At 73.1% G+C, this 56,819-nt stretch carries 49 protein-coding genes and 1 pseudogene (1 of these 50 running past the window's edge); 16 read left to right on the top strand and 34 right to left on the bottom strand.

Annotated elements, in window-relative coordinates; all coding sequences use genetic code 11:
- Window positions 1–640: the 3' portion of a bile acid:sodium symporter family protein gene (locus ACZ402_RS09210; protein WP_375823067.1), read on the top strand. It extends 347 nt beyond the left edge of the window; 640 of the gene's 987 nt are visible here — the last part of the coding sequence; the start codon falls outside the window, past its left edge; its stop codon occupies window positions 638–640.
- Window positions 641–725: 85 nt separating this feature from the next.
- Here ACZ402_RS09210 and ACZ402_RS09205 read toward each other — a convergent pair whose 3' ends face one another.
- The 3 genes from ACZ402_RS09205 to ACZ402_RS09195 form a co-directional block, all read right to left on the bottom strand.
- The gene (locus ACZ402_RS09205; RefSeq protein ID WP_375823066.1) at window positions 726–1,184 is read right to left on the bottom strand and encodes a SufE family protein; all 459 of its coding nucleotides are present in this window, start codon (window positions 1,182–1,184) and stop codon (window positions 726–728) included.
- A 160-nt stretch (window positions 1,185–1,344) separates the two neighbouring features.
- The gene (locus ACZ402_RS09200; protein WP_047232734.1) at window positions 1,345–2,256 is read right to left on the bottom strand and encodes a sulfurtransferase; all 912 of its coding nucleotides are present in this window, start codon (window positions 2,254–2,256) and stop codon (window positions 1,345–1,347) included.
- A 173-nt stretch (window positions 2,257–2,429) separates the two neighbouring features.
- Entirely contained in the window at window positions 2,430–3,827 is a 1,398-nt protein-coding gene (locus ACZ402_RS09195) for an aspartate aminotransferase family protein (protein WP_375823065.1), read from the bottom strand.
- 102 nt (window positions 3,828–3,929) lie between these two features.
- On the opposite strand from ACZ402_RS09195, the gene ACZ402_RS09190 reads away from it, so the two are divergent.
- From ACZ402_RS09190 to ACZ402_RS09175, 4 genes are all read left to right on the top strand, one after another.
- Window positions 3,930–4,880, top strand: a complete 951-nt coding sequence (locus ACZ402_RS09190) for a LysR family transcriptional regulator (protein ID WP_375823064.1) — start codon at window positions 3,930–3,932, stop codon at window positions 4,878–4,880.
- A 71-nt stretch (window positions 4,881–4,951) separates the two neighbouring features.
- Window positions 4,952–6,262 carry a helix-turn-helix domain-containing protein gene (locus ACZ402_RS09185; protein ID WP_375823063.1) on the top strand — a complete coding sequence of 437 codons (1,311 nt, stop codon included), beginning with the start codon at window positions 4,952–4,954 and terminating at the stop codon, window positions 6,260–6,262.
- Between the two features lie 151 nt (window positions 6,263–6,413).
- Complete coding sequence (gene adh / locus ACZ402_RS09180) at window positions 6,414–7,937, top strand: aldehyde dehydrogenase (RefSeq protein WP_375823062.1); 1,524 nt, start codon at window positions 6,414–6,416, stop codon at window positions 7,935–7,937.
- A 112-nt stretch (window positions 7,938–8,049) separates the two neighbouring features.
- Entirely contained in the window at window positions 8,050–8,511 is a 462-nt protein-coding gene (locus tag ACZ402_RS09175) for a DUF779 domain-containing protein (protein WP_375823061.1), read from the top strand.
- Here the strand turns inward: ACZ402_RS09175 and ACZ402_RS09170 are convergent.
- Window positions 8,508–9,248, bottom strand: a complete 741-nt coding sequence (locus ACZ402_RS09170; protein ID WP_375823060.1) for a hypothetical protein — start codon at window positions 9,246–9,248, stop codon at window positions 8,508–8,510. The genes ACZ402_RS09175 and ACZ402_RS09170 overlap by 4 nt on opposite strands.
- Window positions 9,249–9,291: 43 nt before the next feature.
- Window positions 9,292–9,573 carry a DUF3892 domain-containing protein gene (locus tag ACZ402_RS09165; protein ID WP_375823059.1) on the bottom strand — a complete coding sequence of 94 codons (282 nt, stop codon included), beginning with the start codon at window positions 9,571–9,573 and terminating at the stop codon, window positions 9,292–9,294.
- A 393-nt stretch (window positions 9,574–9,966) separates the two neighbouring features.
- Here ACZ402_RS09165 and ACZ402_RS09160 point away from each other — a divergent pair, with 393 nt between their 5' ends.
- From ACZ402_RS09160 to ACZ402_RS09140, 5 genes are all read left to right on the top strand, one after another.
- On the top strand, window positions 9,967–12,126 hold the full coding sequence (locus ACZ402_RS09160) for a hypothetical protein (RefSeq protein WP_375823058.1): 2,160 nt from the start codon (window positions 9,967–9,969) through the stop codon (window positions 12,124–12,126).
- A 92-nt stretch (window positions 12,127–12,218) separates the two neighbouring features.
- Window positions 12,219–13,799, top strand: a complete 1,581-nt coding sequence (locus ACZ402_RS09155; RefSeq protein WP_375823173.1) for a class I SAM-dependent DNA methyltransferase — start codon at window positions 12,219–12,221, stop codon at window positions 13,797–13,799.
- Window positions 13,792–14,931 carry a restriction endonuclease subunit S gene (locus ACZ402_RS09150; RefSeq protein ID WP_375823057.1) on the top strand — a complete coding sequence of 380 codons (1,140 nt, stop codon included), beginning with the start codon at window positions 13,792–13,794 and terminating at the stop codon, window positions 14,929–14,931. The genes ACZ402_RS09155 and ACZ402_RS09150 overlap by 8 nt, the downstream gene beginning before the upstream one ends.
- Before the next feature lie 469 nt (window positions 14,932–15,400).
- A complete protein-coding gene (locus ACZ402_RS09145) occupies window positions 15,401–15,559 on the top strand; it encodes a hypothetical protein (RefSeq protein ID WP_375823056.1) in 159 nt (52 codons plus the stop codon).
- Window positions 15,556–16,416 carry a hypothetical protein gene (locus ACZ402_RS09140; protein ID WP_375823055.1) on the top strand — a complete coding sequence of 287 codons (861 nt, stop codon included), beginning with the start codon at window positions 15,556–15,558 and terminating at the stop codon, window positions 16,414–16,416. The genes ACZ402_RS09145 and ACZ402_RS09140 overlap by 4 nt, the downstream gene beginning before the upstream one ends.
- Window positions 16,417–16,535: 119 nt before the next feature.
- Here ACZ402_RS09140 and ACZ402_RS09135 read toward each other — a convergent pair whose 3' ends face one another.
- The 9 genes from ACZ402_RS09135 to zorA all read right to left on the bottom strand — a co-directional run bounded on the left by ACZ402_RS09135 (window position 16,536) and on the right by zorA (window position 25,787).
- A complete protein-coding gene (locus ACZ402_RS09135) occupies window positions 16,536–16,697 on the bottom strand; it encodes a hypothetical protein (RefSeq protein WP_375823054.1) in 162 nt (53 codons plus the stop codon).
- Complete coding sequence (locus ACZ402_RS09130; RefSeq protein ID WP_375823053.1) at window positions 16,694–16,996, bottom strand: type II toxin-antitoxin system TacA family antitoxin; 303 nt, start codon at window positions 16,994–16,996, stop codon at window positions 16,694–16,696. Before ACZ402_RS09130 ends, ACZ402_RS09135 begins: the two co-directional genes overlap by 4 nt.
- A gap of 56 nt (window positions 16,997–17,052) precedes the next feature.
- Window positions 17,053–17,994: a type II toxin-antitoxin system HipA family toxin gene (locus ACZ402_RS09125; protein ID WP_375823052.1), complete on the bottom strand. Its 942-nt coding sequence runs from the start codon at window positions 17,992–17,994 to the stop codon at window positions 17,053–17,055.
- A 66-nt stretch (window positions 17,995–18,060) separates the two neighbouring features.
- Window positions 18,061–18,309, bottom strand: coding sequence for a HipA N-terminal domain-containing protein (locus ACZ402_RS09120; RefSeq protein WP_375823051.1), 249 nt, complete (start codon window positions 18,307–18,309; stop codon window positions 18,061–18,063).
- Window positions 18,306–18,578, bottom strand: a complete 273-nt coding sequence (locus tag ACZ402_RS09115; RefSeq protein WP_375823050.1) for a helix-turn-helix domain-containing protein — start codon at window positions 18,576–18,578, stop codon at window positions 18,306–18,308. Before ACZ402_RS09115 ends, ACZ402_RS09120 begins: the two co-directional genes overlap by 4 nt.
- A 101-nt stretch (window positions 18,579–18,679) precedes the next feature.
- The gene (locus ACZ402_RS09110) at window positions 18,680–21,709 is read right to left on the bottom strand and encodes a DEAD/DEAH box helicase (RefSeq protein WP_375823049.1); all 3,030 of its coding nucleotides are present in this window, start codon (window positions 21,707–21,709) and stop codon (window positions 18,680–18,682) included.
- Window positions 21,710–21,713: 4 nt separating this feature from the next.
- Entirely contained in the window at window positions 21,714–23,126 is a 1,413-nt protein-coding gene (locus ACZ402_RS09105; RefSeq protein WP_375823048.1) for an EH signature domain-containing protein, read from the bottom strand.
- Window positions 23,127–23,257: 131 nt separating this feature from the next.
- Window positions 23,258–24,046, bottom strand: coding sequence for an OmpA/MotB family protein (locus ACZ402_RS09100; RefSeq protein WP_375823047.1), 789 nt, complete (start codon window positions 24,044–24,046; stop codon window positions 23,258–23,260).
- Complete coding sequence (gene zorA, locus ACZ402_RS09095; RefSeq protein WP_375823046.1) at window positions 24,039–25,787, bottom strand: anti-phage ZorAB system protein ZorA; 1,749 nt, start codon at window positions 25,785–25,787, stop codon at window positions 24,039–24,041. Before zorA ends, ACZ402_RS09100 begins: the two co-directional genes overlap by 8 nt.
- Window positions 25,788–26,171: 384 nt before the next feature.
- Between zorA and ACZ402_RS09090 the strand changes: the two genes are divergently transcribed.
- The 3 genes from ACZ402_RS09090 to ACZ402_RS09080 all read left to right on the top strand — a co-directional run bounded on the left by ACZ402_RS09090 (window position 26,172) and on the right by ACZ402_RS09080 (window position 31,037).
- Window positions 26,172–29,528, top strand: coding sequence for a type I restriction endonuclease subunit R (locus ACZ402_RS09090; RefSeq protein ID WP_375823045.1), 3,357 nt, complete (start codon window positions 26,172–26,174; stop codon window positions 29,526–29,528).
- A 9-nt stretch (window positions 29,529–29,537) separates the two neighbouring features.
- Window positions 29,538–30,104, top strand: coding sequence for a hypothetical protein (locus tag ACZ402_RS09085; protein WP_375823044.1), 567 nt, complete (start codon window positions 29,538–29,540; stop codon window positions 30,102–30,104).
- A 72-nt stretch (window positions 30,105–30,176) separates the two neighbouring features.
- Window positions 30,177–31,037, top strand: coding sequence for a phosphotransferase (locus ACZ402_RS09080; RefSeq protein WP_375823043.1), 861 nt, complete (start codon window positions 30,177–30,179; stop codon window positions 31,035–31,037).
- Window positions 31,038–31,041: 4 nt separating this feature from the next.
- Here the strand turns inward: ACZ402_RS09080 and ACZ402_RS09075 are convergent, their stop codons facing one another.
- A complete protein-coding gene (locus ACZ402_RS09075) occupies window positions 31,042–31,407 on the bottom strand; it encodes a DoxX family protein (RefSeq protein WP_375823042.1) in 366 nt (121 codons plus the stop codon).
- 153 nt (window positions 31,408–31,560) lie between these two features.
- Between ACZ402_RS09075 and ACZ402_RS09070 the strand changes: the two genes are divergently transcribed.
- Complete coding sequence (locus tag ACZ402_RS09070) at window positions 31,561–32,001, top strand: winged helix-turn-helix transcriptional regulator (RefSeq protein WP_375823041.1); 441 nt, start codon at window positions 31,561–31,563, stop codon at window positions 31,999–32,001.
- Window positions 32,002–32,075: 74 nt separating this feature from the next.
- Here the strand turns inward: ACZ402_RS09070 and ACZ402_RS09065 are convergent, their stop codons facing one another.
- The 5 genes and pseudogenes from ACZ402_RS09065 to aceA form a co-directional block, all read right to left on the bottom strand.
- Window positions 32,076–32,702 carry an STAS domain-containing protein gene (locus ACZ402_RS09065; RefSeq protein WP_375823172.1) on the bottom strand — a complete coding sequence of 209 codons (627 nt, stop codon included), beginning with the start codon at window positions 32,700–32,702 and terminating at the stop codon, window positions 32,076–32,078.
- Between the two features lie 27 nt (window positions 32,703–32,729).
- Window positions 32,730–33,851: pseudogene (locus tag ACZ402_RS09060) on the bottom strand (SulP family inorganic anion transporter); the annotation flags it as partial.
- Window positions 33,852–33,944: 93 nt separating this feature from the next.
- Window positions 33,945–34,871 carry a hypothetical protein gene (locus tag ACZ402_RS09055; RefSeq protein ID WP_375823040.1) on the bottom strand — a complete coding sequence of 309 codons (927 nt, stop codon included), beginning with the start codon at window positions 34,869–34,871 and terminating at the stop codon, window positions 33,945–33,947.
- 201 nt (window positions 34,872–35,072) lie between these two features.
- Complete coding sequence (gene aceB / locus ACZ402_RS09050; RefSeq protein ID WP_375823039.1) at window positions 35,073–36,791, bottom strand: malate synthase A; 1,719 nt, start codon at window positions 36,789–36,791, stop codon at window positions 35,073–35,075.
- A gap of 109 nt (window positions 36,792–36,900) precedes the next feature.
- A complete protein-coding gene (gene aceA, locus ACZ402_RS09045; protein ID WP_375823038.1) occupies window positions 36,901–38,328 on the bottom strand; it encodes an isocitrate lyase in 1,428 nt (475 codons plus the stop codon).
- 180 nt (window positions 38,329–38,508) lie between these two features.
- On the opposite strand from aceA, the gene ACZ402_RS09040 reads away from it, so the two are divergent.
- Complete coding sequence (locus ACZ402_RS09040) at window positions 38,509–40,002, top strand: helix-turn-helix domain-containing protein (RefSeq protein ID WP_375823037.1); 1,494 nt, start codon at window positions 38,509–38,511, stop codon at window positions 40,000–40,002.
- Between the two features lie 9 nt (window positions 40,003–40,011).
- On the opposite strand, the gene ACZ402_RS09035 is transcribed toward ACZ402_RS09040, so the two are convergent.
- Entirely contained in the window at window positions 40,012–41,772 is a 1,761-nt protein-coding gene (locus tag ACZ402_RS09035; protein ID WP_375823036.1) for an alpha/beta hydrolase, read from the bottom strand.
- A gap of 194 nt (window positions 41,773–41,966) precedes the next feature.
- On the opposite strand from ACZ402_RS09035, the gene ACZ402_RS09030 reads away from it, so the two are divergent.
- On the top strand, window positions 41,967–43,748 hold the full coding sequence (locus ACZ402_RS09030; RefSeq protein WP_375823035.1) for a hypothetical protein: 1,782 nt from the start codon (window positions 41,967–41,969) through the stop codon (window positions 43,746–43,748).
- Window positions 43,749–43,797: 49 nt separating this feature from the next.
- Here ACZ402_RS09030 and ACZ402_RS09025 read toward each other — a convergent pair whose 3' ends face one another.
- The 13 genes from ACZ402_RS09025 to ACZ402_RS08965 are packed head-to-tail and all read right to left on the bottom strand — an operon-like array spanning window position 43,798 to window position 56,739.
- Window positions 43,798–45,003, bottom strand: a complete 1,206-nt coding sequence (locus tag ACZ402_RS09025; protein WP_375823034.1) for an acetyl-CoA C-acyltransferase — start codon at window positions 45,001–45,003, stop codon at window positions 43,798–43,800.
- On the bottom strand, window positions 45,000–46,151 hold the full coding sequence (locus ACZ402_RS09020; RefSeq protein ID WP_375823033.1) for an alpha/beta hydrolase: 1,152 nt from the start codon (window positions 46,149–46,151) through the stop codon (window positions 45,000–45,002). Before ACZ402_RS09020 ends, ACZ402_RS09025 begins: the two co-directional genes overlap by 4 nt.
- A complete protein-coding gene (locus tag ACZ402_RS09015; protein WP_375823032.1) occupies window positions 46,148–46,852 on the bottom strand; it encodes a CoA transferase subunit B in 705 nt (234 codons plus the stop codon). Before ACZ402_RS09015 ends, ACZ402_RS09020 begins: the two co-directional genes overlap by 4 nt.
- A 3-nt stretch (window positions 46,853–46,855) precedes the next feature.
- The gene (locus ACZ402_RS09010; protein WP_375823031.1) at window positions 46,856–47,740 is read right to left on the bottom strand and encodes a CoA transferase subunit A; all 885 of its coding nucleotides are present in this window, start codon (window positions 47,738–47,740) and stop codon (window positions 46,856–46,858) included.
- A complete protein-coding gene (locus ACZ402_RS09005; protein WP_375823030.1) occupies window positions 47,737–48,840 on the bottom strand; it encodes an alpha/beta hydrolase in 1,104 nt (367 codons plus the stop codon). Before ACZ402_RS09005 ends, ACZ402_RS09010 begins: the two co-directional genes overlap by 4 nt.
- The gene (locus tag ACZ402_RS09000) at window positions 48,837–49,631 is read right to left on the bottom strand and encodes a 3-hydroxybutyrate dehydrogenase (RefSeq protein ID WP_375823029.1); all 795 of its coding nucleotides are present in this window, start codon (window positions 49,629–49,631) and stop codon (window positions 48,837–48,839) included. The genes ACZ402_RS09005 and ACZ402_RS09000 overlap by 4 nt, the downstream gene beginning before the upstream one ends.
- Window positions 49,628–50,326, bottom strand: a complete 699-nt coding sequence (locus ACZ402_RS08995) for a TetR/AcrR family transcriptional regulator (RefSeq protein WP_375823028.1) — start codon at window positions 50,324–50,326, stop codon at window positions 49,628–49,630. Before ACZ402_RS08995 ends, ACZ402_RS09000 begins: the two co-directional genes overlap by 4 nt.
- Window positions 50,323–51,948 (bottom strand): class I adenylate-forming enzyme family protein, encoded by a 1,626-nt coding sequence (locus tag ACZ402_RS08990; protein WP_375823027.1) that lies wholly within the window; start codon window positions 51,946–51,948, stop codon window positions 50,323–50,325. Before ACZ402_RS08990 ends, ACZ402_RS08995 begins: the two co-directional genes overlap by 4 nt.
- On the bottom strand, window positions 51,945–53,102 hold the full coding sequence (locus ACZ402_RS08985; protein ID WP_375823026.1) for a branched-chain amino acid ABC transporter permease: 1,158 nt from the start codon (window positions 53,100–53,102) through the stop codon (window positions 51,945–51,947). The genes ACZ402_RS08990 and ACZ402_RS08985 overlap by 4 nt, the downstream gene beginning before the upstream one ends.
- Window positions 53,099–53,974, bottom strand: coding sequence for a branched-chain amino acid ABC transporter permease (locus ACZ402_RS08980; RefSeq protein ID WP_375823025.1), 876 nt, complete (start codon window positions 53,972–53,974; stop codon window positions 53,099–53,101). The genes ACZ402_RS08985 and ACZ402_RS08980 overlap by 4 nt, the downstream gene beginning before the upstream one ends.
- Window positions 53,971–54,750, bottom strand: a complete 780-nt coding sequence (locus ACZ402_RS08975) for an ABC transporter ATP-binding protein (protein WP_375823024.1) — start codon at window positions 54,748–54,750, stop codon at window positions 53,971–53,973. Before ACZ402_RS08975 ends, ACZ402_RS08980 begins: the two co-directional genes overlap by 4 nt.
- Window positions 54,747–55,523, bottom strand: coding sequence for an ABC transporter ATP-binding protein (locus ACZ402_RS08970; RefSeq protein ID WP_375823023.1), 777 nt, complete (start codon window positions 55,521–55,523; stop codon window positions 54,747–54,749). The genes ACZ402_RS08975 and ACZ402_RS08970 overlap by 4 nt, the downstream gene beginning before the upstream one ends.
- Before the next feature lies 1 nt (window position 55,524).
- Window positions 55,525–56,739: a substrate-binding domain-containing protein gene (locus ACZ402_RS08965; RefSeq protein ID WP_375823022.1), complete on the bottom strand. Its 1,215-nt coding sequence runs from the start codon at window positions 56,737–56,739 to the stop codon at window positions 55,525–55,527.
- Window positions 56,740–56,819 lie beyond the last annotated feature (80 nt).

Here is a 56,819-nt window from a genome sequence, read left to right as displayed (position 1 = left end):
GTCCGTCGCGTTCACGTCGGTCGCGCGCGGCAACGTCGCCGGGGCGATCTGCGGGGCGACCGTCTCGAACGTCGCCGGGATGATCGTCACGCCGCTGCTCGTGCTCTGGCTCATGAGCGGTCCCGGCGGCGCGGCCGGGGGCGCCGACGGTCCCACGGGCGGGCTCGGCGGCCTGCGCACGGTGCTGCTCCAGCTCCTGCTGCCGTTCGTCGTCGGGCAGCTCCTCCAGCCGTGGGTGGGGGACTGGGTCCGCGCGCGGCGCTGGCTCACGCTCGGCGTCGACCGGGGCACGATCCTCGTCGTCGTGTTCGGCGCCGTCGCCGCCGCGTCCTCGGCGGGCGTGTGGTCGAGCGTGTCCGGCTGGTCGATCGTCGCGCTGCTCGTCGTGAGCGCGCTCGTCCTCGCCGCGATGCTCGCGCTCACGTGGTGGGGCGGGGCGGCGCTGCGGCTGTCGACCGAGGACCGGATCGCGCTCCTCATGTGCGGGTCCAAGAAGTCGCTCGCCACCGGGCTGCCCATGGCGAGCGTGCTGTTCCCCGTGGCGGTCGCCGGCGTCGTCGCCGTCCCGGTGATCGTGTTCCACCAGCTCCAGCTCGTCGTCTGCGCGGTCCTCGCGCGCCGCCTCGCGCTCCGCGACTGACGCGCCGGGCATGACGTCGCGTCTCGTCAGGACGTCCGGACGGGCCGCAACCGCATGCTCGGCCGGTGCTGGTGCGAACCTCCGGTCAGGGGCGCTCGGCCACCTGCTCGCGGACCTGGCGCTTGGCGCGCGTGAGCATGCCGTTCATGCCGCCGATGCGCAGCGGGCTCACGGCCCGCGTGAGGCCGATCGACATGGGGTAGTCGTCCGGCACGTCGAGCACCTCCTGCACGGTCAGGCCCGAGAGGCCCTGCGCGAGGATCGACGCGAACCCGCGCGTCGTCGGCGCCTCGGCGGGCGCGGTCGCGAAGAAGTGCACGACGCCGTCGCCGTCGACCTCCGCGAACGCGCGCACGGGGGACTGGCACTCCTCGATGCGCTCGAGCAGGCCGGGCGCGCTCGCGTAGCGCTCGGGGAGGTCGGGCAGCTCGTTCGCGAACTCGAGCAGGAGCTGCAGCCGCTCGCGCTCGGGCAGCGCGAGGAAGTCCTCGCGGATCTCCGCGAGGGCCGCGGGCAGGGACGAGGCGTCGGACGGGGAGCTCATGGTGTCGATCCTTGCATCGGGGGCGTGCGGCCGGGACGGAGTCCCACCGTGCGGAACACCCGGCCGGCGCGACGTATGCCCGGCGGCAGACGCCGACGGCGCGCGGCGGCTCCACGAGGGAGCGGCCGCGCGCGGTCGGGCGTGAGGGACGAGCGGTGCGTCAGTTGAGCGACGCGGGGGCCTCGCCGGCCTCCTCGCCCTTGACGATCGGCACGCGCACGGCGTTGCCCCACTCGGTCCACGAGCCGTCGTAGTTGCGGACCTTGTCGAACCCGAGCAGGTAGGTCAGCGCGAACCACGTGTGGCTCGAGCGCTCGCCGATGCGGCAGTACGTGACGACCTCGTCGTCCGTCGCGAGGCCGAGGCCGCCCTCCTGGTAGATCGCCTCGAGCTGCTCGCGCGACTTGTAGGTGCCGTCCTCGGCGACCGCGGTCGCCCACGGGACGTTGCGCGCCGTCGGGATGTGCCCGCCGCGCAGCACGCCCTCCTCCGGGTAGTCGGGGATGTGCAGGCGCTCGCCCGTGTACTCCTGCGGAGAACGGATGTCGACGAGCGGGCCGTTGCCGATGTGCGCGAGGACGTCCTCCTTGAACGCGCGGATCGTCACGTCGTCGCGCTCGACGACGGGGTACTCGACGGCCTCCGGCGCGGGGACGTCGGTCGTGACCTCGCGGCCCTCCGCGATCCACTTGCCGCGGCCGCCGTCGAGCAGGCGCACGTCCTCGTGGCCGAACAGCGTGAAGACCCACGCGGCGTACGCGGCCCACCAGTTGTTCTTGTCGCCGTAGACGACGATCGTCGTGTCGCGGCCGATGCCCTTGTCGCCGAGGAGCTGCGCGAAGCCCTTGCCGTCGATGTAGTCGCGCGTGTCGGGGTCGTTGAGGTCCGTGTGCCAGTCGATCTTCACCGCGCCCGGGATGTGGCCCGTCTCGTACAGCAGCACGTCCTCGTCGGACTCGACGACGACGATCCCCGGCTGACCGAGGTGCTCGGCGAGCCAGTCCGTGCTCACGAGGCGGTCGGGGTGGGCGTACTGGGTGATCTTCTCGCTGGTGTCGAGCGGTGCGGGCATGGTGTCCTCCGTGCGGCGGGAGCTGGGGTGTCCGAGCGTCAGGCTAGGTCTGCTGTCCGCATCACGGAAGGGCCGTCGCGCATGCTGAGACGGTGTAAACGCGGGCTGCCGACGGGTCCGCGCGCGGCCGGACCGGGCGCGCTCGCCGCCCCGCTCGCCCCGGCGGGGCGCTCTCAGCCGAGGAGCTCGCGCTCTGCCTCGTCGAGCGCGCGGTCGAGGAGCTCGAGCCCGAGGTCGAGCTCCTCCTCGCTCACCGTGAGCGGGGGCGCGATGCGGAACACGCCGCCCATCCCACGGAGCTGCACGACGTTCATGTGCAGCCCGAGGTCGAGCGCCCGCCGGGTGACGAGGGCGCCGAGGGCGTCGGCCCCCTCCTTGGTCTCGCGGTCCAGCACGAGCTCGATGCCCTGCAGCAGACCCCGTCCGCGCACGTCGCCGATCGTGGCGTGCCGCTCCTGGAGATCGAGCAGCCCGGCACGCAGGCGGCCGCCGAGCACGCGCACCCGGGCGTCCGTCTGCTCCGCCTCGAGCACGTCGAGGACGGTGTTGCCGACCGCCGCGACGAGCGGGTCGGAGACGTGCGTCGTGAAGAACAGGAAGCCGCGCTCGTGCGCACGAGCCTCGATCTCGGCGCTCGTGACGACGGCCGCGAGCGGCAGCCCGGCGCCGAGCGTCTTGGAGAGGGTGAGGATGTCCGGCACCACGGGCTCCTCGCCGTCGCGGCCCTCGAACGCGTACCAGGAGCCGGTCCGGCACAACGCGGTCTGCGCCTCGTCGAGGATGAGGAGCATCCCGCGCTCGTGGCACTTGTCGCGCAGGGCCGCGAGGTAGCCCGGCGGCAGCTCGACGATCCCGCCCGAGCTGAGGATCGGCTCGACGATGCACGCGGCGAGGCTGCCCGTGGACTGCACGTCCACGAGGTCGAACGCGAGGTCGAGCTGGCGCCGCCAGTCGTGCGCGCCGTCGGGCGTGACGTGGTCGGGCCGGTACGCGTTCGGGACGGGGATGACGAGGTTGCCGGGCGCCGTCGGGCCGTACCCGCGGCGCCCCGCGCTGTACGTCGCCGCGGCGGCGGCGTGCGTCATGCCGTGCCACGACCCGGCGAGCGAGACGACCTCGTGCCGACCCGTGACGAGCTTCGCCATGCGGATCGCCGCCTCGTTGGACTCGGCGCCCGTCGTGAGGAGCAGGACCTTCTCGAGCGGGTCGGGCAGCGTGGCCGCCAGCCGGCGCGCGAGGTCGACGACCGGGCGCGAGAGCATCCCGGAGAAGAGGTGGTCGAGCCTCCCGACCTGGTTGCGCACCGTCTCGACGATCGCCGGGTGGCTGTGCCCGAGGATGGCGCTCATCTGGCCCGACGTGAAGTCGAGGACCCGGCGGCCGTCGGCCGTCGTGACGTAGCTGCCCGACGCGCTCTCCACGATCTCCGGAGTGAAGGGCCCGCCGTACCGCACGAGGTGCTGGTCCGCGTCGGCCCAGAACGTCGCGGCGTCGTCCGCCGTCTCGGACGGGGCGGCGGGAGGGACCGCGCGGGTCGACGCGGCGAGGGCGGGGGACGGGACGACGGCCATCCTCCGAGCGTAGGGACGCCGGCCTGTGCGCGTACAGCACGAGTTCTCGTACAGTCTGTGCGGAGAACCCGCACAGCGGGACCCGCCCGAACGGAGGACCGCGTGCTCAACGCCGCCCGGCTGCAGATCCTCGCCCGGCTCGAGAGCCTCGGCACCGTGCGCGCGGTGGGCGCGTCCCTGCACGTGAGCCCGTCCGCGGTGTCCGCACAGCTCGCGGCCCTCGAGGCCGAGACCGGGGCGCGCCTCGTCGAACGGACGGGACGGCGCGTGCGCCTGACGCCCGCCGGCCGCACCCTCGCCCGGCACGCCCGCGTGATCCTCGACCAGATGGCGCTCGCGGAGGCGGAGCTCGCGTACCCCGACGGCCAGCCCGCCGGGGTCGTCCGCGTCGCGGCGTTCTCGAGCGGCGTCCGGGCCCTCGTGATCCCCCTCGCGCGGCGGCTCGCCGTCGAGCATCCGCGGGTGCAGGTCGAGGTCGTCGAGCTCGATCCCCGCGAGAGCGGGCCCGCGCTCCGCCGCGCGGACGTCGACGTCGCGGTGACCGCCGACCTGCTCGACGGCGCGCGGCTCGCCGGTCCCGACGTCGCGACCGTCCCGCTGCTCGAGGACCCGGTCGTCCTGGTGGCGCCGGCGGGTGCGTGGGCACGGACGACGGCGGGGGTGTCGGTGGGGGACGGTCCCGTCGACCTCGCCGCCCTCGCCGACGCGTGCTGGGCCGCCGACCTGCCCGGCCGGTACCTCTCGACCCTCGTCGAGAGCGCGTGCCGCGAGGCCGGGTTCGAGCCGCGCGTCGTCGCGCGGCTCCCGAGCTACGAGCTGCTGCTCGCCCACGTCGAGGCGGGACTGTCCGTCGCGCTCCTGCCAGGCCTCGCCGTCGACCCGCGCTACGACGTCGTCGCCCGCCCGCTGCGGGTGCCCCGGACGCGCCCGGTCTACGCCGCCGTGCGCCGCGGCGCCCCGCCCACCGCGGCGACGAGCGTCGTCCTCGCCGGGCTGCGCCGCGTCGCGAGCGAGAGCACCGCCGCGGCACGTGCTCGCCCCGCACGTCGCTGACGGCCCGGTCGCGCCGCGCGGGGCGACCCCTACACTGGACCCCAGCACCGCACGACGACGTGGGAGGTCCCGTGCCGCGCACTCTCGCACCGCCGCTGCGCTCGGACGCGCACCCGCGCCGCCCCGACGCGCGCCGCGACGCCCGCTCGGTCCGTGCCGCCTACCGGTCCTTCCTCGTCGACGGCGTGCTCCCGCCCGGCATCCACCCCGTGGTGGCCGACTCGTGGCGCCGGTCCGTGCACAGCGGCGTCGACCCCGAGGGCCCGCGCACCGGCTCTGGGCTCGCCCACGACGACCTCGTCGCCTACCGCGACACCCAACCGCTGGCGGCCGTCATGCCCGTGGTGCGCGAGCTCGTCGTCGACGCCGCCGCGGACGACGGCCTGGCCGTCGCCGTGTCCGACGACGCGGGCCGGCTCCTGTGGGTCGAGGGCAGCCGCTCCCTGCGGGACGCCGTCGAGCGCGTCGGGTTCGTCGAGGGGTCGGTGTGGCGCGAGGAGCGCGTCGGGACCAACGCCCCCGGGACTGCGCTCGCCGCGCGCCGCGCCGTGCAGGTCCTCGGCGCCGAGCACTTCTCGCGCCCCGTCCAGGCGTTCAGCTGCACGGCGGTCCCCATCCACGAGCCAGGGACGGGCCGCGTCCTCGGCGTCCTCGACGTCACGGGTCGCCAGTCGGCCGCCTCGGGCGTCGTGCTCTCGCTCGTGCGGGCCACGGTGCTGAGCCTCGAGCGCGAGCTGGCCCAGCGCGCGGCGGCGCCGACGACCGACGGCGCCGGGACCGTCCCCGCGCCGCCGCGCGACGGGGCGCCGGAGCTGGTCGTGCTCGGGCCGGCGCCCGTGCTCCGCGCACCGGACGGCCTCGAGCACCGCCTCTCGCTGCGGCACGCCGAGATCCTCGCGCTCCTCGCCGCGCACCCCCGCGGCCTCTCCGCCGACGAGCTCGCCGTGCTCCTGCACCCGGGCGCGCTCTCGGACGTCACCGTGCGCGCGGAGGTCTCGCGCCTGCGCCGCGTCGCCGGGCCCCTCCTCGCCGGGTCCCGCCCGTACCGGCTCGCGCGCCCGCTGCGGACCGACGCCGACGTCGTCCGCGACCGGCTCGCCGTCGGCGACGTCCGGGGAGCGGTCGCGGCCTACGGCGCGCCGCTCCTCCCGCGCTCCGGGGCGCCCGCCGTCGAGCACCTGCGCGCCGAGCTCGCGGCCGAGCTCCGCGCGGCCGTCGTCTCCGCGGGCGACGCCGACGTCCTCGACGCCTGGACCCGCACCGACGACGGCGCCGAGGACCACGCCGCGTGGACGCGCCTCCAGCGCGTCGCCGACCACGGCAGCCCGCGCTGGGTCCGTGCCCGCGCCCACCTCGACCTGCTCGACGACGAGCTCGGCTGACCGCCACCCCCGCTGCAACGGTCCTGCAACCCTCGGGTGCCTAGCGTCGTGCCACGGCGCGACGAGGCGCCGTGCCGCGCACCGCCGTCGGGCATCCCCCCGCCCGGCCTCCCTGGGGCGCGGCGGGTCAGCACTGCGAGGAGGCAGACGCATGACGGTCTACGCAGCCCCCGGCACCGACGGGGCTATCGCCGAGTACAAGCCCCGGTACGACCACTGGATCGGCGGCGAGTACGTCGCGCCGGCGAGCGGGCAGTACTTCGAGAACCCCAGCCCGGTCACGGGCCGGACCTTCACCGAGGTCGCCCGCGGGAACGCCGACGACATCGAGCGGGCGCTCGACGCCGCGCACGGCGCCGCCCGGTCGTGGGGCCGCACCAGCGCGACCGAGCGTGCGAACATCCTCAACAAGATCGCCGACCGGATGGAGGAGAACCTCGAGCGGATCGCCGTCGCGGAGACGTGGGAGAACGGCAAGCCCGTCCGCGAGACGCTCGCGGCCGACATCCCGCTCGCGATCGACCACTTCCGCTACTTCGCGGGCGCGATCCGCGCGCAGGAGGGGTCGATCTCCGAGATCGACGAGGACACCATCGCGTACCACTTCCACGAGCCGCTCGGGGTGGTCGGGCAGATCATCCCGTGGAACTTCCCCATCCTCATGGCCGTGTGGAAGCTCGCTCCCGCGCTCGCGGCCGGCAACTGCGTCGTGCTCAAGCCCGCCGAGCAGACTCCCGCGTCGATCCTGTTCCTCCTGGACATCGTCGGCGACCTGCTGCCGCCCGGCGTGGTGAACGTCGTCAACGGGTTCGGCGTCGAGGCGGGCAAGCCGCTCGCGTCCAGCCCGCGCATCCGCAAGATCGCGTTCACGGGCGAGACGACGACCGGCCGCCTGATCATGCAGTACGCGAGCCAGAACATCATCCCGGTCACGCTCGAGCTCGGCGGCAAGTCGCCGAACATCTTCTTCTCCGACGTGGCCGACGCGCGCGACGACTTCTACGACAAGGCGCTCGAGGGGTTCACGATGTTCGCCCTCAACCAGGGCGAGGTCTGCACGTGCCCGTCGCGGGCGCTCATCCAGTCGTCGATCTACGACACGTTCCTCGGCGACGCGGTCGAGCGCACGAAGGCCGTGCAGCAGGGCAACCCGCTCGACACCGAGACGATGATCGGCGCGCAGGCGTCGAACGACCAGCTCGAGAAGATCCTGTCGTACATCGAGATCGGCAAGGCCGAGGGCGCGAAGGTCCTCACGGGCGGGACGCGCGCCGAGCTCGGCGGCGACCTCGCGGGCGGGTACTACGTGACGCCCACGATCTTCGAGGGCAAGAACTCGATGCGGATCTTCCAGGAGGAGATCTTCGGTCCCGTCGTCGCGGTCACCGACTTCTCCGACTTCGACGACGCCATGACCATCGCCAACGACACCCTCTACGGGCTCGGCGCCGGCGTCTGGTCACGGTCGGGGAACACCGCCTACCGCGCGGGCCGCACCATCGAGGCCGGGCGCGTCTGGACGAACTGCTACCACGCCTATCCCGCGGCCGCCGCGTTCGGCGGGTACAAGGGCTCCGGCGTCGGGCGCGAGAACCACAAGATGATGCTCGACCACTACCAGCAGACGAAGAACCTCCTGGTCTCCTACTCGGCCCAGAAGCTCGGCTTCTTCTAGGCCCCCGGCCGCCGAGCAGGTGGTCTTGGCTCGTCCTGCGACGCCGACGAGCCAGGACCGCCTGGTCGGGGTGCCGGGATCGCCTGGTCGGCTCCGACACGTGGAGGTTCTCATGCACGACGACGTTCTCTCGCCCCGCGCGGGCGGCTCGGCTCCCGCGCGGGTCGCGGTCACCGACGACGCCGCGGCGCTGCTCGCGCGGCTGCGCCCGGTCCACGGCGAGCTCATGTTCCACCAGTCCGGCGGGTGCTGCGACGGGTCGTCGCCCATGTGCTACCCGCAGGGCGACTTCCTGCTCGGCGACGCCGACGTCCACCTGGGTGACCTGGTCGTCGTGGACGACGCGGTCGACGTCCCGGGCGCGCCCGACGGCGCGCGCACGTTCACCGTGCCCGTCTGGATGAGCCGCGCCCAGTTCGAGTACTGGAAGCACACGCACCTGACGATCGACGTCGTGCCCGGCCGCGGCGCCGGGTTCAGCGTCGAGGCGCCCGAGGGTGTGCGCTTCATCATCCGGTCGCGCCTCCTCACCGACGACGAGTGGGCCGCGCTCGACGCCCTCGCGGGGCACTAGAAGGTCCAGGCGTCCTCGACCGTCGTGTAGACGACATCGACGTGGTCCCAGTCGAGCGAGACGTTCATCGTGAGGTCCGCCGGGTCCGTGACGCCGAACCCCTGCTTCCAGGTGATCGACTGCCCCGGGAGGACGGGAGCGGTGGGTGCGCCGCCGTATCCCTGGTCGGAGTCGTACACCTCGTCGCCGGCGACGCCCCCGCTCGTGACCTGTGTGTAGCCCGACGAGGACCAGGTGGTGGCGGTCCCGTTGGTCACCGTGAAGGTGAAGCTGAGGTAGGTGGAGAACTCGCCGACCGCTGCCCACTCGCTCGGCGTGAAGTATCCGTCGTTGGTGACGGTGAGGGTGAGCCCGTCCTCCCACTCCATGGGGGTGCCGAACGACGTCACGGGATTCTTGTTCGCGGCCTCCGCCTCGTCCTTCCCCGTGGAGTACCCGGCCTCGTAGCCATCGTTGAACTGCTCGGTCCGGGCGGCGAGGAAGTCCGTGCCCGCCCGGGCTCCGGTCGTCGACCCGTGCTCGTACCCGAGGCCGTAGCCCTCTTGGTACGTGCCGATCAGGGTCGCCTCGGCGGCGGGGGCCTCGGACGCCGCCGACGATGCGGTCGGGGTCACCTCCGGGGCCACCGGCGCCGCGAGGCCGCACGCGGTGAGCGACCCGGTGAGTGAGAACGCGACCGCGATCGCGCGAGCGCCGCGCAGCGGCGGTACGGACAGGGGCTGGCTGTACGGGGACATGGTGCTCCTTCGGTTCGGTGCGGCTTCGGTGGGTCGGACGCGATCAGTGGCGGGGGAGGTGGAGGAGGTTGTCGGTCTCGCGTCCGTTCGCGACGGTCGCGATGTAGCGGGTCCCGCGCGGGCTGACGCGGGCGACGACGTCGGCCTGGTTGTGCGTGCGCTCGTCGAACGTCCGGAACCGCTCGCCGCGGCGGATGGCGGCATGCACGGCCTCGCGCGTCCCGGCGCGGAGCGGTCCGGTCGTGGTGGTCGAGTAGCGGACGTCGACGACGTGCTCGTTGGTCGTGCCCGGGTGCGCGACCCGGACGGAGCGGATGAACGGCATGGTGGCCTCCTTGCGGTGCGGTGCGGTGCGGTGCGGTGCGGTGCGGGTGCGACGAGACGGGGTGTCGGAGCTCAGTCCTCGTCGGCGTCCGGCTCGGCGACGGCTCGGTCGACGGGCGGGGTGAGGGACACGCAGTGCGGGCACAGGCCGCGTCCCTCGTGGACGGGGTACACGGACCCGCAACGGCACCTCACGTGGCTGATCGAGGTCATACGAGCTCCTTCGCCCTGCGCCGGCCGTGGTGACCGGTCATGGAGGAGCGTTCTCGAACAGCCGGTCGGGCGGCGATGCGAGACGTGATAAGAGGGCTTATCGCGGGGGTGCATGGGAACGTGTTCGATCCCGATAGGGTCGGGAATCGACGACGAACACGACCTGAGGAGGTGCCCCACCGTGACCGTTTCTCCTGCAGTCCCCGCGCCGCAGCCGCTGCTCACGGACCTGCGCCTCACGCTCGCCGACGTCGCCGAGCTCGCCCGCGTGCGCCGTCCGGTGGTGTCGGTCTGGCGCCGGCGCCACGCCACCGGCCCCACGCCGTTCCCCGCGCCGGTGCGACGGGCGGTGGCCGTCCCGGGTCGACCGCGCTCGGAGGCGCTGCTGTTCCGCGCGTCGGACGTGGCGGACTGGATCGAGGCGAGCGGCCTCGGCAACAACCGCGCTTTCCGCGCGGACGTCGCGCTGCGGGCGATGCTCGACGACGCGTCCGGCCCGGACCGCGACGTCGCCTTCGCGGGTCTCACCGCGCTCCTGCGCCTCAAGGCCTACGTGTCCGAGCCCCTCGGATCCCTCGACGCGGACGACGTCCTCGACCTGGCGGACGAGCTCGACCCGGGCGACGACGCCCTCTACGCGGAGGTCGAAGCGCTCGGGGATCACCTCGACCGGTTCGCCGCGCTCGCGGATCTCGCCGCCGGGTCGGCGTACACGCCCGGCGCCGCGGTGGAGGCACTGCTCGCCGACCGGTTCCGCACGGGACGCGACGAGCTCTCCCGATCGGCGCTCGCGCCCGCAGCGCTCGCGCTCGTCGCGGACCTAGCCGGCGCGGTCGGGGGCGACCACGCGGCGTCGGGCGTGACGGTGGAGCGCGCCGTCGCCGACCCGTACCCGGGTTGCGGGGACCTCTTGGCGGTCGTCCTCGGCCGCGGCGAGGTCGTGGAGTCTCCGACGGCCCACGTGCCGACGGGCGACGCCCACCGTCTGGTACGCCGCCGGCTCGGCGCGCACGGCTGGTCCGTGCGGCCCCTGGAGACCGAGCCCGTCGCCGGTGCTCCCGGGTCGCACGAGCTCCCGCTCGTGGTGACCCAGGTCCCGTCCGTCGGCTCCGGTGTGCTCGACGACGTCGCCGTCCTCGACCTCGTGGACGACCTCGTGCTCGGCCTCGCCGACGGTCAGTTCGCGCTCGTGATCGGCCCCGCGAGCGCGCTGATCGACGCGTCGTCGTCGCCCGAGGCGGAGTCGGTGCGCGCGGCCTTGCTGCGACCGAACCGCCTGCGCGCGGCGGTCCTCCTGCCCGCCGGCCTGCTCGTGGAGCGCTCGCGCGAGCGCCTCGCGCTCTGGGTCCTCCGGGGCGGCGACCCCGACCCGAACCTCGACATCGCGGATCGCTGGACGACCGTGGCCGACCTCTCGGGGGTCTCGCCCGTGCACGGCGCGTTCCCGCCGGGGGTGGTCCAGGACCTCGTGACCGACGTCGTCGCGGCCCTCGGCACGCGGGACGACGTGGCGCGGCACGCGTTTCGGTTCTCCCGGTTCGTGCACGTGCGCGAGCTGCTCGCCGCGCGGGGAAGCCTCGTCGAGGTCGTGCGACCGCTCGCACCGGTCGCACGCGACGACGGCGGTGCTGCCGTCGCGCGCGCCGTCGAGCTGGTGGACGCGCTCGACGGCGTCCCGCGCCCGGCGCTCGACGTCCGGGTCGATCGTGGCCACGCCGAGCCGGTGCGGCGGGCGCGGTTGGGAAGCCTTGTTGACGGAGGCGTCGTGCGCCGCGTGCCGGGCAATCGGATCGACGACGCCGACGTGCGCGCGCCCGGCGACGACCCGGCGGGCGAGTCGCGGGTCCTGGGCGTCCCCGAGCTGCTCGGTGACCTGGATGTCGGGACGCGCGTCGTCGACCGCCTGGAGTTCGCCGCCCGGTATCCCGCCGGCCGCGTCACCGAGCCGGGCGACGTCGTGTTCTGCACCACGCCGCACCCCGCCGCGATCGTCGACACCGCAGGCTTCTCCGTGGTCGCCTTCCCGGCCCGGGTGCTGCGCCTGCGGGCGCACGGCCCGGGGGAGCGCCCGGGCGCTGTCGGGGCCGACGCGCTGCTCGTGCCCGAGGTGCTCGCGCGCGACGTCGCGGCGCAGGCCAGGGGGACCCGGTGGCGGTCGTGGGACGTGCGGCTCGTCCCCGCCGAGCAGGCGGACGACGTCGCGTCGGCGCTCGCGCGGGTGCGCGAGAGGCGGGCCACAGCGCGCGCCGAGCTGGTGCGGCTCGAGGAGCTGGAGCAGGTGCTGGTCGACGGCGTCACGAGCGGTGTCGTACGCATGCGCAAGGATGAGCCCGGCTCGTGAGCAGGGCTGTTCACGAGGACCATTCGAGGAAGCGAGCAGAAGTGCCCCCGAGGACGAAGCAGGCGGTGGCCACGCCGAGCACGGCGACCACCATGAAGGAGCTCAAGGACACGCTGTGGAAGGCCGCGGACAAGCTCCGCGGCTCCATGGACGCGAGCCAGTACAAGGACGTGGTCCTGGGGCTCGTGTTCCTCAAGTACGTGTCCGACGCGTTCGAGGAGCGGCGTGGCGCGATCCTCGCCGAGTGCGTCGCGGACGGCCTGAGCGAGGAGGACGCGCAGCCCCTGCTGGAGGACCAGGACGAGTACCGCGGCGCGGGCGTGTTCTGGGTCCCGACGCGGTCGCGCTGGGGCTACCTCGCGCAGCACGCCAAGGGGCGGGCGGCGACGACCGAGGAGCCTGGCGCGACGATCGGCGAGCTCGTCGACGACGCCATGGTGCACATCATGGGGTCGAACCCCGCGCTCGCCGCGACGCTCCCGACGATCTTCAACTCGAACAGCGTGGACCAGCGCCGCCTCGGCGAGCTCGTCGACCTGTTCAGCTCGGCGCGGTTCACCGGCGTCGGCGCGATCCGGGCGCGCGACGTGCTCGGTGAGGTCTACGAGTACTTCCTCGCGAAGTTCGCCGCCGCCGAGGGCAAACGCGGCGGCGAGTTCTACACGCCCCCCGGCGTGGTGCGCGTGCTCGTCGAGATGCTCGAGCCGTACTCGGGCCGCGTGTACGACCCGGCGTGCGGGTCCGGTGGCATGTTCGTCCAGGCCGAGAAGTTTCTCGAGCGCCACGGCGCCGACCCGCAGGCGATCTCCGTGTACGGGCAGGAGCTCAACGAGCGCACCTGGCGCATGGCGAAGATGAACCTCGCCGTGCACGGCCTCACCGGCCAGCTCGGCTCGCGCTGGGGCGACACGTTCGCGCGCGACCTGCACCCCGACGTGCAGATGGACTACGTCATGGCCAACCCGCCCTTCAACATCAAGGACTGGGCCCGCGCCACCGACGACGCCCGCTGGCGCTACGGCGTTCCGCCCGCAGGGAACGCCAACTACGGCTGGATCCAGCACATCCTGTCCAAGCTCGCGCCCGGCGGGTCCGCCGGTGTGGTCATGGCCAACGGGTCCATGTCGTCCAACTCGGGGGGCGAGGGCGAGATCCGCGCCCAGCTCGTCGAGGCTGACCTCGTGTCCTGCATGGTCGCGCTGCCCACGCAGCTCTTCCGGTCCACCGGTATTCCCGTATGCGTGTGGTTCTTCGCCCAGGACAAGGCGGCGGGCTCCCGGGGGTCCGTCGACCGCACCGGCCAGGTGCTCTTCCTGGACGCCCGCAACCTCGGCCACATGGTCGACCGCGCCGAGCGTGCGTTGTCCGACGACGACATCGCGAAGATCGCCGGCACGTTCCACGCCTGGCGCGGAACGAAGTCGGCCGTCGAGGCAGGGCTCTCCTACGAGGACGTCCCCGGGTTCGCCTACTCCGCGACGCTCGGAGAGATCAAGGACGCAGGCTACGCCCTGACTCCTGGCAGGTACGTCGGCGCCGCCGAGGTCGAGGACGACGGCGAGCCCGTCGAGGACAAGATCGTGAGACTCACCAAGGACCTCTTCGAGCAGTTCGAGGAGTCGGCACGGCTCGAGCAGGTCGTCCGCGAGCAGCTGGGCCGGATCGATGGCTGAGTGGCACGATGTCCGACTTGGCGACCTTGTTGACAATTTCGATTCGAAACGGCTCCCGGTCAAGGCATCTGAACGCCGTGAAGGTCCACATCCGTACTACGGTGCCTCTGGTGTTGTGGACTGGGTAGACGACTACCTGCTGGACGGTGAGTATCTCCTTGTTTCGGAGGACGGTGAGAACTTGCGATCGCGCACCACGCCGATCGCCTTCACGGTCTCAGGCAAGTTCTGGCCCAATAACCATGTGCATGTACTGCGTGGAAAGGAGTCGGTAGACACTGCGTTTCTAAAGTACGCGCTGGCGTTGACCGACATTACCGGCTATCTCACCGGATCGGCGCAACCTAAACTATCTCGAGGGTCGATGGACGCGATTCGTCTTCGCGTTCCTGACCTCTCAGTGCGTCGTGCCATCGCAGAGGTGCTCGGTGCACTCGACGACAAGATCGCGGCCAACAGCCGCCTCGCCGCTACCGCCGACGCCCTCGCGAGTGCTCGCTTCGCGCAGGCTGTCGAAGGTACCGGACTGTCGGAAGAGACCTTCGCCGATGTCGCGCATATCGGTGGTGGTGCGACGCCACGCTCGAAAGTGCCGGAGTACTGGGACGGCGGAGTGCGTTGGCTGACGCCGACTGACGTGACTGCGCTGACCGGACCGTACGTCTGGGAGACGAAGCGCACGATCAGCGAGGAAGGGCTCGCCGCGATCTCGTCGCTGCTCTACCCGCGCGGCACGATCTTCATGACCTCGCGCGCGACGATCGGTGCCTTCGCGATCGCCGAAGAGCCGATGGCTGCGAACCAAGGGTTTATCGCCCTTCAACCTCGTGACGGGGTGTCGCGGTACTGGCTGTTCCACGAGATGCGGAGCCGGGTCCCGGAGTTCCTCGACCACGCGAACGGAGCGACGTTCCTCGAACTCTCGCGGGGGAACTTCAAGAAGCTACGGGTTCGTCGACTCTCGATCGAGGCCGAACGGCGATTTGAAGCGGAGGCGCGGGTGCTTCACGAGCGGGCGAGCGCGGCTCTTCGTGAGAACTCGGTGCTCTCTGCGACGCGCGACACGCTGCTGCCGCAACTCATGTCCGGGAAGCTCCGGGTGCGCGAGGCGGCCGAGATGGCAGGGCTGTGACCATGCCTCCCGTGTCGCCGGGGTCCAGCACGCCCGCGCCCGCGTCGTCCGCACGCCGGGGTTGTCCGACGTGCGGACGCGCGCTCGCGGCGAACCCGGACGGGTTGTGGCCGCCACACCTGAATGCGACCGGCACCGCCGTCTGCCCCGGCCCACGCCGCACCGCGAGGCGAGGTGCCGCGCGGACGGACGCTGCGTCGTCGGGCACGGCTACCCGGAACGCCCCAGCCCCGACCGGCGCGAGCCCGAGCACCCCGGACCCGGACGCTCTGGCAGAGACCCCGCGCCGTCGTTCGCGGGACGAGACGGACGAGGGCCGCCCGACGTACCTCGAGCGTCGCGAGGCCCGGTTCCGCGAGCGCGCGATCCTCGACCTCGACGACGGCCCGGCCGGCGAGGACCTCGACGACACGCTCCACCGCGCCTGCGAGTCCCGGGGCGGCCTCCCGACCCTCGGAAGGGGACACCGATGATCGACAGCACCGCCGGAGGAGCCGACTCCGTCGGCGAGGTCCGGCTGGTCAGTGACGGCGACGGTCTCGCCGTCGTCGAGAACCTGACAGCGGCCGAGCGCTTCCTCGCCGCCGCGGAGCGGATGCCTGCCGGCCCCTCGGAGCTGCAGCCGTGATCACCGACCTCGTGTGCAGCGCGTGCGGCTCCGACGACGTCGACCTGCTCGACGTCCTGTCGGACGGGCGCCGTCGGGTCAGCTGTGTCGAGTGCGGACACACGTGGGTGCGCGGGACGGCGAACGCGCCGACGCGCCCGAGACCCTTGCCGACCTACGACGAGCTGCGGACGACCTTCCCGCGCCCCGAGGACGTCGCACCAGAACGGGTCGAGCACGCGCGGAAGCTCAAGGCCACATTCCTCGCGGGCAGCCCGACGCCTGACCCTGCCGTGGCGCCCTTCTGGGCGAAGTACCAGCGCATCTTCAGTGCTGAGGGTCTGCCGACGGCAGCGCCTCAGGACCTCAAGGACTTCGCGAACCTGTCCGTCGGGGCGAACCCGGGCAACATGTCCGTGTTCAACACCGAGTGGAACCGGATCGGCGACGACGCGGCCGCCGCGCAGGTGCGCACGGCCGTCGAGCACCTGCTCCGCGGCCCGGAGTCCACCCCGCTCGAGGACCGGCTGACGCAGCTGATCGACGACACCACGTCCCTCGGGATGAAGGGGTTCAAGGAGGCGCTGCTGACCAAGGTGCTGTGCATCGTCCACCCCGACGAGTACCTGACGATCCTCAAGTACACCGGCACGGCCGGGAAGGTCGAGGTCGCACGCGCGATCTGGGGCGTCGAGCTGCCGGACCCGCACCGCGTCACCTGGACCATCGGTCGGCTCATCGTGTGGAGCAACACTCTCCTGCGGGCGCTCGTCGGCGACGGGTTCGAGAACCAGCAGCACGCGGCGGAGTTCCTCTGGTGGGCCAAGGACCAGCCGTTCGACGGGTCGCCCGGGGGTGTCGTCCGAGGTTCGCCGTAGGGCCGGTCGCGAGGGTCTGGACCGACGACCGGGTCACGCAGACCTACCTCGACGAGTGGTGCGGTTCGTCGTGCACTCCTAGGCACTGGGCGCTTGGGGCGAGCCCGTGTGAGCGTCGCTCACGGCGCCGGATTCCGCAGGCTTCTCCGGATCTCCTTCATCGGGAGAACCAGGTGCATCGGCTGGAACCAGTCGTCCAGCTCGCTCGCGCCGCCCTCGAAGGCTTCCCGGTCGTCGTCCCGCCGCAGGCGACGCGGAGGGTCAAGGGACTCTTCGCTCATCGAGCGTTCGGTGTGAACGGCTGCCGGAACGGCGACGGACGCGACCAGAGCTTCTCGAACGCGACGGTCGAGGGGAGCGGCTCGTCGAGGAGCCGGAGAAGCGCCTGGTGCTCGCCGGGCGACCCGGTGAACCATCGACGCTTGGCGAGCACGCGCTCCGCTCGCTCGACCGCGGACGAGAGGACGAAGCTGGCGATGGTCTGACTGCTTGCAGCCGCAGCTTGCCGGACCAGCGCTTCCTGGCGTTCGGTGGCGCGGACCTCGATGCGTCGGTTCTTTGTCTGACGTGCGGTCGCCATGATCTCCCCCAGGACTCAACCCGTACGGACACCGTACGGACACGCCCCGTCGATGGTCACGCTGAATTGGGGGGACTCCCCATCGCCGATCTGGCGACCGCGGTCGCCCTCTCGGCAACGCGTTCCGGAACCTGGGCGTGTGGGACATCGGTCGGGACTGCATCGAGGCCGTGCAGAACGGCGTCCGCTATCGAGGCGATGGTCTCCACCGCCGTCGCGCGTCCCATTCCCCATGACACCGCTTCCTCGACCAGGAGTGCACCCGTGACGAGGTCGAGCCGGTTCCGGCCTGCGACGGCGAGCCCGGAGTGCCGGTACGCGGACGAGACGAGGTAGACCGGCGCGGCGTCGTACAGCGGTGCGACGCTGTACGACGCCTCGGTGTCGACGAGCAGCGAGTAGTTCTTCGCGTGCGCGTCGCCGTTGCCGACGATCGTGTTGAAGGTGACGAGCCGGAGCAGGTCGTGGCGGAGGGCCGCGGGGTCGATCGCCTCGGCCGAGGCCGTGCGTGCGACGCTGGCGAGTCGTCCCGGCGACCGTCCGGACGGCTCGTACTTGTCCTGCGCGGCGAGACCGAGCGCCTGGGCGAGGTCCTCCTGGTGCGACCGTCGCCCGCCCGTGCGGTCGTACCGCTCGACGACGATCACGTCCCGCCCGTCGACCGCGATCAGCTCGCTGCGGGCGGCCGGGACACCGCTTGCCTGGGCGAGCAGCAGCGTCCAGTGCTCGAGCCGTACCAGGCTCTCGATCCCCGTCCCGCCGAGTGGTTCAGGCTTGACGATGTGCGTGGAGAGCGCGCCGTTCGCGGGCCACGCCCAGCCCGACTCGGTGCGGTGCAGCAGCACCTTCGCCTGCACACCACCGAGCGACGCGGTCACGGCGAGGTCGTCCGGCGGATCGAGCGTCGGCAGCTCGGACACGAGCCGCGCGAACTCGGCGTCGTCCAAGGGGCGGAGATGCCCGTCGTCGAGCGTGGTTCCTTCCGGGACGAGCTGCACGGCTCCGGCGCACTCGGCCCCGACCCGGGCGAGGAGGCCGAACGTGTCCGAGGGAGCGACGCCGTGCTACCGCTCGAGCGCGGCCCGCACCGGGCCCTCGGGCAGGAGGTTGTCCAGGAACCGATGCACCTCGGGCCCGTCGAGCCGACGTGGGGTGAGCGGAAGCGACAACGAGAGCGGGCGGCTGCCCTCGCCCCAGCGGTGGAGCGCCCCGTCGGAGAACTGCAGACGCAGCCGCCCGTTCCGCAGGCGTCGCACCTCGCCGATTGGGTCCCCGCGGAGGTGGACGGCGAGGACGTCGGGCGTGGCGTTCACGACTCGCCGTCGCTCGCGCCCGTGGTGACGGTGAGCCGAGCGCCCCGAGGGACGAGGACGAGCTCGTAGCCGCACGTCGCTGCCACGTCGAGCAGGGTCGAGGTCGCGACGGCAGAACCTCGTTCGAGGCGCGAGACGGTGGGCCTCGACGTCGACGCGCGACGGGCGAGCTCGTCCTGCGACAGCACGGCAACCTGCCGGGCGCGGCGCACGGCCGAGCCGAGGGCGCCCGCGGTCCGCGCACGGAACCACGGCATCGATGCGCTCATATCTGATTCATCCTGTTCTCAATACGGATGTGAATCATTCCCGATTCAGCATCAGGCTACTCCTCGAATGAATCAGATGCGATGCAGGCGGCTCGTCGCGATCAGCGCGGGTCGAGCGTCAGAGCATCCGCGAGCTCGTCCTCGGTGACCTTCTCCGGGACGACGATCGCCTCGCGCAGGATCGTCTTCTGCTGCAGGAGCCGGTCGAGGTTGAGGTCGAACGACGTCATGTCCGGGTGCAGCGCCGCAGGCAGGTACACCGAGACCGGTCTCGTCTGGCCGATGCGATAGATCCGGTCGGTCGCCTGCGCCTCCTTCGCCGGGTTCCAGTGCCGTTCGAGATGGATCGCGTGGTTCGCGCCGACGACGGTCAGCCCGACCCCGACTGCCAGGGGCGACATGATGATGACGTTGAACCCCGGGCGCTGCTCGAACCTCTCGATGATGCGCTTGCGCGTCGGCGACGAGCCGGTGGACACCGCCGCCGTGTCGCCGTTCACGACCGACACCGGGAGGCCGTACCGGTCCTGGAGCCAGAGGGCGAGGCTGCGCTGGACCTTCTTGTTGATGACGAAGACGATCGCTTTCTCACCCTTGTCGCGGACCGCGTCGAGGACCTCGAGAGCCGCCGTCATCCGAGCGGAGAGCGCGAGCGAACCGGGATCGGTCCCGAGCTCACCGTCGCCGCGCGCCGCGGGGTGCAGGCTCACGGCACGCAGCCCCTGGACCGCCTTCAGCGCAGCCCCCTGGGCGCCCGCGCTGCGCTGGTAGTCGCGCAGGACGTCGTCGTACACCTCGCGCTGTCCCGCCGGCATCGGGACGCCGAGCTCCGGCCGGGCGACGCGCGACGGGCCCTCTTCGGGGCCGTAGACGGTCTTCGGCGGGAGATCGGCGAGGTGGTCCTCCTTCACACGTCGCAGCATGAACGGCCCGACGAGCGCGCGGAGCTCCTCGCCGATACGCATCTTCTCCTGCGGGTCGGCGTCCTTCATCGGAGCGACCCACCGCGACCGGAAGTCGGACCACGAGCCGAGCAGCCCGGGCTGGGCGGTGTCCATGAGGCACCAGAAGTCCAGCATGGAGTTCTCGACGGGGGTCCCGGTCGCGAGCAGCTTGAACCGGGCCTTGAGCGCCTTCGCCGCTCGGGTCGCGAGCGTGTCAGGGTTCTTCACCGTCTGCGCCTCGTCGAAGACGACGGTGCCCCAGTCGACCTGGGCCAAGGAGAGCTGGTACGAGCGAAGGGTGTCGTACGTGGTGAGCACGAGGCGCCCCGGCACATCGAGCCGACGGTCCCCGTGGTCGGGGCCGACGCGCAGCGAGAAGCGGATGGCGTCGTCCCGCATCATCCCGCGCTCGTCCAGCGACGTGACGGTCGCCGTCGTCTCCCGGCCCGCACCCGCGAGCCGGAACCGCGGCAGGTCGCGACCGCCCTGGAGCACGACGACGTCGCCGAACGGCGACTCCAAAAAGGTCCCCGCGAGCTCCGCCTCCCAGTTCTCGATGAGCGCGACGGGCAGGACGGCGAGGGTCGGGCGTGGATCCTCGCCCAGCGCACGCTCCGCAGCCATGAGCTCGCGCAGCGCGACCAACGTCATGTAGGTCTTGCCGAGACCCATGTCGTCCGCGAGGACCGCTCCCTGGACGCGGGTGGCCGAGGACTCGGGGGCGCGCGTCGAGGCGGCCATGAGCGCCGCCATCCACTCGACGCCGTCACGCTGGTGCGGATAGGGCGACCGTGCCAGCGAGTCGTAGTCGACCGGGCGGATCGGCCGCACTGCGACGGCTGTTCCGCGCAGGGCGTCGGCGACGTCCTGCGCGTCGGCGACGTGCACGCCCACCTGCACGCGTCGGGCAGGTTCTTCGGGAGCAGGGGCGTCGGCGTCCGCGGAGGACGACGCGTCCGACGATGCACGCGCCTCCTCCTCGAGGCGGTCCCGCGCCTCGTGCAGGGCGGCGGCGGTGGCCCGCTCGTCGCCGATGTCGACGACCTGGTCCCCGACTGCTACCGCGGTCCGCCCGGCCTCGCGGGCAGCGGTCACGTCGCGCTCGACCTGCTCGAGCCTCGGGAGGGAGTCGATGAGCCCGGCGAGCACGTCCGTGGGCCGCAGGGTCGGGTCGCCCCCGAACCACGAGATCCCGGACTCGCTCGCGTCCGTGAACGTCTGCGGGACGATGACCCCGATTCCGGCGACCCGCACGCCGAAGTGCAGGTCGACGTCCACCCGGGTGGGATCGTAGAAGTCCCCCGGGGCGCGGTAGAAGTCCTGCTTCTCCTCGGCGGGGATGTGCGGGCGGCGCAGCACCTCGCGGACCCCCTCCGCCTGGTCCTCCTCGAGCATCACGAGCTGGTTGCCCACCCGGAGCACGCTCGGCCCCTCGTCCTCGACGTGATGGCGTCGTGACGAGACCGCGCTCGGGTCGACCTCGGCACCCAGGTCGGGACTGATCGCGAGGGAACCGTCGGGCTGCTCCTCGACGAGCAGGCTCACGGACGTCGGTGACACGGTGCTGAACTCGTCGAGGTGCCCGAGCGAGAAGGAGACGCCGTCGAGCTGCGCCGCATCTCGCTGAGCCGCCTGGATCTCCGCGATCAGTCGCACGTTGTCCGCCTCCGACCGACGGCCGACCTCCAGGGCAGCGTGCCGTTCGACGGCGCGGATCACCCGGAGCGCGCGGGGAGACAACCGGTACCTGGTCTCGCTCCCGATGGTGACCACGGGACCTGTGCGGCGGCAGGGCTCGTCACCGTCCTCGAGCACGACACGCAGCGACACGTCGAAGTGTCGGGACGTCGTGTTGTGCCGGACCTTCGGCTCGAGTCTGCCCGGGAGCAGCGGGGGAAGCCCGAGGATCGCAGCCTCCTCCGGACCCATCGCCGCGACGTCCCGGGACCGGACCGCGTACCCGTTCGGCAGAGGCAGTGCGGCACCGGCCTCCTCCATCATCTCCAGGACCAGGAACTGCTCCTGTGTCGACCGCTGTCCCTCGCCCTGCCGCAGCAGGTCGAGGTCCTCGGGCGTCGTGACGAAGTTGGCGCCGTCGTCGTCGAACGAGACCTGGAACCGCCGCATCGGCGCCGCCTCGTCGTCGGGCCGCATGCGCAGCCGGGAGAGCATGTCCTTCAAGCCCATGGGTTCACCTCGTCACGGAACGTGCGCCGAGCACCGGTAGACCGAACCGACGCTTGAGCTGGGAGTAGTCGTCAGCGGACATCACGGTCCGCGGGTCGAGGCTCACGCCGAGCTCCTCGACGATGAAGCGGACCGCGTGGTGCTGCCACGTCGACTCGTGATGCGTGATCGACGTGTGGGCTCGTGCTCCCCCCGGATGATTCCGCGCATGATCGTTCGGGACGGTGTACGTGAGCATCTCGGGCGTGAACGTCCTGCGGGAGCGGTCCGTGAGGATCCCGCGAGCCGGGCCGTCGAAGATCCAGAGCTTGAAGCTGTGCGACCCTTCGACGAGGTGGAAGGACCCGCAGTCCAGAACGACGATCGCCGTGTCGGTGCGCGCCGTCAGGCTCGAGACGTCCGTCCGGAGCCGGCCGAGCTGGTGCTGCACCGATGCGCGGGCACGGTTACCGAGAACGACCCGCGACTCGCGGACGAGGCCCTGCTCGTAGAGTCCCCACAAGAACCGCTTGCGGGCGGGGAACATGCGGAGCATATCCTCCTTGCCGTTGTCCCGGGCGTACGTGTCGACCGCCTCGAGGAAGAGGCGCAGGTCCTCGACGCTCATCCAGCGCACGGCCTGCTCGCGAGCGGACAGTGGGAGAGGCTCCCACCAACGGTTCCACTGCGCCGAGCGTTGCAGGCGAGGATCGCCGCCTATGTCCACGAGCGCTTCGAGCCACGTGTCGCACGGCGCACCGTTTCCTGTTCGGGTCGTCATGACCTCAAGGAGGTCGTGACCGAAGTAGCGGCCCGCGCTTCCGGGCGCGTCGACCACGGACCGCGCCGTGATCTCCGGCAGGAAGCCGAGACCGGTCGGGTCGGTGTGGTCCGCGCGAGCCAGGCGCTCCAGGTAGACGGCCTGCCGGACGAGCAGCCCGAACCGGCCGGACTCGTACCCCTGCAGCCCACGGGCGCGGACCCAGTCGTCCAAGGGGCGGGGGATCCCGTCGGCGCCGGAAGCCACGAGCAGCCCCGCGACGCGACGAGGCGCGTCGCGGACGAGCAGCTCCTCGGGGTGGTCGCGTGCGACGTCCGCGACATCGACGACGACCGGGGCGCGGCGGGGTCGCGGAGCGAGCGCTGCGGCACGTCGTGCTGCCCCGGACGTGGCGTCGAAGAGCCCCGCCGTCCAGGAGTCGAGCAGGTCGAAGTGCCGGAGCACGAGGTCGACGAGCGCGCGGACGAGGAGCCGCGACGGATGGGGGTCCTGACGGTCGACGACCGCCCGGACGAGGTCTGGCGTCATCGAGACCCGAGCCCGCTCCACGTCGTGGCTCCACACCGAGACGAGTGCGCGTGCCACGCGACGCTCGTGGAGCCGCGTCACGATCGCATCGATCTCCCCGTGGTCGATCGCGGCGCGGATCTCGTCCATCAGGACTCCGAAGGCGCGTCCACCGCCGGCCTCGCGCCGCTGCCGAGAGGCTCGCGCCACCAGGCCGGTCCACGAGCCGGTCATGCTCTCCGGCCAGTGCGGGAGATCGAAGGTCGCGGTGGGACGCACGATCAGCCTTCCTCGGCAGGAGCTTCGTCCAGGAGCCGGGAGAGATCCTCCGCGGTCGGGCGGATCACCGTGAACCGGATCTCGATGCGGCGGTTCGCGGCCCGCTCGGCGTCCGTCGTCTGCTGCGAGGTCACCGGCCGGGTCTCTCCGTACCCGGACACGGAGAACAGGGGGCTCCCGTCCGAACGCTGGAGCGTCGCAAGCCGGTGGTCGGCGGGAAGCGCCGTCTCCCAGTAGCGCCACAGCGAGATCGCACGGAACGTCGAGAGCCCCCAGTTGCCGGTTCCCTCGACCCCCTCGAACTGGTTGCTGTCGGTGTGCCCTTCCACGAACACGGTGTCGATGTAGCGGAAGCGGTCGTCCGTGCGGAGCGCCGCAGAGATCGCCTCGCCGATCTGCAGCGCGACCGCCTGGTGCTCGGGACGCAGCTCCCACTCGGAGCTCTCGAAGCCCAGCAGCTCCGTCGGGATGCTCAGCACCGAGTTGTCCTCGCTGACGTGCACGGCGAGACCTTGGGACTGGAGCCCGTCGGCGATCTCGAGCAGCATCTGCGCCCTGACGTCCTCGGCGCGGCTCAGGTCGGCGATGTGGCTGCTGAACTCGTCACGCTCCTGCTCCGCGGCCTCCTGCTGCGCCGCGAGCGCCTGCTGCTCCTGGGTGACCTGGAGGACGAGCGCCACGACGGCGAGCATGAAGACCGCGAGCAGCGCGGTCATGAGGTCGGTGAAGGAGACCCAGTACGGGTTGTCGGCGCCCGAGGTGTCGCCAGGTCGGCGCCGTCCTCTACGCACGCGCCGACACCTTCGCCTTCGCATCGATCTCGTCGACGACCTCCGCGAGGGCCTGGCTGGTCTGCAGCATGTGCGCGGCGAACTCGCGCGTGTGAGCGTCCCAGGTCTCGAGCCGGTCCCGGGTCTGGTGATGGACCTTGTCGCCGTACTCGTCGAGCCACTCGCGCAGCACGGCGCTCTGGTTCTCGACCCGCTGCTGGAGGTCGTCGAGGAACTGGCGCTGCGACGCGCGCAGGGTGTCGAACGCCGTGTTCGCGGACTGCGCGGCGGTCAGGAGCTTCCCGGCCGTCGCCGCCGTGGTCTCGGTGAGCCGGTCGAGCTCCGTCGTGTGTCGGTCCAGCAACCGAGACGCCTCCTGGTGCGCCTCGGCCGTCCCGGCGAGCGCGGTCGCGCCGGCGTCGAACGACTCCTCGAGCCGCCGGCTCGTCGTCTCGAACGCGCGGGACGTGGAGCCGAGCAGCTCCGAGGACCGCTGCAGCCCGGTCGTCGCGGCCCCGAGCTTGCCGGCGGCGGCGTCCATCCCGACGGCGAGCGCACTGAGCGACCCGTCCAGGATCTTCGCCTGGCTCGTCACGAGCTCGGTCAGTGTCGACATCTCCGCCTCGAAGGCCTGCGTGCGTTCCGACATCTGGGAGCGGAACGACTCCTCCTGCTCCGCGATCTGGCGCTCCTGCGCCGCGGTCTGCGCGGTGGTCGCTGCCGCCTGGGCAGCCGCCGCCTCCTGCATGGAGGCCACCGCGGCACCGACCCGGTCCGAGACTCCCGTGAGCGCGTTGTCCAGCGTGGCCGACGCCGAGCCCAGCTCTGCCGCCTGCCGCTCGCCGATCCCGCGGAAGCTCTCTGTGAACTTGTCCACGAGGTCCTCGAAGACCTGGGCCGACTGGTTCGAGGTCCGCTCCGCCAGCGCGTTCATCGACGGCGCCACCGCGGTCTCGATCGCTCGCGTGAGGGCCGACTGCATCTCCTCGGACAGGCCGGTGACCGCTTCCTGGAGCTTGGTGCCGATCTTCTCGTGCAGCTCTGCCAGGGCCGTTGCCGAGTCCTGGGTGAACTGCTCGATCCGGACGAGCGAGTGCTCCGGCGTCTGCAGGAGGAACACCTGGTCGACCTGGTCGCGGACCTCTGCGGCGTGCTTGGAGATCGACCGCGAGCAGATCTTCTCGAGGATGTTCACGACGAGGCTGCAGAGCACGCCCCACACGGACGCGATAAAGCCGAGACCTGCTCCCTTGACCAGGGCCTCGATACCCGTCCGCATCTCGTCGGCAGTCGCAGCCTGGCTGAGGTTCAGTCCGTTGAGCCCGACGGCGAGCCCGATGAACGTCCCGAGCAGTCCGAGTGCAGTGAGGATCGACGGTGCGGCCCCGAGCAGCCGGTTGCGCACGAGCTCGGGCGCGAAACGGTCGGGACTGAAGTAGTGCTCCGCCTCGACCGTGTTGCTGAGCCGGTCGTCATCCAGGACGACGAGGGTCTCGTCGAACTCGCGCCACAGCGCGTTCCCTCGGCCGGGTGCCATGGCGCGTCCGCGCAGCTCCCGACGGACGGAAGACGCGTTCTCTGCGTCCAGCACGGAGATGAGGGTGCGGACCTGTGCGATGGCCTTGACGCCCAGCATGTAGGCGCGCACGGTGTAGGCAACCGCCCAGAGGGCGACGAGGACGATCAGGGCGACGGCGACGCAGATGATGATCGCGTGACCATCACCTTCGAGCGCCTCGGAGATCAGGGTGACCGGGTTCACTCGTCGTGGCTGCCTCTCGTGCGTGGCCGTGCGTCGAGCGACCGAAGCGGCCGAGCACGGACAAGGGTGGTGAGCACCGGACGGCTCGACTGTGCGGCGCGACCGGATCGTACGGCCTGGTCGGCGACGTCGAGAAGTCCGTCCAGGGTGAAGTTCGGGGTTCTTCCCGGCGCCGGTCCGGCCTCGGTGCGCAAGAGGCTCGCAGGACGATCGGTCGAGCATGGGCGTTCTTCGTGATAACCCCCTCTATCGGCGCGCAGCACGCGTTTGCGACCGCGCCTACGGCACCCTGGCGTAGGACGAGCCACCGGCCAGTAGTCTCACGACCAGTCGTCGACCGGGACGTAACCGAGACTGGCCAGGCACCGACGCCACGGAGGATCAGTGCGCAGCAACGAAGCCGAGTGGGAGCACCTCGCGCTCGACCATCTCGCCGGGATCGGCTGGCAGCATCTCGACGGGCCGGCGATCGCGCCCGGCGCGGCGTCCGCCGTCGGGCACCCCGGGTACGCGACGGGTGGCGAGCCGCTGCCGCAGCGAGAGTCCTGGGACGAGGTGGTGATCCCCTCGCGTGTGCGCGCCGCGCTGCGACGCCTCAACCCGGACGTGCCGCGGGACTACCTCGAGCAGGCGCTCGTCGAGATCCTCCGCCCGACGTCGCAGGACGCGATCACGGAGAACAAGCGGGTCCACGACGTCCTCGTCGACGGGTACCGCGGCGTCACGTACGTCGAGGACGGGCGTCAGCAGACCCCGACGATCCGTCTCGTCTCCTCGCGCGAGGACGAGAACGAGTGGCTGGTCGTCAACCAGGTCCGCGTGGTCGACGGCGACGTCGAGCGTCGCTTCGACATCGTGCTGTACCTCAACGGGTTGCCGGTCGTGGTCATGGAGCTCAAGGACGCGGGGACCGCGAGGGCCGACGTCGCCGCAGCGCACGCGCAGCTCACGACGTACGTGCGCGAGCTGCCCATGGCGTTCCGCGCGTGCGTCCTCACGGTGATCAGCGACGGGATCGTCGCGAAGTACGGCACGCCGTTCACGCCGCTCAACCACTACTCGCCGTGGAACGTGGACGACGACGGGCGTGTCGTCGGCCCGACCGGTGCGCCCCTCCCACCGGTCACCGACGCGGACCAGGCGGCGGACCGGGACGGGCACGCCGTCGACGGCATCACGGACGACGTCGCGGAGGGTGAGGTGACCCTCTCGTCGCCGCTCGAGACGATGCTCGACGGCCTCTTCAACCCGCAGCGGTTCGTGCAGCTGCTGCGCGGGTTCGTGGCGTTCGACGAAGGCGACGACGGGCTCACCAAGCGCGTCGCCAAGCCGCACCAGTACTTCGCGGTGAGCCGAGCGCTCGAGGCGACGATCCGGGCGGTCGAGACCGACGGGCGCGCGGGCGTCGTCTGGCACACGCAGGGCTCCGGCAAGTCCATGGAGATGGAGCTCTACGCGGCCCACGTGGCGCGGCACCCGAAGCTGTCGAACCCGACCATCGTCGTCGTCACCGACCGCACCGAGCTCGACGGCCAGCTCTACGAGACGTTCGCGCGCTCGCGGCTGCTCACCGAGACCCCTCGGCAGATCCGGCGGAGGGCCGAGCTGCGCGACGAGCTCGCGTCGCGCAGGACCGGTGGCATCTACTTCACGACGCTGCAGAAGTTCGGCCTGACCGCGGAGGAGAAGCACGCGGGCGCCAAGCATCCCGTGCTGTCGGACCGCCGCAACGTCGTGCTCGTCGTCGACGAGGCGCACCGGTCCCACTACGACGACCTCGACGGCTACGCGTGGCACCTGAAGAACGCGCTGCCGAACGCGACGCTCATCGCGTTCACCGGCACGCCGATCTCGACCGCCGACCGCAACACCGAGAAGGTCTTCGGCGACGTCATCGACGTGTACGACCTCACGCGCGCCGTCGAGGACGGTGCGACGGTGCCCGTCTACTTCGAGCCGCGGCTCGTCAAGGTCGCGTTCGCGGACGGTCTCGACGCGGAGACGATCGACGCCGCCGCGGACGAGGCGACCGTCGGTCTCGACGACGTCGAGCGCGACCGCATCGAGAAGTCGGTCGCCGTCGTCAACGCCGTGTACGGGGCGCCGGCCCGGCTGCGTGAGCTCGCGGGCGACGTCGTGCAGCACTGGGAGCGACGTCGTGGAGCGATGGAGGAGCTCGTGCGCGGCGCCTCGACGCCCGACGAGGCTCGCGCACCCGTGGCGGGCGGCGCGCCGGGGAAGGCGCTGATCGTCGCGGCGACGCGCGACATCTGCGCGCGGCTGTACGACGAGATCGTCGCGCTCCGTCCCGACTGGCACTCCGACGACCTGCACGCGGGGAGGATCAAGGTCGTCTACTCCGGTACTGCGGCGGACCAGCCGCCGATCGCCGACCACGTCCGTCGCGACTCCGAGAACGCCGTCGTCAAGAAGCGTCTGAAGGACCCCGACGACGAGCTGGAGCTGGTCATCGTCAAGGACATGATGCTCACCGGGTACGACTCGCCCCCGCTGCACACGCTCTACCTCGACCGACCCATGCGTGGAGCGCTGCTCATGCAGACGCTCGCCCGCGTCAACCGCACGTTCCGCGGCAAGAACGCCGGCCTGCTCGTCGCGTCCGCACCGATCGCGGAGAACCTGCGCGCCGCGCTCGCGGAGTACACCGTGCGCGACCAGGGTGCGCGACCGGTCGGACGCACCGTCGACGACGCGGCCGAGGTGGTGACCGACCTCGTCGCACGGCTGCGCGAGCTCGTCGACCCGTCGGGATGGCGGGGACTGCTGACGAGCGCCAGCGCGGCAGGGTCGCGTCGTGGCTACCTCGACACGGTTCTCGCGACCGTCGCGTGGTTGCGCGACCCCCGCACACCCGGCAACGTCGTCACGGCAGACGGCGAGGAGTCGCGCGGAGCCGAGTTCCGCCGTCGGGCCGCGGCGCTCGCCAGGGCCTGGGCCATCGCCGGTCGGTCCGACGCCGTCACGGACCTTGCCGACGACGCGCGGTTCTACGAGCAGGTCCGCGTCTGGATGGGCAAGCTCGACGCCGAGGAGCGCCAGGCTCGCGGCGAGCCCGTGCCCGACGACGTCCAGCGTCTCCTCAACCAGCTCATGGCGACCGCGGTGGTGTCCGGGGAGGTCGTCGACGTGTACTCCGCTGCCGGGCTCGAGCACCCGCGGCTCGACCGCATCGACGACGACTTCCTCGCGACCGCGCAGGCGGCGCCGAACCCCCAGCTGACCATCGAGGCGCTGCGCCGGCTCGTCACGGAGGAGTCGAGGCGGCTCACGCGCGGCAACCTCGTGCGGCAGCAGGTGTTCTCCGAGCGCCTCCAGTCGATCATGTCGAAGTACGTGAACTCCAACCTCACGTCGGCCGAGGTCATCGCCGCGCTCGTGGAGATGGCACGGGAGGTGGCCGCGGAGGAGACGCGCGGGCAGCGGTTCGAACCCCCGCTGAACCGCGATGAGCTCGCCTTCTACGACGCCGTGTCGACGAACGAGTCGGCGGTCGACCTGCAGGGCGAGGACGTCCTCGCGCAGATCGCCCGGGACCTCGTCGCCGTGATGCGCCGCGACGTGAAGACCGACTGGACCGTCCGCGACGACGTGAAGGCCAAGCTCCGGTCGTCGATCAAGCGGTTGCTCATCAAGCACAAGTACCCGCCGGACCGGCAGTCCGGGGCGATCGTCCTCGTCATGCAGCAGATGGAGTCGATGGCGCCGCGCTACGCGGCGTGAGGAGGGGACATGACGGCGGCCGCTGAGGGATTCTTCGTCGACGACTTCGACCCGGGCCGTTGGCTCGGTTCCGCAGGAGTGGTCGTCGACCCGGGCAGGATCGACGAGGTGGTCGTCGCCCGCGAGCTGCTCTCGATCCTCAAGGAGGTCGGCGGAAGGGTGGGCACGGTCACCGAGTCGCCCGAGGTCGCCCCAGGTCAGATGGGCATGATGTTCATGCGGACGCGCATGTACATCCACGTGGACGGGATCCGGGACGGCCTCGTGCCCGTCGTGGTCGGCTTCCTCGTCGACCTGCTCAGCGCCGGGACGACAGGTGGGCTCGGAACCGTCGCCGGCGGGGGGCTGGCGCTCTGGAAGCGGTTCGGTCTTCTCGACGACGACCAGCTCGAGGTCGTCCGTGCCCTGCAGCGCTGCTGCGACTACACCGACCTCTACACGACCTGGGTACCGGAGGAAGCGCTGCTGGCACGGTTCCCGGCCGATGAGGCCGAGGCGGTCCGGGGGCGTCTCCGCGCGCTACGGGACCGCGGTGTGGTCGATGACGCGAGTTGTGCCTGGCGCCTCGTTCGCTGAGTTGTCGTCCTGTGTCTCCAGCGTGGTCGCAGCGCTGGTCAGGGAGCCGGTGCCCGTGCGAGGGTGTCGGGTATGACCGATCTGCTCACGTACCGCGACGATGCGGACGGCGTCGAGGTCCCCCTGCTGGGCGGTGACGTGTCGGACGGGATCGTCCGGCGCGGTGACACGGTCCGCCGTCCGCGCGGCCCGCACAGCCCCGCGGTCGAGGCGTACCTGCTGCACCTGGAGCGCGCGGGCTTCGAGCGCGCGCCGCGGTTCCTCGGTGTCGACGACGACGGTCGGGAGGTCGTGACGTTCCTGCCGGGCGAGATGGGCGGTCGGCCGTCGCACGCCTGGGCGGCCGACGAGGACGTGCTCGTCCAGCTCGGCACGTGGCAGCGCGACCTGCACGCCGTGTCGCGCGACGTCGTCCTGCCCGACGGCGTCGCGTGGCCCGAGCGGGTGCAGTTCCCGGAGGTGCCGGACGTGTTCGACGTGCCGGACGTCGTCGGGCACAACGACCTCACGGTGGAGAACGCGCTGTTCGTCCCGGCCGGCGAGGACCCGCAGGGTCCGCACCGGCTCGTCGGCGTGGTCGACTTCGACCTCGCCGCGCCGACCACGCGCCTGCTCGACGTGGCGACGACCTTGCGTTACTGGGCGCCGGTGAGCGCGCCCGAGAGGCGGCCGGAGGCCCTGCGGGACCTGGACGCGCCGCGCCGCGCGCGCATCCTCACCGAGGCGTACGGGCTGGACCGCTCGGAGCGGCTCGCGCTGCTCGACGTGCTGGCGCAGCGGTTCGCGCGGAGCTGGTACGCGATGCGGTACGCGGCGCAGACGCGGGGCGGCGGCTGGCAGCGCATGTGGGACGACGGCGTCGGGGACGCCATCCGCGACGACGAGGCGTGGTTCGCGGCCCAGCGGGTCGACTTCGTGCACGCGCTGGGCTGAGTGCTCAGAGCGCGGCGAACCGTCCCACGGCGACGAACACCGCGAGGGCGAGCAGCACGACGTTCGCCGGCACGGCCTTGGCCTCGCCGAGCCGGACGTGCAGCGGGATCGCGCCGACCTGCGTGAGCGCGAGCCCGACCGCCGCGACCGGGGTGAGGACCGGGGCGACGCCGAGCGCCCAGGGGAGGACCACGCCGACGGCGCCCGCGACCTCGAGCCAGCCGATCGCGCGCACGCCCGCGGTGCGCTCCGGCGTCACCCACCGCATCTGCTCCTGGAGCACGGGGATCGGGCGCAGGGCCTTCATGAGCCCGGCGCCGAGGAAGGCGAGGGCGAGCAGACCGGAGGCGATCCACAGGGCGACGTTCATGCGTGAGTCCTTCGAGGGGAGGCGGCGACGGCCCGGGGTGGCCGGTCACTCTTTGTGCCTGGGCACATGATGGGTAACCATGGGCGGCGCTACACAAGGCACACCCGTGTGCGAGAGGCACACGGAGCCGCACGCCGAGGAGACGGAGACCCCATGACCACGACGCCGAGCACGGACGTGCCCGGGGTGCGCGAGCTCGCGGAGCGGCACGGCATCCCGGCCGACCGGGGCTGCGCCGCGGCCGAGGCCACGAGCGAGGTGCGCTCGGTGCTCGACCGGGTCGGCGACAAGTGGAGCGTCCTCATCCTGGGCATGCTCTCGGGCAGGCCGCAGCGGTTCACCGAGCTCCTGCACGGCATCGACGGGATCTCGCAGCGCATGCTCACGCTCAACCTGCGCCAGCTCGAGCGCGACGGGCTCGTGAGCCGCACGGTGCACGCCGTCGTGCCGCCGCGCGTCGACTACGCGCTGACCGACCTCGGCGCGACCCTCCTGCCGCCCGTGCTCGCGCTCGTCGAGTGGGCGATGGAGAACACGACCACCATCCGCGACCACCGGGACCGGTTCGACGCGCGCGGCGCCGCCGCGGGCTGAGCCGTCGAGCCGCCCCGCGACGGCCTGGCGACGGCTTGGCGACGATTCAGAGACGGCCCCGCGACGGCAGCCGGTCAGTCGCGGTGCAGCGCGGACCGGACGCGCGACCACAGCCGCTTCATCGCCCCGTCCGGGCGCACGACGGGGATCTCGGTCGTCTCGACGCCGCGCACGAGCCACGCCTCCGCGTGCCGCGTCGCGTCTGCGGTCGACTCGCCGATCACGGGCCGCGCCGGGTACACCGCGATGCGTTCGTGCAGCCGGACGTCGATGACGTGCTCGAACTTCTCCGCGAGCTCGGGGTCGACGCCGCTCACGTACAGCCGGCCACCGCCCTCGCCGAGCCGGTCGGCGTAGTGCGCGAGGACGGTGAAGGCCGTCGCGCCGAGGCTCGCGCGGCCGCGCAGCCGCAGCACGACGACGGCGTCGTGCGCGTCGGCGGGCTCCGGCAGCGCGGCCTCGAGCGAGCGGGCACCGGCGTAGAACAGGCTCCCGTACACGTCGAGCACGGTGACCGTCCCGTCGTCGAGCCGCTCCGGCGCCGGCTCCTCGCGGTAGCGGCCCTCCGCGAGGGGGACGAGGCGGACGATCCGCAGGTCCTGGGACTCGCGGTTCGCCTGCAGCAGGATCGACAGGGCGGCGCCGATGCCGACCGCGGCCGCGACGGGCAGGAGGAGGGTCGCGAGGAACGTGGTCGCCATCGCGACCTGGGACTGGCTGCCCGTGCGCCACGCCGTCGCCATGGCCGACAGCCGGATCGACCCGACCGACGCGACCGCGAGCAGCGCCGCGAGCGTCGCCGACGGGACCGCCCCGACCGGCCCGGACAGCGCGACGAGGACGACGAGCACCCACACGCCGGACATGACCCCCGCCCAGCGGTCGCGCGCCCCCGCGGAGGTGCTGATGGCCGTCTGGCCGACCGACCCTCCGACCGGGATGCCGCGGAAGAACCCCACCGCGAGGTTCGCGATGCCCTGCCCGACGAAGTTGCGGTTCGGGTCGGCGCAACGCCCGCCGGGGTTCGGGACCGACTCGGCGACCCCCGCGCCCTGCACGAGGACGATGGCCGCCACGGCGAGCGCGCCCACGGCGACGTCGACCGAGACGACGCCCAGGTCGGGCAGCGCGAGGGAGGGCAGGCCGGCGGGGATCTCGCCCGCGTCCCCGACGAGCTGCACGGACGTCGCGCCGAGTGCCCACACCCCGACGGCGGACACCACCAGCGCGACGACCGCGGCGTACGGGGCGAGACGCGTCCGGCCGAGGACGAGGAGCAGGACGACCGAACCCAGGCCGACCACGAGCGTCGGCAGGTCCCACGTCCCGGGAGAGCGGAGCACCTGGTACGCCTGCGCGACGGCGAGCGACGCCGTCGGGTCCGCGCCCGTGAGGTCGTCGAGCTACCCGAGGAGGATGTTCACCGAGACCCCGGTGAGGAACCCCGTCATCACCGAGTGGGACACGAACCCCGTCAGGCGGCCGAGCCCCACGATCCCCGCGACGACCATGAACGCCCCGGCGAGCGTCGTGAGGAGGATGAGCGCCGCGAGCCGGTCCTCGCCGTCGACCCCCGCGAGCGCCGAGCCGGCGGCGAGGGCGGCGGCGCTCGTCGTCGTGACGATCATGAGGCGCGAGTCGACGGTCAGGCCGCCCGCGATGCGGCCGATCGCCGTCGCGTAGAGGCCGTGGATCGGGTTGACGCCGACGAGCGTCGCGGTCGCCATGCCGTCGGGAACCCCGCCGACGGCGCCCGGCACACCGGCGCCGGCCGAGCGCCAGAACGTCCCCGGAGCGGGTCGGACACCGTCCCACCAGGCGTGGACGGCGCGCACCGGCCGCAGGCTCATCGGGTCTCCCGCGGCTGCGCCATGGGGAGACTCTGGCACGGTAGGGGCAGGGCGACCACAGCAACGCGGCGACGCCCGCGCCTCGGACGCCGGTCAGCTCGCGAGCGGGTCGTCCGCCGTGAGGTACCAGGGCTCGTAGCCCTCGAGCGAGAGCGTCCACAGCCCGGCGGCGCCCGCCGGGACCGCGAGGCAGACGTTGCCCGACACGGTGTCGTCGGTGCCGATGATGCCCGTACCGACGAGCGCGTCGGGCACCGCGCCGCACTGGCCGTCGGCGACGACGCCGTCGTCGCCGACGAAGCCCAGGTCGACCGCGCCCGACACGGTGACCTGGGAGCTCGGGCCGAAGTAGGTCGCGGTCACGGGCACGATCCAGTACTCCGTGCCCTCCGGCGGCGCGGCGTTGACGTCGCTGTGCGCGAGCACCTCCGCCGTCGCCTCGTAGGGCGGGTCGAGCAGGACCTCCCACTCCTCCCCGCCGATCGTGTAGCCGTCGAAGAACCACGGGTCGTCGGGCGTGCCGGAGCCCTCCCACTCACCCTCGGGCCAGTCCTCGCCGGACCAGTCGTCGTCGGACCAGTCGTCGGTCGGCGCGGTGTACCAGTCGGCGATCTGCCTGCCCGCGTCGCTCGCGACCCCGGCCGCGAAGCCGACGCCGCCGCCGACGGCGAGGCACGCCGCGCCGACGATCAGCCCGACGGCGGTGCGCGACAGCCCGCGGCGCGCGGCGGGCGGGGGCAGGCCGGGGAGCCCGGCGACCGGGTACGTCGGGCCTGGGCCCGGAGGGAGCGGTCCTGTCGGCGCGGCCCCCGGCGGGACGGGGCCGTGGCCGATCGGGGCGGGCCCGTACCCGGGAGGAGCCAGCGGAGGTGCCGGCGAGAAGGGGACCGGTGCGGCGGCGGGCGGGGCGGCCGCGTGCCCGGACGCCGGGAGCGGAGGCGGGGGTGATCCAGGAGCCGCCGGGGGCGGGCCGGACGGACCCGACGTCGACTGGTTCGGCGGCGCGAAGGGATTGCTCATGGTGCTCCGGGCTCGTGCGGGCGAGCGCCCGGACGACGGGTGTGTCGCCGCGCGTGGCCGGATGCTCCCACACCGCGACCTCCCGCCGCCACCACGCGACCCGGGGGCCCCACGGTCGACCACGACGCCGCCCGCCCCCGAGAACGACCTTGGTGTCGTTATCGCGCGGATAGCGACACCAAGGTCGTGTTCGGCGGGGGTCTACGGCTGGTCAACCTCCGAGCCCACCAGGAACTGCGAGTAGGCACCGATGGTGAGGAACGTCGGGAAGTCCTCGGCGAGCGCGACGGCACGGAACACGTTCGCCGCGTCGTCGATGCGGTTGCCCGGCGTGCGCGGCAGGTCGTCGACGATCTCGGCGAGGAGCGCCTCGACGCGGTCGCGCGTGATCGGCACGCCGTTCTCGGTGCGCGTGCCGGACGCGATCCACTGCCAGACCTGCGACCGCGAGATCTCGGCCGTCGCCGCGTCCTCCATGAGGTGGTCGATCGCGGCGGCCCCGACGCCGCGCAGCCACGACTCGAGGTAGCGCACCCCGACGGAGACGTTGGACCGCAGCCCCGCGGCGGTGACGGTCGCCCCGGCGCGCCGTGCCGAGCCGATGTCGAGCAGCTCGTGCTGGCCCACCTCGACGTCGTCGCGCAGCCGCGACACCTGGTGCGGGCGGTCGCCCAGCACCGCGTCGAACTCGCCGCGCGCGACCTCGATGAGGTCGGGGTGCGCGACCCACGTGCCGTCGAACCCGTCGGTCGCCTCGCGACGCTTGTCGGCGCGCACCTGCTCGAACGCGCGCTCGGTGACGTCGGGCCGGCGCCGGTCGGGGATGAACGCGCTCATCCCCCCGATCGCGTGCGCGCCGCGCTTGTGGCACGTCGCGACGAGCAGCTCGGTGTACGCCCGCATGAACGGGGCGGTCATGGTGACCTGCGCGCGGTCGGGCAGCACGTAGGAGTCGCCGCGCGTGCGGAACGCCTTGATGACGGAGAACAGGTAGTCCCACCGCCCGGCGTTGAGCCCGGCGCAGTGGTCGCGCAGCTCGTGGAGGATCTCCTCCATCTCGAACGCGGCGGGCAGGGTCTCGATGAGCACGGTGGCGCGGATCGTGCCCTGCGGCAGCCCCAGGTACTCCTGGGCGAGCACGAACACGTCGTTCCACAGCCGGGCCTCGCGGTAGCCCTCGAGCTTGGGCAGGTAGAAGTACGGCCCGCGGCCGCGCTCGACGAGCTCGCGCGCGTTGTGGAACGCGTACAGCCCGAAGTCCACGAGCGACGCCGACGCCGACACGCTGACCCCGGCCCGGTCGACGTACCGCATGTGCTTCTCGATGAGGTGCCACCCGCGGGGGCGGAACACGATCGTCGGCAGGTCGGTGAGCGTCGTCGAGCGCAGGCGGTACTCCTTGCGGTGGTCGCCCGTGCCGGTCGTGTGCGTCAGCGTGCCGCGGATCGCGTCGTGCAGCGCGAGCTGCCCCTCGACGACGTTGCGCCACGTCGGGCTGGAGGCGTCCTCGGCGTCCGCGAGCCACACCTTGGCGCCGGAGTTGAGGGCGTTGATCGTCATCTTGGGGTCGGTCGGGCCCGTGATCTCGACGCGGCGGTCGTCGAGGCCCGGCGCGCCGGCCGAGCCCGCGACGCGCCACGACGGGTCGTCGCGCACGGGCCGCGTCGCGGCGCGGAAGTCGGGGTCGATCCCGTCCGCGACGTCCTGCCGGCGCTGCTGGCGGTCCATGAGCAGCTCGTGACGGCGGGCCACGAACCGGTCGTGCAGCAGCGTGAGGAAGTCGAGCGCCTCGGGCGTGAGGATCTCGCGGTAGCGCTCGCCCAGCGTCCCCGTGACGCGCAGCGTGCCGGTGACACGCGGGCTGCTCGGCGCAGAGGGGGACGTCGGAGGGGGAGAGGTGGTCGTGGTCAGCGTGGTCATGGCGTGCTCCGAAGGTCGTGCTCCCGCGAGATGGAACCGCGAGCTTCGAGGTAGAGCGCTGCGAGCTCTATCTCGGGCGCGCGGGTTCTCTCTCGCGGGAGGGGAGGGTTTAGTGGAACTGGGCGGTCTCGGTGGACCCGGCGAGCGCGAGGGTGGCGGCGTCGGGGTTGAGAGCCGTGGCGACCCGGTCGAAGTAGCCGGTGCCGACCTCCCGCTGGTGGCGGGTGGCGGTGTAGCCGTCGGCCTCGGAGGCGAACTCGGCCTCCTGGAGCTCGACGTAGGCGGACATCGCGCGCTCGCCGTAGCCGCGCGCAAGCTCGAACATGGAGTGCGAGACGGCGTGGAAGCCGGCCAGCGTGATGAACTGGAACGCGTAGCCCATCGCGGCGAGCTCCTTCTGGAAGCTCGCGATCTGGGCGTCGTCGAGGTGCTTCTTCCAGTTGAACGACGGCGAGCAGTTGTAGGCGAGCTTCTTGTCCGGGTACTGCGCGTGGATCGTCTCGGCGAACGTGCGCGCGAGCTCGAGGTCGGGCTCGCCCGTCTCGACCCAGATGAGGTCGGAGTACGGTGCGTACGCGAGGCCGCGCGCGACGACCGCGTCGAGCCCCGGGCGCACCCGGTAGAAGCCCTCGGACGTGCGCTCGCCCGTGAGGAACGGCTGGTCGCGCTCGTCGACGTCGGACGTGAGCAGGTCCGCGGCGAGCGAGTCCGTGCGGGCGATGATGACCGACGGCACGCCCGCGACGTCGGCCGCGAGACGCGCGGCGTTGAGCGTGCGGATGTGCTGGCTCGTGGGGACCAGCACCTTGCCGCCGAGGTGGCCGCACTTCTTCTCCGACGCGAGCTGGTCCTCCCAGTGCACGCCCGCTGCGCCCGCGGCGATCATCGAGTGCATGAGCTCGTACGCGTTGAGCGGGCCGCCGAACCCGGCCTCGGCGTCGGCGACGATCGGCGCGAGCCAGTCACGGCGCGGCTCGTCGTCGGCCCCCGAACGCTCCGCCGTCTCGATCTGGTCCGCCCGCAGGAGCGCGTTGTTGATGCGACGCACGACGGCGGGCACGGAGTTGGCGGGGTAGAGCGACTGGTCGGGGTACGTCTGGCCGGACAGGTTGGCGTCGGCCGCGACCTGCCACCCGGACAGGTAGATGGCCTTGAGTCCGGCGCGCACCTGCTGCACGGCCTGGTTGCCGGTGAACGCGCCGAGCGCGGCGACCCACTCCTCGGTGTGGATCTGCTCCCAGAGCTTCTCCGCGCCGCGGCGGGCGAGCGTGTGCTCCTCGCGCACCGAGCCGCGCAGCGCGACGACGTCCTCGGCCGTGTAGTCGCGCTCGATCCCGTCCCAGCGCGGGTCGGTCGCCCACTGCTCGGCGACCTCGGCCGCCGTCTGGGTCTGGTCGCCGGGGCGGGGACCGGCGCTCCCGGCGGGACCCGGGGTGCGGCCCGCGACGTCCGCCGTCGTCGCGACGGCACCGAGCGGACGGGCGCCGCCCGCGTACTCGGACGGGGAGCGGCGGCTGACGATGGTGGGCCTGTTCACGGGTGCCTCCTGGTGGTGCGCCGGTCCGCTCGGGGCGGACCGGACGGGCCGGTCGGTGGACCTCGGCGAGGTCCGTGCTTCGACCTTCCTCCCGCCGGCAACCCCGTCTCAAGCCAGATCGAGCGAAAGAACCACACTTCTTCTCTTGTGCGGAAGGAGTGGCGCGTGTCACTCTCAGTCATGGCTATCCCGACGACGCGACCGGCCGGAATCGCGGAACATGCGGAAATCCCGCTCGAGAGCGAGCCCGACGCCCTGACGATCGGCCGCAGGATCCGGCACCTGCGCACCGCGCGAGGCATGACGCTCGACGAGCTCGGCGCCGCCATCGGCCGCGCACCGTCCCAGGTGTCCCTCCTGGAGAACGGCAAGCGCGAGCCCAAGTTCGCCCTGCTCCAGGCGGTCGCGCGGGCGCTCGGCGCGAGCCTCGACGACCTGCTCTCGCCCGAGCCCCCGTCGCGCCGGGACGCCCTGGAGATCGAGCTGGAGCGCGCGCAGCGGGGGCCGCTCTTCGACGCGCTCGGGCTGCGCCCGGTCCGGGTCGGCAAGTCGCTGCCGACGGACGCGCTCGAGACGATCGTGGCGCTGGAGCGGGAGCTCCAGCGCCTGCACACCGAGCGTGCCGCGACGCCCGAGGAGGCGCGCCGCGCCAACGCGGAGCTGCGCGCGACCATGCGCGCGCAGGACAACTACTTCCCGGAGCTCGAGGACGCGGCGGCCGAGCTGCTCGACGGCGTCGGGCACGCGGGCGGCCCGCTGCCCCAGCGCGTCGCGGCGGACCTCGCGTCCCACCTCGGGTTCACGCTGCACTACGTGGGCGACCTGCCGCACTCGACCCGCTCGGTGCTCGACCTGCGGCACCACCGCGTCTACCTGCCGAGCGACGGGATGCGCGGGCGGTCCAACGCGACGTCGGCGCTGCTCCAGGCGCTCGCGCCGCACGTGCTCGGGCACGCGGAGCCGCGCGACTACCGCGAGTTCCTGCGCCAGCGAGTGGAGGCCAACTACCTCGCCGCGGCGCTCCTGCTGCCGGAGCGGCACGCGGTCAAGGCGCTGCGGGCCGCGAAGGACGCGCGCGAGATCTCGATCGAGGACCTGCGCGACGCGTTCGCGGTGTCGTACGAGACGGCGGCGCACCGGTTCACGAACCTCGCGACGAAGCACCTCGGCATCCCGGTGCACTTCATGAAGGTCCACGAGTCGGGCGTCATCCACAAGGCGTACGAGAACGACGGCGTCCGCTTCCCCGCGGACCCGCTCGGCGCCGTCGAGGGGCAGTACGTGTGCCGGAGCTGGACCGCGCGCACGGTGTTCGCCGTGGAGGACCGGCTCAGCCCGTTCAGCCAGTACACGGACACCCCGAGCGGCACCTACTGGTGCACGTCGCGCGTCCAGGCGTCCGCCGACGGCGAGTTCTCCGTGAGCGTCGGCGTGCCGTTCGCGCACGTGAAGTGGTTCCTCGGCCGCGACACCACCGAGCGCCTCGTCTCCCGGTGCCCCGACGGCGCGTGCTGCCGCCGCCCGCCCGACGCGCTCTCGGACCGGTGGGCCGGGCAGTCGTGGCCGAGCGCCCGCCCGCACGCGTCGATGCTCGCCGCGATGCCGACGGGCGCGTTCCCCGGCGTCGACACCACGGAGGTGTACGCGTTCCTCGAGTCCCACGCCCCACGGTGAGTGCGGGCGTCAGCCGATCGAGCCGCCCTCGGTCGGCGCGTCCATCGCGGCCTTGAGGCGCGCGGTGTCGGCGTCCGACCAGCCGTCGGGGGCGTGCAGCGCGGCGAAGCCGTCGGCGTACTCCAGCTTGTAGACGTGGCCGTGGCCGGGCGGGATGTCCGACGCCGCGGCGACGAACAGGTCGCCCGTGAGCTGCCAGAACGTGACGAACGGGTACCACCGCACGTCGCCCAGGACGTCGGGGCCGCGCGGCTCGCGCAGCCAGTCGGGCTCGGACCACAGCGTCTCCGGGCCCCACCAGGTGACGCCGTCGGACGCGTGCTGCAGGTAGACGACGCGCGGCTCGTCCCACCGCGGGCCGGGGCCCCACAGGTCGGCCACCCCGGTCGCGACCGGGTCGCCCCACCGGACCTGCCGGCCGTCGTCGAGCACGGGCGCGTACTCGAGCGACCCGGGGTCGCGCGCGTCGGTGAGCTCGCGCCACATCGGCGTGAAGCCGGGCGTGCCGGTGAACATCGCGCCGTCGGAGCGCGCCTCGACGTCCTGCACGCCGCTGAACGCGCCCTGCATGCCGAACGACCCGAGCGAGATGCCGAACGCGACCAGGCGCGGGCGGTCGTCCTCGGGGAGCTGCGACCACCGTGCGTACACCGCCTCGAACAGCGCCTTGCCGGCTGCGGGCGGGGTCGTGCGGTCGCCGACGAAGCTGATCCAGCTCGGGAGGTACGAGTACTGCATGCTCGCGATCGCGGTGTCGCCGCCGTGCATGAGCTCGAGCGCCTCGACCATGCCGGGGTCCACCCAGCCGGTCCCGGTGGTCGTCGCGACGACGAGGACCGACCGGTCCCAGGCGTCGGTGCGGTCGAGCTCGTCGACGACGCGCGCCGCCGTGGCGTCGAGGTCGCCGTCGGGGTCGAGGCCCGCGTAGGCGTGGATCGGCTCGCGCACGTCCGCGGGGTCGACGACGTCGCCCGCCTGGGCGAACGCGGTCAGCTCGTCGAGCGTCGGCCCGGACACGACGAACTTGCGGCCCTCCGCGCCCAGCGAGTCCCACGTCTCGGGGGACGCCGCCGACCCGGACCGCTCGGGCTGGGCCGGGGGCGTCAGGCGGGGGTCGACGTCGGCGTTCGCGGCCGAGTAGATCGAGTTGAGCGCGCTCATCGCGCCCGACCAGACGACGCCGTTGAACACGAGCACCACGACGACCGCGACCGCCACGCCGCTCACGAACCGCGCGACCGGGGCGGGCACGACCCGGCCGACGAGCCGCGCGACCCAGCGCGCGACGCGGCGCAGCCCTCGCCCGGTCTGGAGCACGAGCAGCGCGACGACGAGCGCCAGCGCGAGCGTGGCGACCTCGCGCCCCGGGACGTCCTCGGACATGCCGAACAGGTGCCGCAGCTCGATCTGGCGGCGGGCGCCGAGGATCAGGGAGAGCGGGACGAGCACGACGGTCGCCCCGGCGAGCACCCACCACGCGACCCGTCTCGCGCGCGCCGTCCACCGCAGGCGCAGCCCGACCTTGAGCGCGAACCACTCGACGAACGCCCCGACGCCGTACCCGCCGACCGCGCTGACGCCCGAGATCACGGCCTGGTAGTACCAGGCCCGGGGGATGAGGGAGGGCGTGAACGACAGGCAGAACCAGAGCAGCGCGAGCACCAGCCCGGTCGCCGAGAACCGCCGCAGCCACCGTCCCCACGCTCCGTGCCGCGCGGGCTCCTCGTCGACGGTCTCGGGGGCACGGGTCTCCGTCACGGTGGGCTGCACGTCGCGAGCGTAGGCGAGGCGCTCCACGCCGTCCTGTCGAACCGCGCCGCTCCCGCGGCTCGGTCGGCGGAGGGCGGGTCCACGATGTGAACCCCGGGCGCCCGGACCCGCGGACCGCGCCAGTCTTTCCGCAGCACCTCGCCGGTCGCCCGGCCCGAGGGTGCGGCTGCCACACGAACCAGGGGGGAACCGTCGTGCGCGAGGGGATCAAGCAGTCAGGCCGCGGAGCGGTGCGAGCGCTCCGGAGCGCGCTCCTGGCGGGGGTGGTGCTCCTGCTGTCCGCCTGCGGCGCGGTCATCAGCACGACGCTGACCGTGAACGAGGACGGCTCGGGGGTCCGGACCATCACCGCGACCCTCTCCGCGAGCGACATCGCGGACCACGTCACGGGCGGCGTCGCCGCGATCGAGGGCGCGATCACGGCGTCCCTGCCGAGCGCGATGACCTACGAAGGGCGCACGGAAGGGCCGGAGGGCGAGTCGGTCTTCACCTTCACCGTGCCGTTCGAGGACCCTGAGGACTACCAGGAGAAGGTGGTGTCGATCCTCGGCGCCGGCGGGGTCGTCGACCTCGACGCCGGGACGCGGATCGTCCTGGCCGACAGCGTGTTTCGCCAGGGGCTGGAGGTGGAGGAGAACTTCACGTCGCAGGACCTGCTCGCCTGGCTCGTGAACTCGCTCGTCGAGACGGGGGCCGTGCCCGCGGACTCGAGCTCGAACGCCTCGGAGATCGGGACGACCGCGGTGACGGTGGGCGGCGTCGCGTTCGAGACGACGGCGGCCATCGACTTCACGTCCATGAAGGACTTCGGCGTCCGCGGCCTGAGCGTCGAGACCCGGGGGCTCGAGGGCGAGAGCTTCGTCCGCTCGATCAGCTACGACCTCGCCCGGGAGGCGTACAGCCGTTCGCCGGAGGGCTACGACGCCTTCTTCGACGCGGCGACGCCCGAGGGCGGCGAGCTCACCGAACCGGGCGCGGCCGGGACCACCTGGGTCGTGACGTTCCCGGAGGGGACGAGCGCCGACGTCGCCGCGTGGACCGACGTCGCGCTCGCGTCCTCGACGACGGAGTTCGGGGTCGAGCACGCCGTCTCCCGGGACCAGGCGGGAGTGCTGACCACGACCGTCGTCGACGCGGTCGACTGCTCCGCGATCTGCGCCGAGGACGTCTTCGCGACCAGCCACCTCGTCACCCCCGCCGGCTGGTCGTCCAGCACCCTGTACGCCGGGGAGCCGGGGGACGGCGGCGACCGCTGGGACGCGTCCGGGGTCGCAGGGCCGGTCGTCTTCGAGCACGCGGTCCCGTTCGAGTCCGTCGTCGTCGAGGCGAGCCTGCCCGAGTCCGGTGACGGCACCGTCATCGTCGCGCTGACCCTGACGGCCGAGCACCACGCAGCGGTGGGGGAGCAGCTCGTCGAGGCGCTCCGCCCGACCTCGACCTACGGGACCCTCGCGGTGGACGAGGCGGACGACGTCGTCACGTATCGCGTCGAGCTCACCGGCGACACCGCGACGGGCGAGCTCGACGCCGCGCTCGCCGACTACCTTCCCGGCTCTCGGCTCGCCGTGTACCCGCTGCCCGGCGGCGCGTTCACCCGGTCCTACGGCGCGGACCTCGACCTGGTGCTCCGCCCGGAGTGGACGCAGGGCGGGCCGGCCGCGGCCCCGACCTACGTCGTGACGCTGCCGGGAGTCGACATCGACGGCACGTCGGTGCTCCCGCAGGGGAGCCAGGTCGAGGGCGGGACCGTCTCGGCGTCGCCGGGCGCCGAGCCCGCGACGTTCGGTCTCCAGGGCACCGGCCCCAAGGTGGCCGCGCTCGTCGTGGTGATCGGTGTCGGGCTGGTCGTCCTCGCCGGGCTCGCCGGTGGCGCGTGGTGGTTCCTCCGGCGGCGGCGACCGGTGCCGGACCCCGACACGCAGGTGCTGCCGGCGGTCCCGCCGCCGCCGCCGGCGCCGCCGCGCGTCGGCGGGTAGCCCGCCCGGCCCGCCCGGCCCGCCGGGTCGGGCCGGCCGGGCCGGCGGCTCACGCCTCCAGCAGCAGCGCCTCTCCCTGGCCGCCCCCGCCGCACAGCCCGACGGCGACGCGCCCGCCGCCGCGTCGCGCGAGCTCGTGCGCCGCGTGGACGGCGAGGCGGGCGCCGGAGGCGCCGATGGGGTGGCCGAGCGAGATGCCGCCGCCGTGCACGTTGACGACGTCCGGCGAGACCCCGAGCACGCGCGTGGAGACCGCGACGACCGTCGCGAACGCCTCGTTGATCTCGACGAGGTCGAGGTCGTCGACCGTCCACCCGGCGCGGTCGAGCGCCTGCCGGATCGCGCGCGCGGGCTGGGAGTGCAGCGACGTGTCCGGACCGGCGACCTGCCCCCACGCCCGCACCGTCGCCAGCACGGGCGCGCCCGCGGACTCGGCCCGGGCGCGCGTCGTGAGGACGAGCGCGGCGGCGCCGTCGGAGATCTGCGACGCGTTGCCCGCGGTGATGGTGCCCTCGGGGTCGAACGCGGGCCGCAGGCGGGCGAGACCCTCGGCGGTGGTGTCGGGGCGCACGCCCTCGTCGTCGCGCACCTCGACGGGCTCGCCCCGGCGCTGCGGGACGCTCACGGGTGCGAGCTCGGCGTCGAACAGGCCGTCCTTGGCCGCGGCCGCGGCGCGCTGGTGCGAGGCCGCCGCGACGGCGTCCTGCACCTCGCGCGACACGAACACGTCGCCCACGTTCGTGCGCTCGGTCGAGACGCCCATGGAGGCGCGGTCGAACGCGTCGGTGAGCCCGTCGCGCGCGACGGCGTCGACGAGCGTCGCGTCGCCGAACGCGAACCCGGCGCGCGAGCCGGGGAGCAGGTGCGGCGCGTTGGTCATGGACTCCTGGCCGCCGACGAGCACGACCTCGGCCTCGCCGGAGCGGATCATCCGCGTGCCGTCGATGACGGCGGTGAGCCCGGAGAGGCACACCTTGTTCACCGTCACGGCGGGCACGTCCCAGCCCACGCCCGCGGCGGCCGCCGTCTGGCGCGCGGGGTTCTGGCCCGCCCCGGCCTGGAGCACCTGGCCGAACACCACGGCGTCGACCGCCTCCGCGCCGAGCCCTGAGCGCTCGATCGCGGCGCGCGCGGCGACGGCACCGAGCTCGACCGCGGTCAGCGCGGTGAGCGAGCCCTTGAGCCGGCCCTGCGGCGTGCGGGCGGCGGCGACGACCACGACGTCGTCAGGGGAGTGGGTGGTGGTGGTGCTCACGGCTGGACCTCCAGGGGTGCGGACGGCGGTGTCTGCGCGGGCGCCGGGGGTGTGGCGCCCGCTCGTGCGGTGGTCGTGCCGGCGACGGCGTCGTCCACGAGCCCGAGCAGGAGCCCGAGGAACACGTCCGGCTCCTCGAGGTGGGGGCTGTGCCCGACGCCGGGCCGCACCTCTTCACGGTACCGCCCGCCCGCGGCCGCGTAGGCGTCGAGGACGGCGCGCGTCTGGGCGACCATCGGCTGCGGCGGGTGCGTCTCGGCGCCCGGCCAGCCGGGTACGGCGCCGAGCGCCCCGAGCTGCGCGAGGTCGAACAGCGACGCGTCCGAGACGATCGCGTCGGCGTCGCCGCGCACCCACAGCACGGGCGCCGTCGCACCGGACGTCGCGAAGCCCGACAGGTCGCAGTACCGCGCGCTGATCGCGTTGTTCATGCCGCGCGTCCCGGGCGCCACGCCGGGCCACGTGCCCGACGACGTCTGGTCGCCCGGGTAGTTGTCGTCGCCCGTGCGCGTGGACAGCACGGAGTCGAGCAGGAGCTCCTCCAGGTCGCCGAGCGGCTCGCCGAGCGAGGCGGGGTCGGCGACGTAGAACCGGCGCAGCACGTCGCGGGGCGACCCGGCGTCCTCGCTGCGGTCGCCGGCGGCGAGCGCTGCGACGAACGCCGGGTTCGCCGTCCCGCCGCCCGAGCCCGCGAAGTCGGGGGAGAGCGGCGTGCCGTCCACGTCGCGCGTGCCGCCGAACCCGTACGGCGACATGGGCGCCTCGAGGAGCACCGCGTCGAAGAGGTCGGGTCGGTCCGTCGCGAGCTGGAGCACGACCCCCGCCCCGGCCGAGTGCGCCACCGCGACGAGCGGGGGTGCGAGGTCGAGCGCGTCGACGACGGCGGCGACGTCGTCGGCGAAGTCCCGCACGCCGCGCGTCGCGTCGACGGGCCGGACCTCGGCGTCGCCGTACCCGCGCAGGTCGACGGCGACGCCGCGCACGTCGGCGGGCAGCGCGCGCAGCAGCGGGTCGAAGAACGCCGACGACGAGCAGTTGCCGTGCACGAGCAGGACCGTCGCGCGCGCCGCACCCTCGGCGGCGACCTCGCGCACGTGCTCGCGACCGCGCGGGGTCGTGACGTCGCGGCGCAGCACGTCGCGCGTCACGACGGCGTCCCCGCGGCGTGCGTGGACGGTCCCGGGCCGGCGTCGGCGACGTCGAGCGGGGCGTCGTCGAGCGCGACGGCGAGGTCGGGCTCCGTGGCCGCGCGGACGTCGTCGACGCTCACGCCCGGCGCGGTCTCGCGCAGCACGAGGCCGCCCGGCGTCACGTCGATCACCGCGAGGTCGGTGATGATTCGGTGCACGACCCCGCGCCCGGTGAGGGGCAGCGAGCACGAGCGCAGGATCTTGGGCGACCCGTCGCGCGCGACGTGCTCCATGAGGACGATCACGCGGCCCGCCCCGTGCACGAGGTCCATCGCGCCGCCGGGGCCCTTGACCATCTTGCCGGGGATCATCCAGTTGGCGAGGTCGCCCGTCTCGGAGACCTGCATCCCACCGAGGATGGCGGCGTCGATCTTGCCGCCGCGGATCATGCCGAAGCTCAGCGCGGAGTCGAAGAACGCGGCGCCCGGGAGGACGGTGACGGTCTCCTTGCCGGCGTTGATGAGGTCGGGGTCGACGGCGTCCTCGGTCGGGTACGGCCCGACGCCGAGGATCCCGTTCTCCGACTGGAGCACGAGGTGCCGGTCGGCCGGGACGTAGTTGGGCACGAGCGTCGGCAGGCCGATGCCGAGGTTGACGTACCAGCCGTCCTGGAGCTCGCGCGCGGCGCGCGCGGCCATCTCGTCGCGGGTGAGCGCCATGCGTCAGCCCTCCTTCACGCTGGTCGCGGTACCCGACGTCGTGCGCGCGGGCTGGTCGGTCTCTGCGGCAGGGCGCACGGTGCGGCGCTCGATGCGCTTGGGCGCGTCGGGGCCGACCTCGACGACGCGGTGGACGAACACCCCGGGCAGGTGGACCTCGTCGGGGTCGATCTCGCCGGGCTCGACGAGCTCCTCGACCTGCGCGACGCACACGCGGCCCGCCATCGCGGCGAGCGGGGAGAAGTTGCGCGCCGAGCGGTGGAACACGAGGTTGCCGTGGCGGTCGCCGCGCAACGCGTGCACGAGCGCGTAGTCCGTCGTGATCGCGTCCTCCAGGACGAACTCGGCCTCGTCGGCGTGCGACCCGTCGCGGCCGCGCGGCCCGACGCCGAACGTGCGCACCTCCTTGGGCGCGCTGGCCTGCGCGACGCCGCCCGCGCCGTCGTACCGCTGGGGGAGGCCGCCCTCGGCGACCTGCGTGCCGACGCCCGTGCGGGTCCAGAACCCGGCGATGCCCGCGCCGCCGGCGCGCAGCTTCTCCGCGAGCGTGCCCTGCGGCGTGAGCTCCAGCTCGAGCTCGCCCGAGAGGAACTGCCGCTCGAACTCCTTGTTCTCCCCGACGTACGAGCTCGTCATCTTCCGGATGCGGCCCGCCCCGAGGAGGATGCCGAGACCCCAGTCGTCGACGCCGCAGTTGTTGCTCACGACCCACAGGTCGCGCGTGCCCTGGGCGAGCAGCGCCTCGATGAGCGCGATCGGGTTGCCGCACAGGCCGAACCCGCCGACGGCGAGCGACGCGCCGTCGGGCACGTCCGCGACGGCCTCGGCCGCCGACGCGACCACCTTGTCCAGCCCGGTCCCTCGTGGGGACGTGATCGTGGGGCTCATGCCGTGACCTCCTCGTCACTCGCCGGTCCTGGTCCGCCGCTCGTGACGGAGGCCAGGGCCCGCAGGGTCTCGCCCGCGACGGCCTCGACGCCGGGCGGGCTCATGATGATCGTGTAGTGATTGATACCCGCTACGTCGCGGGTGCGCAGCCCCGGCAGTCGCGCGCGCCACGCGGCGAGGTGCTCGGGGGAGTACAGGGCCTCGGGCTCGTCGAGCAGGCCGCGCGGCGCGCGCAGGAGCACGAGCGGGACGTCGAGCGGGTGGTCGCCCGTGAGCGCGTCGGCGAGCGGGCCGCCCTCGTAGAGCTCGAGCGAGTCGGCCGAGACCGCCGTCCCCGACGACGCCGGGCGCAGCACGGGCGGTTCGCCGACGAGGTCGTAGTCGACGTAGCCCGCGACGACGTCGCCCCACGGCTCGTCCCACGCGCTCGCGAACGCGGGGTGCGCGCGCCAGAAGCCGCGGTACTCCTCGCGGTCGGCGAAGGTCCGCTCCAACCGCTCGACGGCGGGGCCGAGCAGGGCGCGCAGGACCTCGTCGTGACCGGCGTCCGCGGGCAGGCCCGCGGGCGGCGGGAGCGGGATGCCGCCGTCGACGAGCACGAGCCGGGAGACGCGGCCGAGGTGGCGGTGCGCGAGCACGACCGACACGAACGCGCCCATCGAGTGCCCGAGCGCGACCACGCTCTCGATCGCCAGCGCGTCGAGCACCGCCGCGAGGTCGTCGGCGTGCGCGCCCATGCCGTACGGGCCGGGCAGGGTGTTGCTGCGACCGCGTCCTCGCAGGTCCGGCGCGACGACGCGCACGCCCGGCAGCGCGGCCACGACCGCGGGCCAGGCGCGGTGCGACGCCGTGATGCCGTGCACGGCGAGGACGGTCGGGACCGTGGGACGCTCGCCGCCGTCGGCCGGGTCGTCCGCCGCGGCGTCGTCGGAGGCCACCGGGTCCCACACCCCGACGCGCAGGCGGCCGCCCGCGACGGGCACGTCGAGTGTCGCGTAGGTGTGGGTCGCCGCGGTGACGTCGTGCGACGCGCGCGCGGGGTCCGTCGTCGGGCGGGCGGCCGTGCCCGTGGTCGCTCCCGCGGTCGCTCCCGGGGTCATCGCGCGCTCCAGCCGCCGTCGATCGTCCACGAGGCGCCCGAGACCATCGACGCGTCGGGGCCGGTGAGCCAGCCGACGAGCGACGCGACCTCCTCGGGCTCGACGAGCCGCTTGACCGCGGACTCGGCGAGGAGCACGGTCGCGAGCACCTCGGACTCGGGGATGCCGTGCACGCGCGCCTGGTCGGCGATCTGCTTCTCGACGAGCGGCGTGCGCACGTACCCCGGGTTGACGCACACGCTCGTCACGCCGTGCGGGCCGCCCTCGAGCGCGGTCACCTTGGACAGCCCCTCCAGGCCGTGCTTCGCGGACACGTACGCCGACTTGAACGGCGACGCGACGAGGCCGTGCACGGACGAGACGTTGACGACACGGCCGAACCCGCGCGCGTACATCCCCGGGAGCGCGGCCCGGACCAGCAGGAACGGCGCCTCGAGCATGATCGCGTGCAGCAGGCGGAAGTCGTCGGGGCGGAAGTCCTCGATGGGGCTCACGCGCTGCACGCCCGCGTTGTTGACGAGGACGTCGACGTCCAGCGTGAGGTCGTCGAGCGCGCGCGTGTCGGCGAGGTCGACGACCCACGCCTCGCCGCCGAGCTCGTCCGCGAGGCGCTGCGCGCCGTCGGGGTCGACGTCGGCGATCGTGACGTGCGCGCCGCGACCGGCGAGCTCGCGCGCGCACGCCGCACCGATGCCGCTCGCGCCGCCCGTGACGAGCGCGCGGCGCCCGGCGAGCGTGGGGGCGCCGGACCCGGCGGGGATGCCTGCGGGGACGGTGGCGGCGGCGGTCATCGCGCGTCTCCTTCGGTGTCGGTCGTGGTGGCGGGTCCGGTCCCGGCCGGTGGGGCGGCCCGCGGGGCTGCGAGCGCGCGCTCGATGAACTGCATGGTCTGCTCGAAGACGTGCGGGGGGACCTCGGCGGCCGCGGTGTCGTACGACGGCGGCTCCGCGCCCTCGTCCCAGCGCCCGCCCCACAGCACCCAGCGCATCCCGACGATCTCGCCGATGCCCATGAGCGCCCAGGCGGCGACCTCCGGGTCGACGTCGTGGCCGACCTCGCCGTTCGCGCGCGCCTTGTCGAGCCCGGTCATGTAGCCCTCGACGATGCGCGCGTAGTGGCGGCGCAGTGCCCCGGGCGACACGAACTCGGCCTGCCGCACGATCCGGTAGAGCGCCGGGTGCTCGGCGGTGAAGCGGAAGAACGCCTCGAAGCCCGCACGCTCGGCGGCCAGGCGCGTCGTCGCCTGCGAGCTCGCCTCGATCATCGCGTGCCGCACGCGGCGGTTGAGGTCGTCGACGAGCTCGTCGAACACGTCGATCTTCGACTCGAAGTACAGGTAGAACGTGCCCTGCCCGACGCCCGCGGACTCGGTGATCTTCACGATCGACGCGTCGTGGTACCCGACCTGGGCGAACACCTGCTCGGCCGCGGCGAGGATCTTGGCCCGCGTGCGGTTGCCGCGGGCGGTGCGGGGCTGGGTGCTCATGAGTCCTCCGGGACGGTCACGCGCTCGGCGAGCGAGCGGCGCGACACCTTGTGCAGCGACGTGCGGGGCAGGGACGGGACGAGGTCGAAGCGGCGCGGGACCTTGAAGTGCGCGAGCTCGCGGCGGCAGAACGCCTCCAGCTCCTCGGCGTCGGTGGGGTGGCCCTGGCGCGGGACGACGAACGCCGCGCCGACCTCGCCCCACCGGTCGTCGGGCACGCCCACCACCGCGACGTCCGCGACGCCGGGGTGCCGCCGGAGCACGGCCTCCACCTCGGACGGCGTGACGTTCTCGCCTCCGACGATGAAGACGTCCTTGATCCGGTCCACCACGCGGTAGTACCCGTCGGCGTCGCGCTCGACGAGGTCGCCGGTGCGCAGCCAGCCGTCGTGCAGGACGGCGGCCGTCGCGGCCTCGTCGCGGAAGTACCCGGCGAACACCCCGGGTCCGCGGACCAGCAGCTCGCCGGACGCCGGTCCGTCGAGGTGCTGGCCGGTCACCGGGTCGGCGACGGCGACCTCGACGTGCGGGTACGGCGTCCCGGCCGACCCGATGCGTTCGCGCGCCTGGTCGTCCGGCAGGCACAGCACGTTGGGCCCGGCCTCGGTGAGCCCGTACCCCTGCGAGAGCGCGACGCCGCGCCGGTGCCACGAGCGCAGCAGGGGCTCGGGCATCGGCGCGCCGCCCACGACGGCGTGCCGCAGCGACGACAGGTCGGCGCCCGCGAAGCCGGGGTGCTCCGCGAGGAGCAGGTAGTTGGTCGGGACGCCCATCATCGTCGTGACGCGGCGCTCCGCGACGAGCTGCAGCACGCGCTCGGGCTCGAACGTCCGCTCCAGGACGACTGTCGCGCCGGTCCACCACGCGAGCAGCGGCTGGATGTTCCACCCGCCCGCGTGGAACTGCGGCAGGACGCTCAGCACGACGTCGTGGCTCGTCAGCTCGACCGTGCGCGAGAGCGAGAGGTTGGTCCAGAAGCAGTTCGCGTGCGTGAGCAGCGCGCCCTTGGGCGTGCCCTGCGTCCCGGACGTGAAGACGAGCAGGAGCGGGTCGTCGTCGCGCACGGCCCGGCGCTCGGGGGCGGGCGCCACCGCGGCCTGGCCTGCGCCGCCCGCGTCGCGTGCGCCGTCGGTCAGGCGCGGGCGGCGCGAGGGTGCGGGGACCTGCGCCTCGACGCCGCTGCGGCCGAGCTCGGTGCGCCGCGGCGGGAGGACGAGCCGGTCCAGCCGGTCGAACGCCGCGTCGGCCAGCGCGGAGAACTCCTGCTCCACGAGCACGAGCGCCGGGTCGGCCTGCTCGAGCTGCGCCGCGAGCTCGCCGGGCGACAGGCGCCACGACAGCGGCGCGAGCACCAGTCCCGCCTGCGCGCACGCGAAGAACAGCACGACCTGGTCGGCGCTGTTGCCCGTCACCGTGGCCACGCGGTCGCCGACGCCGTAGCCCGCCTCGCGGAACGCCGTCGCCAGGGCGCTTGCGCGCTCGTGCAGGTCGCGGTACCGCAGGGTCACGCCGCGGTCGTCGACCGCGACCCGCTCCGGCGTGGCGAGCGCGCGGTCGCGCGTCCAGCGCCCGAGGGTGTGCAGGCCGTCCTGCGCGCCGGGCCGGTGCTGCGTCGTCGTCATGCCACCTCCTCGAGGCGCTCGCGGGCTCCCTCCCGATCCTCCCGCGGGCGGCGGCGCGCGGCGAGGCGCGACGCGGCGCCGGCGATGCCGCCGGGCAGGAACATCACGACGAGGATGAACAGCGTCCCGAGCAGGAACAGCGGCTCGCTGAGCGGGACGCGCAGCACGGCCGGCAGGTCGGCCACGGCCGCGGAGCTCGCGAGCGTCCCGAGGCGCTGGTCGAGGATCGTGTAGAGCACGCCGCCGACGATCGCGCCCCACCGGGACCCGACGCCGCCGAGCACGACCATGACGAGCAGCGTGAGCGTGAAGTCGGCGGACGTCGCGCGCGGCACGGCGCCGGACTGGAGCAGCAGGTACGCCATGCCGACGACCGTCGCGAGCGTCGCCGCGAGCACGAACACGAGGAGCTTGACGAGGTACGGCCGCCCGCCGACGACGCGCACGCGCATCTCGTTCTCGCGCGTCGCCGCCGCGACGTGCCCGGCGCGCGAGCGCTCGACCCACAGCACCACGAGGTAGACCACGACGAGCACGGCGAGCGCGAGCCAGTAGAGGTTGCGCGTGTTGAGCACCCCGACGAAGGCGTCGGGCACGTTGGCGGTCGCGAGCGCGAGGCCCTCCTCGCCGCCCGTCGCGCCGCCGGGGTTGCGGCGCACGAGCACGTTGCCGGCCTGCGCGAACGCGAGCGTGACCATCGCGAAGGAGATGCCGGTGACGCGCAGCGAGATCGCGCCGACCACGTGCGCGAGGACGATCCCGCCGACGAGCACGAGCGCCGCGGCGGGCAGGAGCGGGATTCCGGTCGTGTCGAGCACGATCGCGAGCCCGTAGACGCCGGCCGCGAAGTACAGCGCGTGCCCGAAGCTGAGCAGCCCCGCGACGCCGAACAGCAGGTGGTAGCTCAGCGCGAGCGCGCCGATGAGCCAGCACAGCGCCATCATCTGCAGCGCGCCGGGCGTGTACGTCGGGCCGGGCAGGACGCCCGGCACGTGGATCGCGAGCAGCGGGAGGCACGCGAGCAGCGCGACGAGCGCGACGCCCGCGAGGGTGCGCACGAGCGTGCCCGACGGCGCCCGGCGGGCCGGGCGCTCGTCCGGGGGCGCGTCGTCGGCGCGGGCCGCTGGGGCCGGGGGAGCGGTCTGGGTGGTCATGCGGCTGCCTTCCCGAGGAGGCCGGTGGGACGGACGAGGAGCACGAGCGCGAGCAGCAGGACGACGATGAGGTCGCCGTAGCCGAGGTAGTAGTTCGCGAACTGCTGCAGGACCGCGACGAGCACGGACGCGACCGCGGCACCGGTCAGCGAGCCGAGCCCGCCGATGACGGTGACGATGAACGCGAAGATGAGCAGCGACCCGCCGAGGTGCGGCGAGACGTAGCCGAAGTACTGCGAGGCGAGGACGCCGCCGAGGCCCGCCGCGGCGCCGCCGAGGGCGAACACGAGCGTGAACGCCTTGCGCACGTCGATGCCGAGCGCCGTGACCATGGACCGGTTCTCGACGCCCGCGCGGATGACGAGCCCGTAGCGCGTGCGCTTGAGGAACAGCACGATGGCGCCGAGCACGAGCGCCGCGGCGGCGATCGCGACGAACCGGTCGTTGGGGATCGGCGCGCCCGCGAGGTCCGTCGTGCCCTTCAGCCACGCCGGCCCGGAGATGAACTCGGGGTCCGAGCCCCACATCCCCTCGAACAGCGCGACGGACGCGAGCGAGAGACCGACCGTCACGAGCACCTGCTCGATGTGCCGCTCGTAGAGCGGGCGGATGAGCAGCAGCTCGGTGAGCGCCGCGGCGCCCGCGCCGACGACCGCGCCCGCGAGGAGCGAGAGCGCGAACACGCCCCACGAGTCCGCGCCGAGCGAGCGCGCGACGAACCATCCGCCGAACGCGCCGAGCGTGAGGAACGAGCCGTGCGCGAAGTTGAGGACGCCCATGAGCCCGTAGATGAGGGACAGGCCGGACGCGACGAGGAAGTACAGCGCCCCGAGGCCGAGCCCCGTGACGAGGAGGAGGACGATCGTGCTCACCGGGCCACCGCCCCTTCGGTTCCGTGGTGGTCGACCTCGGCGTGCACGCCGAGGAGCTGCTGGACGCGGTCGGGGTCGTCGAGGAGCTCGCGCGCCGGGCCCGTGTGCACGACGCGGCCCGCGTCGATCACGACGACGCGCTCGGCGAGCCGCTCGATGACCTCGAGGTTCTGCTCGACGAGCAGGATCGGCACGGTGCGTGCCGCCTCCGCGAGCGCGTCGGCGACCTCGCCGACGATCCGCGGGGCGAGGCCCTTGGTCGGCTCGTCGACGAGGAGCAGGCGGTTGGCGTTGAGCAGGGCGCGCGCGAGCGACACCATCTGCTGCTGGCCACCCGAGAGCGTGCCGGCGCGCTGCGCCGCGCGCTGCACGAGGTCGGGGAACAGCTCGGCGACGAGCTCGCGCCGCGGGTGGGCGTCGCGCTCGGCGAGGCGCAGGTTCTCCGCGACCGTGAGCCCGGCGAACACCTCGCGGTCCTCGGGCACGTACCCGACGCCGCGGCGCACGATCTTGTCCGTGCGCTCGCCGTCGACGCGCGCGCCCGCGAGCAGCACCTCGCCCCGGCGCTCGATCAGGCCGAGCACGGCCTTGAGGGTCGACGTCTTGCCGACGCCGTTGCGGCCCAGCACCGCCGTGACGCCCGTGGCCGGGACGGAGAACGTCACGTCCTCGACGACCTGCTGGCCCGCGATGCGCGCGGACAGCCCGCGCACCTCGAGGACGGGCACGTCGCTCGCGGCCGCGGGGTGGGTGGTGCTCCCGCTGCTGGCGCTCATGCTGCCTCTCCTGCCGTGACGCCCAGGTAGGCGCTCTGCACCGTCGGGTCCGCCATGACGGCGTCGGGGGTGTCGCACGCGAGCACCTCGCCGTGGTGCATGACGGCGACCCGGTCGGCGAGCCCCAGGACGACGTCCATGTGGTGCTCGACCATGAGGACCGTGCAGCCCGTGGCGTGCAGGTCGCGGATGACCTCGACGAGCCCGGGCACGTCGGCCGAGGACACGCCCGCCATGGGCTCGTCGAGCAGCACGACCCGCGGCTCCGTCGCGAGGAGCACCGCGATCTCGAGCTTGCGCTTGTCGCCGTGGGAGAGGTCGCCCGCGGCGACGTCCGCTCGGCGCGCGAGCCCCACGGTCGCCAGGTGCCGGTCCGCCTCCCGCGTCGCGGCGTCGCCGCGGCGCGGGAAGCGCAGCACGGACAGGGCACCGCCGAGGCGCCCCTGCGCGGCGAGCCGCACGTTCTCCCGGACGCTCAGACGCGGGAACAGGCTCGACGTCTGGAACGTGCGACCCAGCCCGGCGCGGGCGCGTGCCGCCACCGAGGTGGTCGTCACGTCCGTGCCCTCGAGGAGCACCGACCCGCTCGTCGGGCGGTGGATGCCCGAGACCAGGTTGAAGAGCGTCGTCTTGCCCGCGCCGTTCGGCCCGATCACCCCGAGCATCTCGCCCTGCCCGACGGCGAGGCTCACGCCCTGGAGGATGCGCGCGCCGCCGATCTGGAGCCCGAGGTCGCGGACCTCGAGCGCGGGGAGGGTGTGCGGCTCGCCCACGTCAGCCCGCCTCGGCCGGCGCGACGTCCTCGCCCGGCACCTCGGTGACGAGCTCGGGGTCCCAGGCGTCGCCGTCGGCCACGAGCTTGACCTGGTACATCGGCTGGATCAGCGCGTGGTCGGACGCGCGGACCGTCGTCGCGCCCTTGGGCCCGTCGAAGCTCCAGCCCTCGAGCGCGTCGACCATGGCGTCGACGTCGTCGCCGCCCTCCTCGATCGCGTGGACGATCATCTGCGCCGCGACGAAGCCGTCGGGCGTGAAGAGGTCCGCCTGCTTGCCGGCCGCCTCGACCGACGCGAGCATCGCGGCCTCGACCTCGGTGCCCGCGGCGCCGGGGAAGTAGTGGTTGAGGAAGTCGACCTTGCTCGCCGCGGCGCCGTACGCGCCGTAGGTGGCGACGTCGCCGAGGCCGGTGACGACCGTCGTCGAGTCGAGCACGCCCTGCTGGTCGAGGCCCTGCCACATCGCGCCCGACGTCGCCCCGGCCCACGCGACGAACACGAGGTCGGGCGCGGCGTCGACGATCTGGTGCGCGAACGGCGTGAACTCCGTCGCGTCCTCGGGCACGAGCACGCTCGTCACCTCGGCGCCCTGCGCGCCGAGGACCGCCTCGACCGCGGCGAGGTTGCCCTGGCCGAACGCGTTGTCCTGCGCGAACACGACGACCTTCGCGCCGTCGGGGTCGACGAACGTGCCGGCGGTCGCGACGTCCTGGAGCGACTGGCGCCCCGAGCGGAACGTGTAGTCGTTGATGCCGGTGAGCGCGTCGACCGCGGCCGGGCCGGAGATGTAGAGCACCTTGTTCTGCTCGGCCTGCTCGGCGAGCTTGAGCGCCACGCCGGACACGACCGTGCCGCCGAGGATCTGGTAGCCCTTGCCGATGAGGTCCTTCGCCTGGCCGACCGCCTTGTCGGGGTCGCCGCCGTCGTCGTGGAACGTCACGTTGACGGGCCGGCCGTCGACCTCGCCCGTGCCGTCGGTCGCGTAGTCGAGGCCGGCCTGGAAGCCCTCGTAGTAGGCCTCGCCGTAGGCCGCGAGCGGCCCGGTCTTGGAGTAGATGATGCCGACGTCGACGGGGTCGGCGCTCGCGCTGCTCTCGCCTCCGGTCGTGTCGCCGCCGGTCGCGTCGGTCGGCGCGCACGCCGCGAGCACGAGGCTCGCGGCCGCGAGCGCGGCGACGGCGAGTGCCGGCCGCTGGGACTTCTTCGTCCGCATGACTTCGCCCTTCGTTGGGTGGTCCTGGGGGAGCGCCGCTCAAACATGAGAGGCGATTCAGGTTGCGGGAATCATGGATC

The sequence above is a fragment of the Cellulosimicrobium sp. NPDC030954 genome, assembly GCF_055571305.1.
The sequence above is the reverse complement of the archived record's forward strand: the minus strand, read 5'-3'. Positions and strand labels throughout refer to the sequence as shown.

Excerpts from the sequence above, each read along its gene's own strand:
- ACZ402_RS09135 (WP_375823054.1), bottom strand. The coding sequence starts at position 16,697 with ATGAGCGAAGAGTCCCTTGACCCTCCGCGTCGCCTGCGGCGGGACGAC.
- ACZ402_RS09010 (WP_375823031.1), bottom strand. The coding sequence starts at position 47,740 with ATGAGCCCCACGATCACGTCCCCACGAGGGACCGGGCTGGACAAGGTG.
- ACZ402_RS09075 (WP_375823042.1), bottom strand. The coding sequence starts at position 31,407 with ATGAACGTCGCCCTGTGGATCGCCTCCGGTCTGCTCGCCCTCGCCTTC.
- ACZ402_RS09065 (WP_375823172.1), bottom strand. The coding sequence starts at position 32,702 with ATGGCGACCACGTTCCTCGCGACCCTCCTCCTGCCCGTCGCGGCCGCG.
- ACZ402_RS09055 (WP_375823040.1), bottom strand. The coding sequence starts at position 34,871 with ATGAGCAATCCCTTCGCGCCGCCGAACCAGTCGACGTCGGGTCCGTCC.
- adh (WP_375823062.1), top strand. The coding sequence starts at position 6,414 with ATGACGGTCTACGCAGCCCCCGGCACCGACGGGGCTATCGCCGAGTAC.
- ACZ402_RS09005 (WP_375823030.1), bottom strand. The coding sequence starts at position 48,840 with ATGACCCCGGGAGCGACCGCGGGAGCGACCACGGGCACGGCCGCCCGC.
- ACZ402_RS09145 (WP_375823056.1), top strand. The coding sequence starts at position 15,401 with ATGATCGACAGCACCGCCGGAGGAGCCGACTCCGTCGGCGAGGTCCGG.
- ACZ402_RS09130 (WP_375823053.1), bottom strand. The coding sequence starts at position 16,996 with ATGGCGACCGCACGTCAGACAAAGAACCGACGCATCGAGGTCCGCGCC.
- ACZ402_RS09105 (WP_375823048.1), bottom strand. The coding sequence starts at position 23,126 with ATGGACGAGATCCGCGCCGCGATCGACCACGGGGAGATCGATGCGATC.
- ACZ402_RS09155 (WP_375823173.1), top strand. The coding sequence starts at position 12,219 with ATGAAGGAGCTCAAGGACACGCTGTGGAAGGCCGCGGACAAGCTCCGC.
- ACZ402_RS08985 (WP_375823026.1), bottom strand. The coding sequence starts at position 53,102 with ATGACCACCCAGACCGCTCCCCCGGCCCCAGCGGCCCGCGCCGACGAC.
- ACZ402_RS09150 (WP_375823057.1), top strand. The coding sequence starts at position 13,792 with ATGGCTGAGTGGCACGATGTCCGACTTGGCGACCTTGTTGACAATTTC.
- ACZ402_RS09000 (WP_375823029.1), bottom strand. The coding sequence starts at position 49,631 with ATGACCGCCGCCGCCACCGTCCCCGCAGGCATCCCCGCCGGGTCCGGC.
- ACZ402_RS08990 (WP_375823027.1), bottom strand. The coding sequence starts at position 51,948 with ATGACGACGACGCAGCACCGGCCCGGCGCGCAGGACGGCCTGCACACC.
- ACZ402_RS09170 (WP_375823060.1), bottom strand. The coding sequence starts at position 9,248 with ATGTCCCCGTACAGCCAGCCCCTGTCCGTACCGCCGCTGCGCGGCGCT.
- aceB (WP_375823039.1), bottom strand. The coding sequence starts at position 36,791 with ATGACCACGCTGACCACGACCACCTCTCCCCCTCCGACGTCCCCCTCT.
- ACZ402_RS09080 (WP_375823043.1), top strand. The coding sequence starts at position 30,177 with ATGACCGATCTGCTCACGTACCGCGACGATGCGGACGGCGTCGAGGTC.
- ACZ402_RS09115 (WP_375823050.1), bottom strand. The coding sequence starts at position 18,578 with ATGAGCGCATCGATGCCGTGGTTCCGTGCGCGGACCGCGGGCGCCCTC.
- ACZ402_RS09085 (WP_375823044.1), top strand. The coding sequence starts at position 29,538 with ATGACGGCGGCCGCTGAGGGATTCTTCGTCGACGACTTCGACCCGGGC.
- ACZ402_RS09200 (WP_047232734.1), bottom strand. The coding sequence starts at position 2,256 with ATGCCCGCACCGCTCGACACCAGCGAGAAGATCACCCAGTACGCCCAC.
- ACZ402_RS09195 (WP_375823065.1), bottom strand. The coding sequence starts at position 3,827 with ATGGCCGTCGTCCCGTCCCCCGCCCTCGCCGCGTCGACCCGCGCGGTC.
- ACZ402_RS09165 (WP_375823059.1), bottom strand. The coding sequence starts at position 9,573 with ATGCCGTTCATCCGCTCCGTCCGGGTCGCGCACCCGGGCACGACCAAC.
- ACZ402_RS09205 (WP_375823066.1), bottom strand. The coding sequence starts at position 1,184 with ATGAGCTCCCCGTCCGACGCCTCGTCCCTGCCCGCGGCCCTCGCGGAG.
- ACZ402_RS09110 (WP_375823049.1), bottom strand. The coding sequence starts at position 21,709 with ATGGGCTTGAAGGACATGCTCTCCCGGCTGCGCATGCGGCCCGACGAC.
- ACZ402_RS09175 (WP_375823061.1), top strand. The coding sequence starts at position 8,050 with ATGCACGACGACGTTCTCTCGCCCCGCGCGGGCGGCTCGGCTCCCGCG.
- ACZ402_RS08995 (WP_375823028.1), bottom strand. The coding sequence starts at position 50,326 with ATGAGCACCCAGCCCCGCACCGCCCGCGGCAACCGCACGCGGGCCAAG.
- ACZ402_RS08975 (WP_375823024.1), bottom strand. The coding sequence starts at position 54,750 with ATGAGCGCCAGCAGCGGGAGCACCACCCACCCCGCGGCCGCGAGCGAC.
- ACZ402_RS09040 (WP_375823037.1), top strand. The coding sequence starts at position 38,509 with ATGGCTATCCCGACGACGCGACCGGCCGGAATCGCGGAACATGCGGAA.
- ACZ402_RS09015 (WP_375823032.1), bottom strand. The coding sequence starts at position 46,852 with ATGGCGCTCACCCGCGACGAGATGGCCGCGCGCGCCGCGCGCGAGCTC.
- ACZ402_RS09070 (WP_375823041.1), top strand. The coding sequence starts at position 31,561 with ATGACCACGACGCCGAGCACGGACGTGCCCGGGGTGCGCGAGCTCGCG.
- ACZ402_RS08965 (WP_375823022.1), bottom strand. The coding sequence starts at position 56,739 with ATGCGGACGAAGAAGTCCCAGCGGCCGGCACTCGCCGTCGCCGCGCTC.